Annotated in this window: 49 protein-coding genes, 2 tRNA genes and 4 pseudogenes (1 of these 55 cut by a window edge); 23 read left to right on the forward strand and 32 right to left on the reverse strand. The window is 64.2% G+C overall.

What is annotated here, in order from left to right; genetic code table 11:
• From BH95_RS03695 to BH95_RS29945, 5 genes and pseudogenes are all read right to left on the reverse strand, one after another.
• Positions 1-20: the beginning of a LysR family transcriptional regulator gene (locus tag BH95_RS03695; protein ID WP_037180996.1), read on the reverse strand. 949 nt of this gene lie to the left of the window's left edge; only the first 20 of its 969 coding nucleotides appear in the window; it begins with the start codon at positions 18-20; its stop codon lies off the left edge, out of view.
• Between the two features lie 28 nt (positions 21-48).
• Positions 49-1,242 carry an NAD(P)/FAD-dependent oxidoreductase gene (locus BH95_RS27740; protein ID WP_052059954.1) on the reverse strand — a complete coding sequence of 398 codons (1,194 nt, stop codon included), beginning with the start codon at positions 1,240-1,242 and terminating at the stop codon, positions 49-51.
• The gene (locus BH95_RS28545) at positions 1,235-1,438 is read right to left on the reverse strand and encodes a ferredoxin (protein WP_037180998.1); all 204 of its coding nucleotides are present in this window, start codon (positions 1,436-1,438) and stop codon (positions 1,235-1,237) included. Before BH95_RS28545 ends, BH95_RS27740 begins: the two co-directional genes overlap by 8 nt.
• Positions 1,435-2,073, reverse strand: coding sequence for a zinc-binding dehydrogenase (locus BH95_RS29365; protein WP_244164801.1), 639 nt, complete (start codon positions 2,071-2,073; stop codon positions 1,435-1,437). Before BH95_RS29365 ends, BH95_RS28545 begins: the two co-directional genes overlap by 4 nt.
• Positions 2,074-2,148: 75 nt before the next feature.
• Positions 2,149-2,430: pseudogene (locus BH95_RS29945) on the reverse strand (alcohol dehydrogenase catalytic domain-containing protein); the annotation flags it as partial.
• Here BH95_RS29945 and BH95_RS29370 point away from each other — a divergent pair.
• On the forward strand, positions 2,371-2,517 hold the full coding sequence (locus BH95_RS29370) for a hypothetical protein (RefSeq protein WP_244164803.1): 147 nt from the start codon (positions 2,371-2,373) through the stop codon (positions 2,515-2,517). The pseudogene BH95_RS29945 and the gene BH95_RS29370 overlap by 60 nt on opposite strands.
• Before the next feature lie 8 nt (positions 2,518-2,525).
• Here the strand turns inward: BH95_RS29370 and BH95_RS03715 are convergent, their stop codons facing one another.
• From BH95_RS03715 to BH95_RS03725, 3 genes are read right to left on the reverse strand one after another with little or no spacing between them, the layout of a single operon-like run.
• Positions 2,526-2,762, reverse strand: coding sequence for a hypothetical protein (locus BH95_RS03715; RefSeq protein WP_157773033.1), 237 nt, complete (start codon positions 2,760-2,762; stop codon positions 2,526-2,528).
• Between the two features lie 14 nt (positions 2,763-2,776).
• The gene (locus BH95_RS27745) at positions 2,777-3,259 is read right to left on the reverse strand and encodes an aromatic-ring-hydroxylating dioxygenase subunit beta (RefSeq protein ID WP_052059956.1); all 483 of its coding nucleotides are present in this window, start codon (positions 3,257-3,259) and stop codon (positions 2,777-2,779) included.
• Positions 3,256-4,539, reverse strand: coding sequence for an aromatic ring-hydroxylating oxygenase subunit alpha (locus BH95_RS03725; RefSeq protein ID WP_052059957.1), 1,284 nt, complete (start codon positions 4,537-4,539; stop codon positions 3,256-3,258). Before BH95_RS03725 ends, BH95_RS27745 begins: the two co-directional genes overlap by 4 nt.
• A 223-nt stretch (positions 4,540-4,762) precedes the next feature.
• Here BH95_RS03725 and BH95_RS03730 point away from each other — a divergent pair, with 223 nt between their 5' ends.
• The 5 genes and pseudogenes from BH95_RS03730 to BH95_RS29960 all read left to right on the forward strand — a co-directional run bounded on the left by BH95_RS03730 (position 4,763) and on the right by BH95_RS29960 (position 9,564).
• Positions 4,763-5,746 (forward strand): 2-dehydropantoate 2-reductase, encoded by a 984-nt coding sequence (locus BH95_RS03730; RefSeq protein ID WP_208601136.1) that lies wholly within the window; start codon positions 4,763-4,765, stop codon positions 5,744-5,746.
• A 55-nt stretch (positions 5,747-5,801) separates the two neighbouring features.
• Complete coding sequence (locus tag BH95_RS03735; protein ID WP_052059958.1) at positions 5,802-8,621, forward strand: FAD-binding and (Fe-S)-binding domain-containing protein; 2,820 nt, start codon at positions 5,802-5,804, stop codon at positions 8,619-8,621.
• Between the two features lie 120 nt (positions 8,622-8,741).
• Positions 8,742-9,170, forward strand: a pseudogene (locus tag BH95_RS29950) (alpha-hydroxy acid oxidase); the annotation flags it as partial.
• A 74-nt stretch (positions 9,171-9,244) separates the two neighbouring features.
• A pseudogene (locus tag BH95_RS29955) lies at positions 9,245-9,324 on the forward strand (hypothetical protein); the annotation flags it as partial.
• Complete coding sequence (locus tag BH95_RS29960) at positions 9,301-9,564, forward strand: alpha-hydroxy-acid oxidizing protein (protein WP_371828302.1); 264 nt, start codon at positions 9,301-9,303, stop codon at positions 9,562-9,564. The pseudogene BH95_RS29955 and the gene BH95_RS29960, both read left to right, overlap by 24 nt.
• Positions 9,565-10,768: 1,204 nt before the next feature.
• Here the strand turns inward: BH95_RS29960 and BH95_RS29895 are convergent.
• Both BH95_RS29895 and BH95_RS03750 read right to left on the reverse strand, forming a co-directional pair.
• Positions 10,769-10,897 carry an alpha/beta fold hydrolase gene (locus tag BH95_RS29895; protein WP_347876813.1) on the reverse strand — a complete coding sequence of 43 codons (129 nt, stop codon included), beginning with the start codon at positions 10,895-10,897 and terminating at the stop codon, positions 10,769-10,771.
• Between the two features lie 541 nt (positions 10,898-11,438).
• Positions 11,439-12,083: a CoA transferase subunit B gene (locus BH95_RS03750; RefSeq protein ID WP_037181006.1), complete on the reverse strand. Its 645-nt coding sequence runs from the start codon at positions 12,081-12,083 to the stop codon at positions 11,439-11,441.
• Between the two features lie 108 nt (positions 12,084-12,191).
• Here BH95_RS03750 and BH95_RS29375 point away from each other — a divergent pair.
• Positions 12,192-12,548 (forward strand): annotated as a pseudogene (locus tag BH95_RS29375) (helix-turn-helix domain-containing protein); the annotation flags it as partial.
• 218 nt (positions 12,549-12,766) lie between these two features.
• Here the strand turns inward: BH95_RS29375 and BH95_RS03760 are convergent.
• Positions 12,767-12,964: an excisionase family DNA-binding protein gene (locus tag BH95_RS03760; RefSeq protein ID WP_037181009.1), complete on the reverse strand. Its 198-nt coding sequence runs from the start codon at positions 12,962-12,964 to the stop codon at positions 12,767-12,769.
• A gap of 140 nt (positions 12,965-13,104) precedes the next feature.
• Here BH95_RS03760 and BH95_RS03765 point away from each other — a divergent pair, with 140 nt between their 5' ends.
• Both BH95_RS03765 and BH95_RS03770 read left to right on the forward strand, forming a co-directional pair.
• Positions 13,105-13,740 carry a helix-turn-helix domain-containing protein gene (locus tag BH95_RS03765; protein WP_037181011.1) on the forward strand — a complete coding sequence of 212 codons (636 nt, stop codon included), beginning with the start codon at positions 13,105-13,107 and terminating at the stop codon, positions 13,738-13,740.
• 69 nt (positions 13,741-13,809) lie between these two features.
• Positions 13,810-14,931 carry a tyrosine-type recombinase/integrase gene (locus BH95_RS03770; protein ID WP_052059959.1) on the forward strand — a complete coding sequence of 374 codons (1,122 nt, stop codon included), beginning with the start codon at positions 13,810-13,812 and terminating at the stop codon, positions 14,929-14,931.
• 355 nt (positions 14,932-15,286) lie between these two features.
• Here BH95_RS03770 and BH95_RS03775 read toward each other — a convergent pair.
• Together BH95_RS03775 and BH95_RS03780 are read right to left on the reverse strand one after the other, a co-directional pair.
• Positions 15,287-15,360, reverse strand: a tRNA-Lys gene (locus BH95_RS03775).
• An 89-nt stretch (positions 15,361-15,449) separates the two neighbouring features.
• Entirely contained in the window at positions 15,450-15,671 is a 222-nt protein-coding gene (locus tag BH95_RS03780; RefSeq protein WP_020113319.1) for a DUF3618 domain-containing protein, read from the reverse strand.
• Positions 15,672-15,761: 90 nt separating this feature from the next.
• Here BH95_RS03780 and bcp point away from each other — a divergent pair, with 90 nt between their 5' ends.
• On the forward strand, positions 15,762-16,235 hold the full coding sequence (bcp, locus tag BH95_RS03785) for a thioredoxin-dependent thiol peroxidase (protein ID WP_037158131.1): 474 nt from the start codon (positions 15,762-15,764) through the stop codon (positions 16,233-16,235).
• Here the strand turns inward: bcp and BH95_RS03790 are convergent.
• Both BH95_RS03790 and BH95_RS03795 read right to left on the reverse strand, forming a co-directional pair.
• Positions 16,224-17,570 (reverse strand): dipeptidase, encoded by a 1,347-nt coding sequence (locus BH95_RS03790; protein ID WP_020113321.1) that lies wholly within the window; start codon positions 17,568-17,570, stop codon positions 16,224-16,226. The two genes, bcp and BH95_RS03790, sit on opposite strands and share 12 nt — an antisense overlap.
• Before the next feature lie 60 nt (positions 17,571-17,630).
• Positions 17,631-18,989 (reverse strand): hypothetical protein, encoded by a 1,359-nt coding sequence (locus BH95_RS03795; protein WP_037181013.1) that lies wholly within the window; start codon positions 18,987-18,989, stop codon positions 17,631-17,633.
• 384 nt (positions 18,990-19,373) lie between these two features.
• Here BH95_RS03795 and BH95_RS03800 point away from each other — a divergent pair, with 384 nt between their 5' ends.
• Entirely contained in the window at positions 19,374-20,003 is a 630-nt protein-coding gene (locus BH95_RS03800; protein ID WP_019664956.1) for a TetR/AcrR family transcriptional regulator, read from the forward strand.
• Positions 20,004-20,140: 137 nt separating this feature from the next.
• Here BH95_RS03800 and acpS read toward each other — a convergent pair whose 3' ends face one another.
• A complete protein-coding gene (gene acpS / locus BH95_RS03805; RefSeq protein ID WP_019664957.1) occupies positions 20,141-20,533 on the reverse strand; it encodes a holo-ACP synthase AcpS in 393 nt (130 codons plus the stop codon).
• 2 nt (positions 20,534-20,535) lie between these two features.
• Positions 20,536-29,820: a type I polyketide synthase gene (locus BH95_RS03810; protein WP_037181015.1), complete on the reverse strand. Its 9,285-nt coding sequence runs from the start codon at positions 29,818-29,820 to the stop codon at positions 20,536-20,538.
• A 418-nt stretch (positions 29,821-30,238) separates the two neighbouring features.
• On the opposite strand from BH95_RS03810, the gene BH95_RS03815 reads away from it, so the two are divergent.
• On the forward strand, positions 30,239-30,988 hold the full coding sequence (locus BH95_RS03815; protein ID WP_037181017.1) for a hypothetical protein: 750 nt from the start codon (positions 30,239-30,241) through the stop codon (positions 30,986-30,988).
• On the opposite strand, the gene BH95_RS03820 is transcribed toward BH95_RS03815, so the two are convergent.
• Complete coding sequence (locus BH95_RS03820; RefSeq protein WP_037181018.1) at positions 30,985-31,743, reverse strand: TetR/AcrR family transcriptional regulator; 759 nt, start codon at positions 31,741-31,743, stop codon at positions 30,985-30,987. The genes BH95_RS03815 and BH95_RS03820 overlap by 4 nt on opposite strands.
• Positions 31,744-31,885: 142 nt before the next feature.
• On the opposite strand from BH95_RS03820, the gene BH95_RS03825 reads away from it, so the two are divergent.
• From BH95_RS03825 to BH95_RS03835, 3 genes are all read left to right on the forward strand, one after another.
• Positions 31,886-31,970, forward strand: a tRNA-Leu gene (locus BH95_RS03825).
• A gap of 66 nt (positions 31,971-32,036) precedes the next feature.
• Positions 32,037-32,426 (forward strand): hypothetical protein, encoded by a 390-nt coding sequence (locus tag BH95_RS03830; protein ID WP_026347763.1) that lies wholly within the window; start codon positions 32,037-32,039, stop codon positions 32,424-32,426.
• Positions 32,427-32,445: 19 nt separating this feature from the next.
• On the forward strand, positions 32,446-32,793 hold the full coding sequence (locus BH95_RS03835; protein WP_019664962.1) for a DUF3817 domain-containing protein: 348 nt from the start codon (positions 32,446-32,448) through the stop codon (positions 32,791-32,793).
• Between the two features lie 3 nt (positions 32,794-32,796).
• Here BH95_RS03835 and BH95_RS03840 read toward each other — a convergent pair whose 3' ends face one another.
• The 8 genes from BH95_RS03840 to clpS all read right to left on the reverse strand — a co-directional run bounded on the left by BH95_RS03840 (position 32,797) and on the right by clpS (position 38,742).
• Positions 32,797-33,627 (reverse strand): esterase/lipase family protein, encoded by an 831-nt coding sequence (locus BH95_RS03840; RefSeq protein WP_244164805.1) that lies wholly within the window; start codon positions 33,625-33,627, stop codon positions 32,797-32,799.
• Positions 33,628-33,655: 28 nt separating this feature from the next.
• On the reverse strand, positions 33,656-34,267 hold the full coding sequence (gene rdgB, locus BH95_RS03845; RefSeq protein WP_037181022.1) for an RdgB/HAM1 family non-canonical purine NTP pyrophosphatase: 612 nt from the start codon (positions 34,265-34,267) through the stop codon (positions 33,656-33,658).
• Positions 34,260-35,048: a ribonuclease PH gene (rph, locus tag BH95_RS03850; RefSeq protein ID WP_019664965.1), complete on the reverse strand. Its 789-nt coding sequence runs from the start codon at positions 35,046-35,048 to the stop codon at positions 34,260-34,262. The genes rdgB and rph overlap by 8 nt, the downstream gene beginning before the upstream one ends.
• Before the next feature lie 136 nt (positions 35,049-35,184).
• Positions 35,185-35,943, reverse strand: coding sequence for a cyclic nucleotide-degrading phosphodiesterase (locus BH95_RS03855; protein ID WP_027499095.1), 759 nt, complete (start codon positions 35,941-35,943; stop codon positions 35,185-35,187).
• 95 nt (positions 35,944-36,038) lie between these two features.
• Positions 36,039-36,668: a rhomboid family intramembrane serine protease gene (locus tag BH95_RS03860; RefSeq protein ID WP_037181024.1), complete on the reverse strand. Its 630-nt coding sequence runs from the start codon at positions 36,666-36,668 to the stop codon at positions 36,039-36,041.
• A 50-nt stretch (positions 36,669-36,718) separates the two neighbouring features.
• Complete coding sequence (locus tag BH95_RS03865) at positions 36,719-37,786, reverse strand: P1 family peptidase (protein ID WP_037181026.1); 1,068 nt, start codon at positions 37,784-37,786, stop codon at positions 36,719-36,721.
• 11 nt (positions 37,787-37,797) lie between these two features.
• Positions 37,798-38,361, reverse strand: a complete 564-nt coding sequence (gene aosR / locus BH95_RS03870) for an oxidative stress transcriptional regulator AosR (protein WP_037141377.1) — start codon at positions 38,359-38,361, stop codon at positions 37,798-37,800.
• Between the two features lie 30 nt (positions 38,362-38,391).
• The gene (gene clpS, locus BH95_RS03875) at positions 38,392-38,742 is read right to left on the reverse strand and encodes an ATP-dependent Clp protease adapter ClpS (RefSeq protein WP_170947459.1); all 351 of its coding nucleotides are present in this window, start codon (positions 38,740-38,742) and stop codon (positions 38,392-38,394) included.
• Between clpS and BH95_RS03880 the strand changes: the two genes are divergently transcribed.
• Positions 38,708-40,144: a nicotinate phosphoribosyltransferase gene (locus tag BH95_RS03880; protein ID WP_037181027.1), complete on the forward strand. Its 1,437-nt coding sequence runs from the start codon at positions 38,708-38,710 to the stop codon at positions 40,142-40,144. The genes clpS and BH95_RS03880 overlap by 35 nt on opposite strands.
• A gap of 54 nt (positions 40,145-40,198) precedes the next feature.
• Entirely contained in the window at positions 40,199-42,247 is a 2,049-nt protein-coding gene (locus tag BH95_RS03885) for an ATP-dependent DNA helicase (RefSeq protein ID WP_037141373.1), read from the forward strand.
• On the opposite strand, the gene glgP is transcribed toward BH95_RS03885, so the two are convergent.
• Entirely contained in the window at positions 42,244-44,826 is a 2,583-nt protein-coding gene (glgP, locus tag BH95_RS03890; protein WP_037181029.1) for an alpha-glucan family phosphorylase, read from the reverse strand. The genes BH95_RS03885 and glgP overlap by 4 nt on opposite strands.
• Before the next feature lie 174 nt (positions 44,827-45,000).
• Here glgP and BH95_RS03895 point away from each other — a divergent pair, with 174 nt between their 5' ends.
• The 3 genes from BH95_RS03895 to BH95_RS03905 are packed head-to-tail and all read left to right on the forward strand — an operon-like array spanning position 45,001 to position 50,671.
• Positions 45,001-47,010 (forward strand): alpha-1,4-glucan--maltose-1-phosphate maltosyltransferase, encoded by a 2,010-nt coding sequence (locus BH95_RS03895; RefSeq protein WP_037181031.1) that lies wholly within the window; start codon positions 45,001-45,003, stop codon positions 47,008-47,010.
• 10 nt (positions 47,011-47,020) lie between these two features.
• Complete coding sequence (gene glgB / locus BH95_RS03900; protein ID WP_037181033.1) at positions 47,021-49,216, forward strand: 1,4-alpha-glucan branching protein GlgB; 2,196 nt, start codon at positions 47,021-47,023, stop codon at positions 49,214-49,216.
• Positions 49,217-50,671, forward strand: a complete 1,455-nt coding sequence (locus BH95_RS03905) for a neutral zinc metallopeptidase (RefSeq protein WP_037181034.1) — start codon at positions 49,217-49,219, stop codon at positions 50,669-50,671.
• A gap of 29 nt (positions 50,672-50,700) precedes the next feature.
• Here BH95_RS03905 and BH95_RS03910 read toward each other — a convergent pair whose 3' ends face one another.
• From BH95_RS03910 to BH95_RS03920, 3 genes are all read right to left on the reverse strand, one after another.
• On the reverse strand, positions 50,701-51,645 hold the full coding sequence (locus BH95_RS03910; protein ID WP_230593890.1) for a tetratricopeptide repeat protein: 945 nt from the start codon (positions 51,643-51,645) through the stop codon (positions 50,701-50,703).
• A gap of 156 nt (positions 51,646-51,801) precedes the next feature.
• Positions 51,802-52,167, reverse strand: coding sequence for a DUF3817 domain-containing protein (locus BH95_RS03915; RefSeq protein ID WP_019664978.1), 366 nt, complete (start codon positions 52,165-52,167; stop codon positions 51,802-51,804).
• Between the two features lie 100 nt (positions 52,168-52,267).
• Positions 52,268-53,458: an acetyl-CoA C-acetyltransferase gene (locus tag BH95_RS03920; protein ID WP_170949322.1), complete on the reverse strand. Its 1,191-nt coding sequence runs from the start codon at positions 53,456-53,458 to the stop codon at positions 52,268-52,270.
• A gap of 94 nt (positions 53,459-53,552) precedes the next feature.
• Between BH95_RS03920 and mce the strand changes: the two genes are divergently transcribed.
• Both mce and BH95_RS03930 read left to right on the forward strand, forming a co-directional pair.
• Positions 53,553-54,032, forward strand: coding sequence for a methylmalonyl-CoA epimerase (gene mce, locus BH95_RS03925; RefSeq protein ID WP_019664980.1), 480 nt, complete (start codon positions 53,553-53,555; stop codon positions 54,030-54,032).
• Between the two features lie 45 nt (positions 54,033-54,077).
• A complete protein-coding gene (locus BH95_RS03930) occupies positions 54,078-55,016 on the forward strand; it encodes a hypothetical protein (RefSeq protein ID WP_019664981.1) in 939 nt (312 codons plus the stop codon).
• A gap of 19 nt (positions 55,017-55,035) precedes the next feature.
• Here the strand turns inward: BH95_RS03930 and BH95_RS29380 are convergent, their stop codons facing one another.
• Both BH95_RS29380 and nucS read right to left on the reverse strand, forming a co-directional pair.
• Entirely contained in the window at positions 55,036-55,362 is a 327-nt protein-coding gene (locus BH95_RS29380) for an ATP/GTP-binding protein (protein ID WP_080733893.1), read from the reverse strand.
• Between the two features lie 23 nt (positions 55,363-55,385).
• A complete protein-coding gene (gene nucS, locus BH95_RS03935; RefSeq protein ID WP_026347768.1) occupies positions 55,386-56,057 on the reverse strand; it encodes an endonuclease NucS in 672 nt (223 codons plus the stop codon).
• 42 nt (positions 56,058-56,099) lie between these two features.
• Between nucS and BH95_RS03940 the strand changes: the two genes are divergently transcribed.
• On the forward strand, positions 56,100-57,650 hold the full coding sequence (locus BH95_RS03940; RefSeq protein WP_037181099.1) for an adenylate/guanylate cyclase domain-containing protein: 1,551 nt from the start codon (positions 56,100-56,102) through the stop codon (positions 57,648-57,650).
• Positions 57,651-57,671 lie beyond the last annotated feature (21 nt).

Genomic DNA, 57,671 nt, shown 5'->3' on the forward strand with positions numbered 1-57,671 from the left:
GCGCCGGCTGCCGCGTCCATGGGCATCTATCCTTCCGTCGCAGGAGGCTCATGATCGAACACCTGCGCCCAGTACGTGTGCAGCGTCATCGACGGATCCACTTGCCGCGACGATCTGCCGCATCTTTCCCAGGATCTGTGGTTGATCGACGAGTACTCCGCCACTGATGATGCCATTGCGGCTGTACACGCCGACCAGATTTCCGGGGTCGGTTTCGCCTTGCTGGTCAAGGATGTCGAGGTCGTCGGTCTGGCGAACCAATCCGAGCAGTTGTACCTTGAGTTCGAACTGGTCGGTCCACATGTAGGGAACTTCGGCATCGAGTCGTGCTGTCGACTTGTCTTCAATGCCGAGTATCGCTCGGGCCGCGCGTTTGCTCTGCCGCACGGCCGAGAACCAGTGTCCTGCGCCGGCGGCCGTCACGTCGCCAGCCGCCCAAATGTTGCCTCGAACGTTTCCATCGGTGCGAACGTTTATTGCCTTGGTCATCGGATCGGCCAGCTGTGGCACCCAGGCCGAGTTGGGGCGCGCGCCCACCGCGACGAGAACCATGTCCGTCTCGATGATTGTCTGGTCCAGTATCTGCACACTAGTCACGCGGTCGACTCCGTGAACATCGACCACGAGGGAATTGTTGATGATGTTGACGCCGCGGGAGCGGTGCAGCGCGGTGAACCGAGCGGCTAGCTCGTGTCCGAGCGGCTCGAGCACGCTGTCGCCGTCGGTAACGATTGTGACGTCCTTGCCCATGGAGACAAGCTTGGCCGCAGCCTCGGTGCCGATGAACCCGCCGCCGACGATGACCACTCGTTGTGCCGTCGTCAGCTCGTCGCGGACGGCGCGCGCGTCCTCGACGGACCGCAAGAGGTGAAGTCCTGGCACAGGTCGGAACCAGGGCGGGCGGTTCGGGCCAGCCCCCGTGGTAATCAGCACGTGGTCGTAACCCACCACCTGACCCGAGGCCAGAGTTACGGTGTTCGATTCCTCGTCCAACGCCGTTGCGGGGTCCGCGCTGATGAACTCGACGCCGAGTGTCGTGAGCTCGGATGCATCGGCCAGCACAAGGTCATCGAACTGGCTCTCTCCTGCGAGGAATTGCTTCGACAGCGGTGGTCGGTCGTACGGCAGTGCCTCTTCGTCTCCGATCATGGTGATCGCACCGTCGTAGCCCAGAGCCCGCAGATCGCGGATGGCTTTGACCCCGGACAGAGAGGCACCGACGACAACGACATGTTTACCCATGGTTGTCACCTCTGGAGAGGACGATGGCGGCGGCCGGGCATTCGGTCACCGACTCTTCGGCGATATCGAGGACGTCATCGGTCACGTCCCCGAGGACGACGGCTTTGCCGTTCGCGTTCATCTCAAACAATTCGGGCGCGATAATGGTGCACAGTGCATGGCCTGCACACTTCTTTTCGTCGACGGTGATTTTCATGCTGGTTCGCTTTCTGCATTGACGATTGCCACGTGCAATGGCCGCTGAGTGGCATCGGCGGCGGTGGCCGCCCCGAATGCCGCGTCGAGTTCGGAGAGGCTGAAAGACTGTTCGCACAGGCGTGCAAGCTCTGGAACTTCCTGCATCCAGTCGAAGGCGGCACCGATCGCCCAGCTCGGCCGAGCCCATAGTCCCTGGATCCGCAACTCTTTGCGAATGATGTCGTCGACAGGAATCTCTGCACGTCCCGATCCGCGTTTGAGACCGCCCCACAGCACCGCTCCTCCGGTCGCGGCGATTTCGATGCTGGTTACCAGCGGCCTTGCTGCGCCGGGTGTCATGTCGATGACCAAATCGGCCTGGCCGCCCAATGCTTCGATGATCGCTTCCGTCGATGACTGATCGGGATCGACGGCGAGCGTTGCGCACCCGAACGACGCCGCCAACTGCAAGCGGTGACGATCGAAGTGCGTGCCGACCACAAGGGCATGAGCACCGCCTCGGAGGGCAGCCAAAGCCGACGCGATGCCATGTTGCCCTGCTCCGATGACAACCACGCGCTGTCCTGGACGCAGATCACCACTGTCGCGGGTCCACGCCAATCCGTTGGACAGCGGAATGAACAATGTGGCCACGTCATCGGGCACAGAATCGGGGACTCGGTGGATCTGAGTCGACGGGTGTAGATACATTGTGCGGGCGAAGCCGCCCCACAGCGAGGGCGCGACGTCGATCGTAGTGTCGCCGTACCGCACTCCGGATCGCATGCACACTCGGTGCTGACCGCGCCTGCAAAAGTCGCAGTTCATGCACGGGATACCCTCTTCGATCGCGATGCGGTCACCGACCTCGACACCCCAAGACCTCGCGGTTGTTGTGCCTATCGTTCCGATTCGGCCGATCACTTCGTGTCCGAGAATTACCGATCCGCCATGGTCTTTCTGCCCCTCGAAGCTCGCGACGTCGCTGCCACACAAGCCGCAGGACAACACGTCCAAGGTCCCGCCGAGATCTGCGACGTCAGGCAGCGTGAACTCGCGCTGCTCGAAGGATTTCGGCGCAGTAAGAACGTGCGCTGACGTGGTACTCATCGTTCTTCGACCTCGGTTCCGTGTTGGTACATGGGACCGCTCACCACCAGCAGACGGTCGGACTCCCCCGATTCGCACAGGCTTGCCAATTCGAGTGGGTCCATGTACGTGCTCGCGTCCGTCTCGAGGTCGGTGAATTTCAGGCGCACACCACACTGGCCGACCTCGCGGGAAATGCGGATGCTGGCGAATTCATTGACGAAGTCCATGTGCTGGGTTTTGTTTTGTGACATCGGTCTGGCACCAGTCACAGCGGAAATGTGAGATTGGACAGGGGTGCGTTCGCGCCGAGGAGTTGGACTTTCTTGCCAGCGATGACCCATTGGTCTTCCTCTTGGTCGAGCCAGTAGGTGTAGCGGCCCGAGTACTCGGTGATCCGTTCACGTCGGAGCTCCGACAGTCGGAATGGCAGCGTCCAGATTTCGGTGAACGAAGCGTTCGGATTCCATTCACTGGCTTCCAGTCGAAGCCCCTGGCCGAGGATTCGAACGGTCTGAGACGCGGGATCTTGCGAATGGAAGTCGCCGCCTGTCAGACGCGAGATTCGGTCCTGCAAGCGTGCCGCATCGTCGTAGATCACGTTGATTGCGTTTCGCGGCTCGGGTGCGAACCAGTCGTAAGGAGCCCAGTATCGGCAGTCGGCGCTGAACAGCGTGGCCCATTCGTCGTATCGCCGCTCGTCGAGCAGGATCGCCTCGTGGTTGATAAAGTCGACTGCGCTCAAGTTCATTTCGCATCTCCGTTGCTCTCGCGCATCAGTCCGGCCCAGTGCAGCCATTCGGCCCGCTGCGGTAGTTCGTCGGTGACATGTGAGTGCGCAAACGGGTGGTCCCGCACTTCTCGTTTGAGGCCGCGCTCGAACAACAGCCATTCGGCGTCGGTATCGAAACCGGAGGCAACACGGCGGAACATTTCACTGTCGTCCGGTACGCCGAAACCTGCTGCGGAGTAGAATAACTCGTGGCTACGAATTCTGAGCTGGTTGATCCCTTCAGGGACGCCGTCGATGGTCGTCGGCGTGTACTTGACCACCGTTTCGGTTGCCGAGACCGGTACGATTTCGCGAATGTGAACGCCGATGATCTGAAGGTTCGGGAAGACCGTCAAGTTGAAACCGAGGTGCACCGAATCACCCAACAGCTGTTCGAGTTCGTCCGTCGGGAGCTCTTCTCGCAGTTCGGCAACTATATCGTCGGCGTCAGGCGCAAGAAGTGCCCGCTTGTGGTAGTGGTTCCCCACCGAGTTGCGTTGATCGAGGATGGTGTGACCGTTACCCAAACTACGTGCGCGGGCCTGCGATTCGGCACCGAGGTACGAACCGCTCGATTCCTCACCGGTACGGTTGCCGACGATACGGAAGAACGATCGGTGCGCAAAATTGGGATGATAACCGTCGCACCCATTCTCGAGCTGCAGCTTCCAGTTCCCTGGATACGTCAGCTGTTGAGTGCCGTGCCTGGCCAGAAGGGGCCTGCCTCCCGCGGAATCGACGAACAGATCGATGAACTCTTTCGCTCCGGCGAGGTGTTCTTCGAGGGGCACGGCGTCTGAATTCAGTGATGCGAAGATGAAGTCGCGGTAAACCTCGACTCGGGGGATCGCCAGCAGTCCCAGGTTGGGCTTGTCGAGGTCCTCGTAGCCGTCCGGGAAAGTGACACCGACGAGTTCCCCGCTGTTCTTATAGGTCCACCCGTGGTACTCGCAGCGGAAGAAGCGAGCGTTGCCTTTGTCGGCCTGACACACACTCGCACCACGGTGTCTGCAGCGATTCTGCAGAATGTGAATCTGCCCATCGCGTGCACGAGAGATGATAACCGAGCGTCCGGCGATCTTTGTTGTCTTGTAGTCGCCAGGCTCCGGAACCTCCGACGCGTGTCCCACGTAGAGCCACGACCGTTCGAAGATCTTGACCATCTCTGCTGCAAAGAGTTCTGGATCCAGGTAAGCAGACTTGCGGACCCTCGACGCATCAGCATCCAGGTAGTAGTCAGGATCGGTCGCGCTGTGCACTGAAACCTCCAGGCTTGAAACGAAACGATGGACGGGCTGTCGTCGCATCACGCCCTCGAAGCTAGGTGACCGTGCTCACAAAGTCGACATCAGTAGTGTTGTGGGACACAACAAAACGTGGTTCGCGGTCGTCGTTCCGGGCGGGACACACTGCAACTAGTCGAGCGGCGTGTCGAGCCGTTGTGCCGCGTCATGGCTGGATAGGAGTGCAGTGAAGTATTGCGTGTACGGACTGGGGTCCATCGGAGGCCACCTGGCCGCGCGTCTCGCAGGCGCAGGAGCGGACGTCAGCGCCGTTGCCAGGGGTCAAACATTGGAGGCGGTTCAGCGGCATGGGCTTCGGATTGCAGCTGGCCCCGACTCCGACGAGCATCGGTCGTTTCGAGTGCCTGTGAGCGACGACGCCCGCGATTTCTCGGACGCCGACTGTGTGATCGTCTCAGTAAAAGCGACTGCACTGCCGTCAATTGCGAGGTCATTGACAGAAATGATCGGACCGGGCACGACCGTGTTGACCGCGATGAACGGTGTGCCATGGTGGTTCTTTCACGGCTTGGACACCGATGTCGATGCATCCCGGCTCGAGAGCATCGATCCAAAAGGCCATCTGTCGGCGGCTGTACCCGCCACCCAGGTGGTGGGCGGCGTGGTGCACCTGAGCGCATCGGTGGTCGCGCCCGGAGTATTCCGCCATACTGCTGGGCAGCGACTGATCATCGGCGCCCCCGGGGGAAACCGGTTGAAGGCCTCCACGATTGAGGTACTGCGACAGGACCTTTCGAGATCCGGCTTCGATATCGAAGTATCGGATCGGATCCAAACCGACGTCTGGTACAAACTCTGGGGCAACATGTCACTGAACCCGGTTGCTGCACTCACTGGCGCCACTACCGATCGCATCTTGTCAGACCCGTTGCTACGCAAGTTCGTCTCGCGCTGCATGCTCGAAGCCAGTGAAGTGGGCTCGCGTCTAGGCCTGCCGATACAACAAAAGCCGGAGGACCGCCTGCGCCTGACGCAGAAGCTGGGTGCGGTTCGGCCGTCGATGCTGCAGGACGTCGATGCCGGACGATACATCGAACTCGACGCCTTGGTGGGCGCCGTTGCCGAAATTGGGCGCGAGCTCGGCGTGTCCACACCGAACGTCGACACCCTTATGGGCCTTGCGCGTGTGCACGGGAAGCAGCACGGCCTGTACCCGGCCTAGATCCTAGAGAATTCCATATACCGTCGATCAACGAAGCTTTTCGAACGAGGCAACTATGACGAAACCTGACGATACCGGCACATCGCACTCCGAGGCCACGCCATTGACTGCGTTGCTCACCGAGTTGCGCGGGCGGGGTCTAAGGGCCGATGACTCGGCGCTCACTCGATCGATGTACACCAGCGACGCGAGTCTCTATCGGGTGATGCCGAAAGCTGTCCTTTATCCGCACACCTCAGACGAACTCGCCGCGGCAGTGCAATCGACACTGAGCACAATGATCCCCATCACCCCTCGGGGAGCCGGGACGTCCTGCGCAGGCAATGCAATTGGCCCCGGCGTCGTCATCGACACTCGTCGCTACCTCGGCCAGGTTCTTCAGGTGGACCCCGAGACCAGGACCGCCACCGTACAGCCGGGAGTCGTTCAGTCATCCCTGCAAACGCATGCCGCACCCCACCGGCTGCGCTTCGGGCCCGACCCTTCGACCAGCAACCGGTGCACGATCGGGGGAATGATCGGCAACAACGCCTGCGGCCCGCGCGCACTCGGCTACGGCAGAAGCGCCGACAACGTCGTGGGACTCGACGTCGTCACTGGAACCGGGGAGCGGCTGAAGCTGAGTACGGGACACCACTCGACATCACCTACCCTCGATGCACTACAAGCCCTAGTCCGAGACAACCTTGCTCTCATTCGCACCGAATTCGGCCGTTTCGGCCGCCAGGTATCGGGATATTCGCTCGAACATCTGTTACCCGAGAACGGATTCAACGTCGCACGTTTCCTCGCGGGCACCGAGGGTACGTTGGCGGTCACGGTCGAAGCCACCGTCCGATTGGTACAAGATGCCGAACACAAGGTCATGGTCGTCCTCGGTTATCCCACCATGCCCGAGGCTGCAGATGACGCCCCATCCATGCTCCTGCACAATCCGACCGCGGCCGAAGGACTCGACCGTCGAATCGTCGATGTCGTCGCCGATCAACAAGGGGCAGAGAGCATTCCGCCCCTGCCGCAGGGCAACGCCTGGGTCTTCGTCGAACTTGTCGATGATGACCACGATCGACTCGTTCAGCGGGCCGAGAATCTACTGGCCAACGTAGCTGCAACGGATGGTTGGATCGTGAACGAATCGGCCGCCGCTGATCGGCTGTGGAAGATCAGGGCCGACGGTGCGGGCCTCGCCGCCCTGAGCCTCGACAAGCCCGCATACGGCGGTTGGGAGGACGCTGCTGTCCCGCCCGAGAAATTGGGTGCCTACCTCCGCGAGTTCGACGCATTGCTGGCTGAACACGGTGTGCACGGCTTGCCGTACGGGCATTTCGGAGACGGTTGCGTGCATTGCCGAATCGACTTCCCCCTCGACATGCCGGACGGCCCCGCCGCCTACCGCCGATTCGTCGAAGCCGCAGCCGACTTGGTCAGCAGCTACGGTGGATCTTTATCTGGTGAGCACGGGGACGGCCGGGCGAGGTCCGCCTTGCTTCCACGTATGTACTCCCCCGAGGCAATTGCTTTGATGGCTCAAGTCAAAGCCTTGTTCGATCCGAACAACCTGATGAACCCCGGCGTGCTCGTGGATCCACGGCCGGTCCAGTCGGACATGCGGATTCCGCTCGCGCGATCGAAACCGATTTCACTGAGCCACCCATTGCTCGTGGAATCGATCCATCAGTGTTCAGGAGTCGGCAAATGCCTGGCCAACGGCGGTGCCGGCGGACAGGTGATGTGTCCATCGTTCCAGGCGACGGGAGAGGAAAAAGACTCGACCCGTGGTCGCGCGCGGGTTCTCCAGGAGATGATCAACGGCGAGTTCATTCAAGGCTGGGACTCTCCCGAGGTGGCAGAAGCACTCGACTTGTGTCTGTCCTGCAAAGGATGCTCACGCGACTGCCCGAGCGGCGTCGACATGGCTTCGTACAAGTCGATAGTCACTGACGAGGCGTACTCCGGAAAGCTACGCCCGCGAAGCCACTACACATTGGGGTGGTTACCTCGCTGGGCACGACTGGTTTCTGCCCTGCGGCTGGGACGAGTGCTCAACGCCGGCCTTCGATCTCCCTCGCTAGGGCGTGTCGTCCGCTGGTCAGCGGGGGTCGATCAGCGACGAAATCTGCCCGCGTTCGCCCATCGATCGAATCGGCGATCGACTACTGTTCCTGAGGTCGCTGGGAAACCAGTGGCGATCTGGGTGGATTCGTTCAGCGACGGCTTCGAGAACGACACCCTGGACGCCCTGCTGCGGGTACTGGTAAATGCTGGCTACCAGCCGACGTTCATCGACCGCAAGGCCTGCTGTGGCCTGACATGGATCTCCACCGGCCAACGCGACGCAGCCCGCAAACAACTCGAAGCGTCACTCGACGTGTTGTACCCGATTGTCGAGAGCGGAATACCCGTCGTAGGAGTGGAGCCCTCGTGTGTCGCAGTCTGGCGAAGCGATGCAACAGAACTAGTATCCGATCCCAGACTCAGCGCCGTCGCGAACGGCGTACAAACCCTAGCAGAGCTGTTGTCGAGAACCGCCGGATGGGAACCACCAGACCTGACAGGCGTCGACATCGTCGCTCAACCGCACTGTCATCACGCGTCCGTACTCGGATGGAACACTGACGCAGACCTTTTGAAACGAACGGGAGCATCGGTAACCACCGTGGGTGGGTGCTGCGGACTCGCAGGAAATTTCGGCGTCGAAGACGGACACTACGAAGTGTCGGTAGCCGTAGCCGAGCAGAACCTTCTACCCGCGGTCCGCACAGCAAAAGACAACACGATAATCCTTGCGGACGGTTTCTCCTGCAGGCTGCAACTGGAAGAACTCGCCGGAGAACAGGCGTCAACGCTCGCGCAACTTCTCGCCAGCCGTCTGTGAAGAGGATGGACACTCGATGAGAACGGTGCAACTGGGCGCCGGAGAGCGCGACGGCCAGGAGCCGCAGTAAATCGACGTTTCATCGTGCGAGAGGACGATTGATACACAGGAGGACATGAGATGGACGGTTTCACCAACCCTAGAATCGTTCGTAGGGTCCCGCGAGTATCCGAGCTCGCTCCACTACTGAAGTTCAAGCCGATCGCACGAAACGCAGTCGAACGCCGATTACGCGATGTCCACACCATCGAAGACTTACGCCGTGTAGCTGAACGCAGAACGCCCACCGGCCCATTCGAATACGTCGACGGACCCGCCGACGCCGAAATCAGTATCGGACGCGCCCGCGCAGCGTACCGAGATCTCAAGTTCCGGCCGCATGTGCTACGAGATGTGTTCGAGGTCGACCGTGGTGTCGAATTACTTGGGGAAAAGTACAACGCACCCTTCGGTCTCGCCCCCACTGGTTTCACACGCATGATGCACGTCGCAGGCGAAAAGGCCGTGGCCCGCGCCGCTGCTCATTTCAACATTCCGTATGGCCTTTCGAGCTTCGGTACCACACCTCCTATACTGAGGTTCGTGACGCAGCACCGAATGGCTCAAACTGGTTCCAGCTATACCTATCGAGTGATCGTGCCCGGTCCACTGAACTGGTACAAGACGCCCTTGACGCTGGATGCGAAACCCTTGTACTGACCGTCGACGTGCCCATAGGGGGTCGACGACTACGAGACCTGCGCGCAGGTATGACCGTTCCACCGCACTAGTTGGCCGGGCATATCTGTACGGACTGATGGCTGCAGGCGAAGCAGGTGTCCGCAGATCGATCGAAATCCTTGCGAGCGAAATTTCGCACACGATGACTTTGCTAGGTGTGAACAAAATCGCGGATCTCAACCCCGATCACGTGCGACTGCTCCGTCACGGATCCACTGACTGACCACCTCACGTTCCTACAGCGGCGGCTAGTCGAAGTCATGTGACTCAAGGAGTATTGTCCTCGCTGTTCGATCGCCACTGCCCGCGGCCGGTCCGACAACCCCATGTAAAATCCCCCGTGCTGCGACAGTTCTGCGAGCAGAACGCTCGATGCGCTGTAATCACGCAACTTCCGCGCTCTTGACCACCCGGACGCACTCAAGAGAATCGCGGCGGCAGAGCTGGCAATTGATCGCCGACAAGGGACGTCACTGCACGGTTTCGGTCGGGTGTCACCGGTTCTGTCGACCAGAGGGTTTATTTACAGGTTCAGCCAACACACTATTGAACTGCGCTGGACTGTCTCGTCAAGACACTGATTGTTCTCGGCCAGCGCGGCGTCGGCCAGGGCGAGGCCGCGTTGCAGTTATGCACGTCGTCGTCGCCGGCGGTGTGCAGGAGGACTTCTGCCAGTGGTCAGGTTCAAGGCTGGCTCGCTGGGCGGCGCAAACGTGCATGTCCAGTTCGTGCTGGTTTGCCACGGCCGTCAGGATCGCCAGGGTCAGAAGCCTCCGGGTGCGGTGTTCGAGACCCGTCACGGGTCCAGTTGTCTCGCCAAGCAGTTCGGGTGATGAAGTCGTGGAACGGTGCAGTGAATGCGCTAATGCGGGCGATGCTCCGGTCGACGTGCGCGTCACCGAGCACCGCGCGACGCACCCGCAACCCTGTCTCGTGCGCGGACTTCCGCTCGCCTGATAGTCACCGGAGGTGGTGTGCTCGATGATCCACCGCGTCACCTCACCGGCTGTTCGACGTTCGCCAGGAACGCTGCGCCCTCGATGGCATAAGAACTCGACCGGACGACACCGTCGGCGAGAATCCTCATGTCCGACGGCGTGGTCGCGGGATCGCAGTCCCGGCGATCACCAGCGTCGAGGCGATGGTGCGGCCGAGTCGGCCGTGCCGTCGAAGTCAGCCTTTGCTTCACTGCTGGCGGCAAACCCTCGGCCGAGGTTGCGGCGATCACGCTCCGTGTCGCACAGACCGATTCCGGATCCCCAGCGAGCAACGCCAGGATGAACCAGCGTTCTAGAGCACTGTCGGGAACCGATTCGGTACCGCCGTCCGCACTGGTGCAGCCCTGTCGGTCCACAACTGCGCAGAACCGAAACGCGCTGCTGTGCACAGCAGTGACAACGTCGTCACACGTTCGGGCCGGTGCAGCGTTATCTATTGCGCGACCGCACCGCCAGCGACAGTCCCACCAAGTGCACACGACCTCGTTCAAGCAAATCCATCACCGCGAGGATGTCGTCGGCGAGCGCGGCGACAGTGTACGGACCGTCGGTTACCACCGAGGATCCGTGCCCACGCAGATCCCCCGCGATGACGAGCAGCGAAACCAGTTACGGTCCATATCGAGGGGTCGTACCCTAATGATCCGATCAGCACCCACCGTCGGTCCGCTGTCACCCGCAGCGCGATAGGGAACGAGATCGTTAGACAATTCGACAGCATTACTGGCTTTCGTATCGAGTTCGTGCACAGGCTGCAGGGTCGAACAGGTTACGCACCCGGGGCAGGATCGGGATATTCAGTGACCGACGGATTGACGGCGAGTGATCGCCCCGACTCACACGCCGGTGTGACGCTCTTACGCGCATCCTCGGTCATGGAAGACACCTCAGCCGTCACTTGTTCGGCCAACAGCGGACCGTGCGTGAGGTGTCAGGTTCGACGCCATTGCATCGGTATCGGCTTCCAGCCTACCGATATGAAACACGAAGCAACTTGCGCTCTATCATGGCAACGAGCGGCACACGATTTCGACTTAAACGTAAGCGATAAGACTCACTCCCGATCTGCGTGCTGTCCTACTGTGGCAGACTCCCGAGATCAAAATTGAGGCGCCGCTCCCGTAGCTTCCCGCACCGATTCTGCGGTGATTCCGGGTGCGGTTTCGACGAGGACGAGGCCGTTGTCGGTGACGTCGAGGACGGCCATGTCGGTGATGATCCGCTGCACACATCCCCTGCCGGTTAACGGAAGTGAGCACTCCTCGAGGATCTTCGGCTCACCCTTCTTCGAGACGTGCTCCATCATCACGATCACCCGACGAGCACCGTGCACCAGATCCATCGCCCCACCCATGCCCTTGACCATGTGGCCGGGAATCATCCAGTTCGCCAGATCCCCGCTCGCGCTGACTTGCATCGCACCGAGAACCGCGACGTTGACCTGACCGCCGCGGATCATCCCGAACGAGTCCGCCGAATCGAAGTACGACGCACCCGGCAGCACGGTGATCGTCTCCTTACCGGCGTTGATGACCTCCGGATCCAGCTCGCCCTCGCTCGGGTACGGCCCGACACCGAGAACACCGTTCTCCGAAAGCAATACGACGGTGATGCCGGTCGACAGATAGTTCGGCACCAACGGCGGCATCCCGATACCGAGGTTGACGTACTCCCCGTCGTGCAATTCCTGCGCGACCCGTGCAGCCATCTGCTCGCGGGTCAGTTTGATGATCGTCTCGCTCATGCCCGCACCGTCCGCTGCTCGATTGTGACGTGTAAGGGTTCAACACATCTTTGACCGAACGTCATCGGTACATATCATCCACATCACCCCTGCTGGAAAGCATTGCGTGTGCCTTCTCCTCAGCCCCAAGAATCCGATGCAGACATCACCCGCCGAGTCACAGTCCAGATCCGGTTACGCGCGATCACAGAGATCCACAATGATTCACCGGTCAGCGAGGTAGCCGAACGATTCGGTGTCACTCGACAGACCATCACAGCGTGGCGCAAGCGATACGAGAGCTCCGGTCTCGACGGCCTCCTCGACTCATCGAGGCGGCCACACTCGAGCCCGCTACGCATCCACGCAGACGTCGAAGCCCTCATCTGTGAGATGCGCCGACATCATCGCCGGTGGGGCGCACGTCGCATCTGCTTCGAACTTGCAACCGTGCTGGGACAACGGAGCCCATCCCGTGCCACCGTCCACCGAGTCTTGGTCCGCAACGGATTGGTCAATCATCAAGAACAACAACACAAACGGATCTACAAACGCTGGCACCGCGAAGCGCCGATGCACCTGTGGCAACTCGACCTCGTTCCAGCAGGGTTGAGGTTTCGACGACGCCCCCGGCCTCGGTGCTTGCAACACCGAGAATCGCCGGGGGCGTTTCGATTTCGTATGGGTCGGGAGTCAAGGGCATGTCAGGCGACGACGGAGCTGGTGCGCGCCGCTTCCTCGAGTCTTTCGATGTATTCGTCGATCGCCGTGTCGGGGATCAGGCGGCGCTTGCCCGCTTTGACGCTGCGGATTTCGCCTGATGCCAACTTGTTGAACAGATTCGAGCGTCCGAGTCCCGTGCGCGCCATCGCTTCCGGAACCGAGTACAGCCGTCGTGACATGAGTTTCCTCCCTCAGAGCTTTGCGTTGTTGATACACATTTCAGGCCGCTCGAACCTTTCGTCCAAGTAGCACCACCACAAGCTAGCAACTGCGCCCCATTGCCACAACCCCACGGACATTTCCGCTAGACTGCGTAACCATGACGCAGTCTTGGGCAGAAGATCTCGTCGCGCGCATCGCGGGCGAGGTCCGGCGGTTACGCGGCAAAGAGCATGCAGCTCTCTCTGCTGCGAAGCTCTCCGATCGCACATACGACATCGGATTCGGCATCTCGCGGTCCGTCGTGGCGGACCTCGAGAACGGCCGCAAGAAGAGCCTCGACATCTCTGAACTCCTCGTCCTCGCAGCGGCGCTCGCCGTCTCACCGGTTCAGCTCGTGTACCCGAATCTCCCAAAGGGCAACGTCGAGGTCCTGCCCGGACTTGACCAGGAATCACACGACGCACTGCGCTGGTTCAGCGGCGAAGCAGGCCTGATGAAACCCACTAACGACTGGGTCGACGACGAGAACGGCGAGCCGCTCGAAGTGTGGGCGCGGGAGCAGTTCGATCCGAAGAACGACCGGGTCAGCATCGTCCGCGACTGGCTCCAGGCCCTGCAGGCCATGCGTAAGGCTCGCGTCCAGCTTCGAAACGGACTGTCGAAGAAGGAATCCGCTGAACACATCGAAGCTATGCAATTCATGTACGAAGAAGCGCGGAAGCGCTCCGAGGAACTGTTCCGGCAGATGACCGAGCTCGACATGGCCATGGGCGATGAAGGTGCCGATGGCTAGGGACCCGTTCAACTGGGCGAGTGGGGACGAATCTCCACCACAACGTCAGGCGGCGTAAGCGTCGCGCGAGTGCGCATCAGAGATCACGACGGAAAACGACGTCTTGTCGAAGCGCGCGGCCGCTCTGCATCGGAGGCACGCCGAAAGCTGCAGGAGAAGGTCGCCAACCGTGAACCACCACATCCCGCACAGCGTGCAGAGCTCACCAAGACTTCAACGATGTCTGAACTTTTCACTTACTGGATCGCGCAGAAGGCCAAAAAACTAGAGCCGCAGACGATCACCGGTTACACGTATGCGTGGAACACTTACTGCGCGGCGGCTGTCGGTGAAGTCTTCATCCGCGAGATGAGCGCCGGAAAAATCGATTCGCTCATCGACTCGATCAGCGAGCGGACGATGAGCGGTGCACGGATATCGCGAATCGTTATGTCGGGCATGCTCGGAATTGCCGTTCGCTTCGACTTCCTCAGCCATAACCCCGTTCGTGATACCCCTCGGCCAACTCCCAAAAAGTCTGCAGTTCGCGCGTTGACACAGTCCGAATTGCACGAACTGCGCGAACGCGTTCAGAACTACTGCCGGCATCGAACGATCGACGAGGACGGTGTGGCCCATCCGAAGCTGGGGCCTAAGCCTGGTGCAGACCTAGAGGACATCCTCACGCTCTTGATCGCGACCGGTGCTCGGATCGGCGAGTTGCTTGCCCTCAAGTGGGCGCAGATCGACCTTGACGCTGCGGTCCCTACAGCGACGTTCAATGCCACGCTCGTGGTGCCGCGAGTAGCGGGCGAGCGGTTGTTCCGTCAGACCTATCGCAAAGGCGAAGCTCCTCCCCTAACGGTCGTGCTCCCGACGTTCGCAGTGAGAGCTCTCCTCCGCCGGCGGACCATGCCGACCTACTTCAACCCCGAGGACGCACTGTTCGTGACTGGCAACGGAAACTGGGTGTCGCCGGCGAACGTTCGCAGATCGTGGCGCGCCGCCCGCGGTGACGACTTCAAATGGGTGACTCCTCACACCTTGCGAAAGACCGTCGCAACACTGGTGAAGGAAACCTATGGGCTCGAAGCCGCGCAGGTTCAGCTGGGCCACGCGAACACGCGTGTCACTGAAGCGCATTACATACAAAGAATCACAGTTGCGCCTGACATGAGTGAAGCGCTGGACCAGTTCGCGCCGAAGCTCTAGGTTCCGCGGAGTCCTCGCTTCCCTTACTCCCGGCCGCCGTAGTCCGACGCGCGTACAGTGCGAAGGTGAACTGATGGTTCCATCCGTCGCTCAGATCCCCGCCGGTCAAGCTCACGCGAATCCGCCGCCCGCACGCTACTCCGGCAGCCCTTGCCGAGGCGCAAACGGCGTCAACCGAAGCGGACCGCGGCCGGTTCTCGCATCGCTGAAGCCTGGACGAAGGCTGACCAGCGGCGGAACTCGCTACTCATCACATTGAGCTCAAAGTGATGAGTAAGTGATGAGTTTGGCTGAAGCAGCCGAAAACCGAAACACCCCGCCTCCAGCTTTACGCTGGTGACGGGGTGTTTCTGGGTGCGCCATCAGGGACTCGAACCCCGGACCCGCTGATTAAGAGTCAGCTGCTCTAACCAACTGAGCTAATGGCGCCGATCCGCACCGCGTGTTCTCTGCGGTGCGGGAGAAACATTAACAGGAGAAACTGCCAGTTGTGAAATCGCCTGGTCAGAGGGCCTGTGTCAGCTGAAGATCTTGCGCACGACGAGTACGGCGACTACTGCGCCGACACCGATGAGCGTGAACTTCACCGGCGGCTCGTTCAGCTTGGCAACGATGCTCTGCTTGGTGTTCTCTGCGATTCGCTTGGGGCTGGCCCGCACGCTGAGCTCGTCCAGGGTGCTGGCGAGCTGGTTCCGAGCTGCCTCGATCTCGCGCTCGATTCTGTCGGTGTCCCTGGCCACGTGTCCTCCAACTTGTTGCAAATCCTGGCTGTCACTGTCGAGCCTAAAGCACTGCGTGTCTTGGACCGGCTCGGTGGTTAGTCTCGTCTGGTGACCGACACCAAGAAGCTCGAGGCCGGCGACCCGGCGCCCGCGTTCACTCTGCCCGATGCAGACGGTAACGACGTCTCCCTCGCGGACTACGCGGGCAAGAAAGTCATCGTCTACTTCTACCCCGCTGCCAGTACGCCGGGCTGCACCAAGCAGGCCTGCGACTTCCGTGACAGCCTCACCGAACTCAACGGCGAAGGCCTCGAAGTCGTCGGCATCTCCCCGGACAAGCCCGCGAAGCTCGCCAAGTTCCGCGACAAGGAAGGCCTGAACTTCCCGCTACTGTCCGACGAGGAGAAGGCGACGCTGAAGGCATGGGGCGCCTTCGGCGAGAAGAAGAACTACGGCAAGGTCTACGAAGGCGTCATCCGCTCGACCTTCCTGGTCGACGAGGACGGCAAGATCGAAGTTGCTCAGTACAACGTTCGAGCCACCGGCCACGTCGCCAAGCTCCGCCGCGACCTATCGGTCTGACGCACCCAACTTCTGCAGGAACAGAGCCTCGGCCCCCGCGAGATTTTCGATCTCCCGGGGGTCGACGCTTTCGTTCGGCGCGTGGATTCTCGCCAGCGGCTCCTCCACTCCCATCAGAATGATCTCGGCCTTCGGGAACGTTTCTGCGAGAACGTTGCACAGCGGAATGGATCCGCCCTGGCCCGCTGCCGCCACCGGCTTACCGAACGCCTCCGCCAATGCATCGCTCAGCGCTGCATATCCCGGACCGTCGGTCCTCGCCTCGAACGGCGATCCCACTGCCTCGGGTTCGACGGTGATCCGCGCGTTCCAGGGCACGTGAGCCTTCAGATGAGCGGTCAGTGCATCCTGCGCCTGCTGCGCATCGATTCCGGGCGGCACACGCAGATTCAGGCGGGCTGACGCCGTCGGCGAGATTGCCGCCGCCGACCCGACAACCGGCGGGCAATCGATTCCCAACACCGTGAGCGCCGGCCGAGCCCACACCGCGTCGGCGACCGACGACGAACCGGCCAGCTCGACACCGTCGAGCACCCCGGCGTCAGCGCGGAACCGATCTGCTTCGTAGGCGATGCCGTCCCACGTCTGGTCCGTCGTCAACCCGTCGACCACGGTGTTGCCGTGCGCGTCACGCAACGTGGACAGCAGTTGAACGAGGGCGGCCAAGGCGTCGGGCGCCGGTCCCCCGTACATCCCGGAATGGACTTCGCCCTCGAGTGTGTCGATACGCACGACGACGTTCGCGATCCCGCGGAGTGTCGTCGTCACCGTCGGTTGTCCGACGGCGGCGTTGCCGGTGTCCGCCACGACGATGATGTCCGACGCGAACAGCTCGGGCCGTTCGAGGACCAGATGCTCCAATCCCCCGGTCCCCATCTCCTCGGAACCCTCGGAGACGACGGTGATCCCGACGCCCAGTTCGTCGCCCAACGCCCGTAGCGCAAGCAGATGCATCACGACGTTGCCCTTGCAGTCCGCCGCACCGCGGCCGTACCAGCGGCCGTCACGCTCGGTCAGCTCGAAAGGCGCACTGGACCAGAGCTTGTCGTCACCGGGAGGCTGAACGTCGTAGTGCGAGTACAGCAGAACGGTCGGCGCACCTTCGGGAGCAGCGCGGTGCCCGACGACCGCCAGCGAGCCGTCGACGGTCTCGATCAGCTCCGCGGTCTCGAGCCCGGCGTCGACGAACGCGTCGCGCACCCACTCCGCCGCTCCGACGCATTCTTCGCGAGGAAACTGGCGCTCGTCGGCGACCGACCGAAACTTGACCAGCTCCGCGAGTTCGCGCCACGCGCGCGGCATGTCCGCAGCGATCCGTGCTCGTACATCCGACATCAGGACTCCTGACAGCTCGACCGATTCTCTCCGGTCATTCTGTCACCGCGGCCCGACACGTCAGTTGCCGGTGATCTCCTGCTGCAGCCACTCTGCGGTGTGCGCCCAGTGGCGATCCCATGCTTCCTGCTCGAGCTGCTCCTGAGACTTGCCGGGCTCGGGAACGATCGTCGGAACAGCGAACTCCGGCGGCGCGACCGTCGTCTTCGGCACCACGGCCGCTGCGGGCGGAATCGCCGCTGCGGGAATCGGAGTGAGCGCCTCGGCGGGCACGGCTGCGCCCGTCGTCGGATCGATCGTCCACTGCTGAGTCGTCGGATCCACCACGATCGGTTGTTGCGTGACCGGATCGATGACAACCGGGGCCGGAGCCGGCACCGCAGGCGGCGCAGGCGGCGTCACCTCGACGGACTGCGTTGCGCCGACCAAGCTGGTGTCGAGACCGTCGACCTCGGGAACCATCGCAGGACTCGCCTCGTTGGCGACAGGCGCGTTCGCGGGCAGCGTCGACGCCAGCGCGACCCCACCGGACAGCACTCCGGCCAGAAGAGCGGCCGTCAGCACGAACTTCTTTCGCGGAATGGACCCCGTCGACGAGGACGCGGGTTCGATCCGCCGCACCGCGACGTTCGGAGCAACAGCCGACAGCAGCGGAGCCGGGGCAACGGTGGATCGAACGGCGACGCGCTCGGCCCGACCGGCGATATCGGCGGGTGCCTCGGCGACGTGCTCAGGCGTCTCCGACGCCTCGGAGTCGAGTGCGAGCGAGGCTTCGGGCTCCACGAGCACCGGGAGCACCTCGTCGGCGTCCCCCGCGACAGCGAGGCTCGCGCCACACGCGGCGATCTGATCCGAGTCGCCGACGTGCACCACCGGGACTCCGAGGCCCAGGCTGAGGATGTCGACGAGATCCTTGTTCTCGGACCGATCACCGAACAGTGCGACGGCGTCGGGCTTGCGGCCCGCCTCGTCGAGCACCTCCCATGCCAGCGGGACGGTGCTGCCGATGCGCTCGGGCGTCAGAGAATCGAGGGTTGCAGTCTTCGGCGTGGACAGGCTGGCATCGGCGGCATCGGCCAGCGAGATCGACACGCCCTTCGGACCGAGGTAGTAGAGGAGCACGCACTGGGCGGCGTCGAACTCCGAGGACCGTGCAAGCCAACCGAGAAGTGCGGTCGACGCCGACACGAGCTGGATTCCGTCGAGGTCGTTCTCATCGATCGCACGGGAGAACCCGTCACGTTCGTCGGCGGATCCGTAGACCAACCCCATGGCATCGACGTCGATCTGCCGTCGTGCGGCGACAGCCTTCATCGCCTCCACTGCGGTGGGCAGCGAGGTCGATGCACCGCCCTTCAGCGAGGTCACCTGGCTCGCCACTACCGCGTCCGCTTCGATATCGAAGAGGACAGCATTCATCGCACCTGACTCGACTGAAAGACCAATGGTCGCCACGTATGTTCTCCTGTGCCTTTGGGTGAGGCTCCCGACATGAGCGCCCCCGATACGCGATCGGCGACGCACACCCTGCACGAAAACGTAACTACTGGTGTGAACCATACCCAACGATTGTTTTCTTGACCAGAAAACAACCTATTACCTGTCACAAGCCGATTACAAGGGGGCATGTTGCGATTGACAACCAATCGCCGTCCAACGGTGTCCTTCGATACCTGTTACCGCGCGTTGTGGAGTTCAGGCACGTCAGGCCGCTAGCCTGGGTGGGTGGAGTCCTCTGCTAGCGCCCAAACCGCGAGACGTCTCGACGCTGCGCTCGAATCGAACGCACAGACGCAGGAGCTGATGCCACGTCGTCGCCCCACGCAGGAACGCAGTCAACGCAAGTTCGACGCCCTGCTGGCCGCATCAAGGGATCTCCTCAGCGACGTCGGATTCGAGTCCTTCACCTGCGAGGAAGTAGCGGCCCGGGCAGAACTGCCCATCGGCACGCTCTACCAGTTCTTCGCCAACAAGTACGTCATCGTCTGCGAGCTGAACCGGCAGGACCTCGTCGGAGTACAGCAGGAGCTCGCTGAGTTCAACGGCGAAGTTCCCTCCCTCGACTGGCTCCGATTCCTCAACAAATTCGTCGACCACATGGCAGGCATGTGGATGTCGGACCCGTCGCGCCGTGAAGTCTGGCTGGCCATGCAGTCGACACCGTCGACCCGCGCCACCGGCGTCATCCACGAACGCGAATTCGCCGACCAGGTCGCCAAGATGCTCGGACCACTGACCCCGCGCACTCCCCGAGCCAAACGCAACCTCATGGCCCAGGTTCTGGTGCACGTCGTCTACTCGATGCTCAACTTCTCCGTCCAGGACGGCCAGAGCCACGAGGACGCCGTCGCCGAACTCAAACAAATCATGACGGCCTACCTCCTCGTCGCCGAGAAACAATCCCGGCGCTCCGGCGCAGCCGCCGTCGACTGACCCCCTGTTTTCGGGACCGAACGTGACGTTCGGTCACTTGGAGTGACCGAACGGTTCATTCGGTCACCGTGAAGGGGGCCCAGACGCCGAAACGCCGGCCCATCGGAGATGGACCGGCGTCGGGCTGAGCTACTGACTCATTCCTCCAGAATTGCCACGGCGGCGGCGATGTCGCCGTCGTGGGTCAGGGAGAGGTGGATCTTCACTGTCGGCAGGAATTCGAGCGCCATGCCGTGCAGTTTGATCGAAGGTCGACCCCAGGCGTCGTTGACGACTTCGATCAAGGGGTAAGGATTGTCTCCGATCTGCGGAGGCCGAGCGAAGCGCGAGGTTGCCCAGGCCTTCAGTACGGCTTCCTTGGCGGCCCACCGTGCTGCGTAGTGACGGGCCGGGTCGGAACTCTTCGTCGCCGCGTGCCGACGCTCACCCGCGGTGAAGCTGTCGCGGATCATCGTCGTGCCTGCCTTCTCCATCTGCTCGGCGAAGTCGGACACGGTCACCAGGTCGAAACCTACTCCCAGGATTGCCATGTCTACTTGCACCCCGGCAGACCCGAGCGGTAGACGTCGTCGTCGCCGAGACGTGCGTCGTCGGTGAGCAGGACGTCGGCTTCGAGCTCGCGGGACTGGGCCGACGGCGTTCCGTCGTGCCCGAGCCTGCGGTCGTCGGGACGCTCGTACAGTGCGTCGCCTCCGACCATCGCGGAGATGAGCCTGCGCTGACCGGCGATCCGACGCTCGTTGGATCGAGCGACGTACTCGTCGCGGCGCTCCGCCGGAACGGCCTCGATGAACGCCTGCGGGTGAACCACTGCGATCAGCCCGGACACGTGTCCGAAGCCGAGCGAGGTCAGCAGTCCGGCCTTCAGCGGCACCGAGTCACCGAAGCGAAGCGGTTCACGTGCCCAGACGAGGTGTTCGAACTTCGTCATCTTGTCGTCGACGCAGTCGAGGCTGCGGTTCGGCGGGATGACGCCGTTTGCGAGCACCTGGCACAGGCCGATCAGCTGGAACGCTGCGGCTCCACCCTTCGAGTGTCCGGTGAGGCTCTTCTGCGAGACGACGAACAGCGGCGCTCCGTCGCTGCGGCCGATGGCCTTGGCGAGGCGGGTGTGCAGCTCCGCCTCGTTCGGGTCGTTGGCCGCCGTCGAAGTGTCGTGCTTGGAGATCACGGCGACCTCGTCGGCAGTGACGCCGAGTGCGTTCAGAGACAACGCGAACGTCGAATCCTTGCCGCCGCGACCGGCACTGAGCGCACCGAGTCCCGGAGCCGGGATGGAGGTGTGCACACCGTCGCCGAACGACTGTGCGTACGCGACCACACCGAGGACGGGCAAGCCCATCTCGAGCGCCAGGTCACCGCGGGCCAGCAGGATGGTTCCGCCGCCCTGCGACTCGACGAATCCGCCGCGCCTGCGGTCGTTGGCCCGCGAGAACCGTCGATCGCTGATTCCCTTGGCCGACATCGCTGCCGAGTCCGCGGTGGCCGACATGTCGCCGAAGCCGATGATGCCTTCGGTACTCAGGTCGTCGAAGCCGCCGGCCACGACGAGCTGCGCCTTGCCCAGCTTGATCTTGTCGACGCCTTCCTCGACGGAGACCGCCGCGGTGGCGCAGGCTGCGACGGGGTGAACCATCGCACCGTAGCTACCGACGTACGACTGAACCACATGCGCCGCAACGACGTTCGGCAGTGCTTCCTGCAGGATGTCGTTCGCACGAGCGTCGCCGAGCAGCGTGTCGATGTACAGCGAGCGCATCGACTCCATGCCGCCCATACCGGTGCCCTGGGTGTTGGCGACCAGCGTCGGGTGGGTCCACCGCATCAGTTCCGACGGGTTGAAGCCCGAGGAGATGAACGCGTCGACCGTGCAGACGATGTTCCACAGGGCGACTCGATCGATCGAGCTGGCCATGTCGGCAGAGATTCCCCACTTGGTGGGATCGAATCCGGTCGGAATCTGTCCACCCACGGTGCGGGTGAGCTTCATCTTCCGCGGAACGCGAATCTCGGTGCCGGCCTTGCGCGTCACCTGCCAATCGCTCGAGTCGGCGACGGGCGTGATCAGCGTGTGCTCCGGATCGGCAGCGGCGAACGACCGTGCGTCGAGCTCGGTTCCGACGACGAACGTGAGGTCGTTGTCGAGGAAGATCGACGTCATCAGCGGTGCGGTGTTACCGACCATCGCGCCGTCGTCACCGTAGGTACGGATACCGCACTTCTCGACGACGGTGTCGTGGTACTTGTCGGCGATGTCCTCCTCGGGGACGAAATCTCCGGACTCGATGTCGTACCAGCCGGGCTTGGGGTCGTTCTCCCAGGCGATGAGGCCGGTGTTCCACGCGAGTTCGAGAACGCCTGCCGCGGAGAGCTGCTCGTCGACCTCCATCTCGAAGCGGGTGCGGGCCGAGCCGTACGGTCCGAGCTCGCCTGCACCGACGATGACGACCAGGTCCTTCGGGTCGACGTCGAGCGCGGGCCATGCCGGAGCAGTCGTCGCGGCGAGACGCGGCGGTGCGGGCAGTGCGGCGATGACCGAGCTGTCGGCTTCCTCCGTGACCTTGTCCGACGCAGCGGCTGCCGCCTCACGAGCGAGCTCGACGAGGTTGAGCTTGGTGTTGGCCAACCCACCGGTGAGGTCCGCGAGCAGCGGAGCCTCCGCGGCCCGACGACGTGCCGACGGCTCGCTGAGCTTCAGCAGCTCGGTGGCCATCTCGTCGGTCGACCAGGTACGGACGCCTTCGGCCTCGACGGCTTCGACGATCGGGTCGTTTCCGCCCATGAGGCCGGTTCCACGAACCCACCCGATATGAGCGTGGGCGATGGACACGCGCTCGGCCCAGTTCTTCTCCGAACCCCACTTCGCCGCGATGGCGTCGAGTGCGGCCTTCGACTCGCCGTACGCGCCGTCGCCACCGAACATTCCGCGGTTCGGGGAACCGGGCAGCACGACGTGCAGGTGAGTGTCGATGTCGCTGTCGTAGCCGATCTTCGACAGTCCACCGATGAGACGCTCGACCGACCACAGGAGCACACGCATCTCCATCTCGGCGCGGCCACCGGCGTCCGTGAGTTCCCCGACGACGCGTGGTGCGGCGAACGGGAACAGCAGCGTCGGCGTGATGCCTGCCTTGACCAGTGTCTTCGCTCCACCGGCGTTGTCGACCTGATCGCTGCCGATCCACTCGATGAGCGCGTCGACGTCGGTGTACGACGCGATGTTCGCGGGCACGACCCACAGCGTCGCTCCGGCGCGAGCATTGTCGCGGTAGAGGGCGCGGTAGAAGCCGAGGCGCTCGTCGTCCAGACGTGAGGTGGTGACGAAGACCGTCGCTCCCCCGCCGAGCAGCTTGGCTGCAACGGACGCCGCGATGGATCCCTTGCTGCCTCCGGTGATCACGGCGACCTCGTCGGACCAGACGCCCTTCTCCTCGGAGTCGAGCGCGATCGTCGCGATGCGGCCGTAGGTCTCGGCGAGAACAGCCTTCGCTTCGTTCTCCGCCTTGGCCTTCCACCACTGTGCCTGTGCAGCAACGGCTTTTCCTGCGCCGGCGAAGGACTCCACGGCAAGCTCGCCTGCAGTACCGAGCCACAGACGGGCCAGGTCCTCACGGGCGGTTGCCCAACGGTCGTCGATCAGCACCGCTCGGCGAGCGTCGAATGCCGGGGCGACGAGTCGCGGCCAGTCCGAACCGAGCTCTGCGGCAACCAGATCCACCAGAGCGGCGTCCGGGTTCTCCTCCGCGAGCGCGTTCGGTGCATCGGCGAGACCGAGCTGTTCGAGTACCAGGCGGGCTGCCGAGGCAAGCACACCGTCGCGTCCGGTGATGTGCTCGGTGAACTCGCCCAGTGCTGCTGCGTCGACGGTTCCGCCGCCTCCGCCGCCTGCGGCAGGCAGTGACACCGCGACACCGCGACGTGCCGCCACCGAAGCGACTGCGGCGTCGATGACCGCGTCGACGGCGCCGCCGTCGGCGAGAGGTCCGTCGGCGAGTCCGCCCAGCGCACCGCCGCGAACCGAAGCGCCGTCACGGGTGCCGAGGGCGACCTCGGCGGTGACGTGGTTGGCCCAACCGTCGCCCAGTTCCCAGGTCTTCTTGACGCGGTCCGCGATGGACGCAGGGCGTCGTCCCGAGGGACCGAAGACCTTGCGCAGGTGGTCGTTGATCGAGTCGCTCAGCACGGGGCCGAACGGCTTGTAGGTTCGGGCCAGCTTGTTGACGGTGCCGGAGAGCGCACCCATGTCGGCATCGGCGGCACCGTCGATGGCACCGAGCGACAGCTCCGAACCGAGGTCGACCAGCAGCTGGTTACGACGCGAGGAGACGCCGTCGCACAGTGCCTCGATGGTGTCGGCGGGGCCGATCTGATCGAGCTGCAGCTTGGTCCACAGACCGATGAGGATCTTGGTGGCATCCGCTGCACTGAAACCGATGTCGTCGGGACGCGGGCCACCGGACGGCGCCGCAGCGGGTGCGGCGGCAGGAGCTGCGGCTGCCGCAGTCGGAGCAGCAGGCGCAGCCGTCTCGGCAGGTGCCTCCTCTTCCTCCACCGGAGCGGGGTCGGTGTCCGTGCCGTAGACGATTGCAGCTTCGCGCTCGACATTGAGGACCTCGACGGGGAATCCGAAGCGGCCCGGCAACTTCAGCGTCTGCGACGCGAGGTTGGCGACGGTCGGTGTTGCGCTGAGTCCGATCTCGACGAAACGCTCGACGCCCAGTCCGCCGTCGGCCTCGTCGGCGAACAGCAGATCCTGCGTCTCGATCCAGCGAACGGGGCTGGCGAACTGCCACGCGAGCAGCTCGGTGAGCACCACGCGGCACAGATCGTGCGAACGCTCGGCCCAGGAATCGAAGTCCGCGAGGACGTCGTTCAGCGGCTCGGACGGGACGAGGTCTGCGATCTCCTGGATGAACGAGCGTTCGAGGCTGAACGGCCTCGGCACCAGGTTCGGCACGTAGCGGCCGATCAGGATCTCCGGGTCGAGATCCTCGGGCAGCAACGCCTGCAGGCGGTTACGGAAGTCGTCGACTCCCCCGCGCAGAACCGTCGAGTGGAACGGCACGTCGATGCCGGGAACCATGATGTAGGCGGCCTTGCCACCGAATTCCTCACGGCGCACGGCGATCTTCTTCTCCAGCGCGTTCAATCCGTCGACCGTGCCGGCGATCGCGTACTGCGAGCCGCGCAGGTTGAGGTTGACGATCTGAAGGAATTCGCCTGTCTCCTCGGCCACACCGGCCACGAACGCCTGAACGTCGTCGTCGGCCAGACCGATCTGCGACGGACGGATGGCGGCCATGCGGTAGTTGCTTCGTCCCGCCGCATCGCGGGGAACGAGTGCATGCATGGCGGAGCCGCGCTGGAAGACGACCTCGAGGACGGCTTCGAGCGGGAGAACGCCGGCGACGGCGGCGAGTGCGTTGTACTCACCGACCGAGTGCCCGGCGAGGATCGAGTTCTCCACGAACACACCGGCTTCACGAAGTTCGGCAACCTGTGCGACACCGAGGACCGCCATGGCGACCTGGGTGAACTGCGTCAGGTGCAGGACACCGTCGGGGTGCTTGTGCGTGACGCCGCGGGCCTTGAGAGACGTCGGGTTGTCCCGCACCACAGCGAGAATCGAGAATCCGAGTGCCTGACGGGTGTGCTTGTCGGCACGCTCCCAGACCTCACGTGCGGCCTTGGACCGAGCGCGAGCGTCGAGACCCATGCCCTGACGCTGGATGCCCTGGCCGGGGAACGCGTAGACCGTCTTCGGTGCTGCCGTACGAGCGGTCGCGACCATGACGAGTTCACCGTCGACGCGGCAACCCACCTCGATGAGCTCGGCGCCCTGGTCGAATCCGGTGCGGTCGACGCGCACGTCGATCTCGGCGCCGGGGCGCACCATTCCGAGGAACCGTGCAGTCCATGCAGTCAAGCGACGCGGCGGGGTCTTGGTGTCCGCGTAGTCGATCGCGGTGACAGCTTGCTGGGCGGCAGCGGAGAGCCACATGCCGTGCACGATCGGGCTGCCGAGGCCGGCGAGAAGTGCCGCCGGGTCGGAGGTGTGAATCGGATTGTGATCGCCCGAAACCTGAGCGAACGCAGCCATGTTGCGCGGTGCGACGATCGTGGCCTGACGACGACGGCGACGCGGAGTGTCCTTGGCGTCGGCCGAGACCGAACCGCCGGCACGGGCCGGGTCGGACAGCTCGCCCTTGCCGGTGCGCCCGCGAATCGCGAAGCGCTCCACCAGAGTCGCGACGGCCGGTGCTTCGGTGCCTTCACCGAGTGCAGCGCCGATCTCGACGGTGACCTCGACGACGCGGCCGAGGTCGGTGTCGAGCACGTCTCCGGCTTCGGCCTTGACGACGAGGATCGACGGGTCGGTGGGGAGCGTTCCGACGAGATCGACCGAGTGGTCGAGGTGGACCAGGTCGAGCATTCCCTCGATCACGTCTATTCCAGACGCGGTGCGCGTGGCACCGAGAACGGCGAAGACAGCAGGCCAGCATGCGCCGACGAGCACGTCGGGAACAGCCTTGCCGCTGACGGTCAGCGACTCGGGCAGGCCCGAACCGGTGACGCCTGCGTGGTCGGCGACCATGTCGGGGATCCAGGCGAGGCTGATACGCGCGGCACCGCCCTTGACCTTCGGGAGTTCCTGTCCTGCAGCAACTCCGAGAAGCGCGGACATTGCCTTCTGTGCATCCTCGGCGGTGACGACGGGTGCGCCTCCGTCGATGGTCGATGCGGGAACCGTCAGGCGGATCCGAACCTCTTTGCCGGGTGCGAGCGGAACCGTCAGCTCGACGTGCTCCGAATCCACGACGGTGAGGCTCGCGCCGGTCTGAGGATGCGTGGCGACGGACTCGGAATCGACGACCCACTCGGCGACGTCACCGAGACGTGCGACGGGGTTCTGCGTGGTCCGCGACGCCCAGTTGACGTCCGGTGCTGCGAGAACGATGCCGAGGAGGCCGGGGGCAACGTCGGAGTTGCGACGGCTCGACACGGACTCGGCCTCGACACCGTCGGCGAGGAGTTCGTCGGCGGTCGCCTTCTCGAAGCGATCGAGAAGTTCTCCGACGGGCTCGTCGACGCGAGTGATGCCTGCGACGGCGACCGTGCCGGGAATGATGCAGACCTGGTCGGCGGAGTAGCGAGCATCGTGTGCCTGCCACAGCGAGTCACTGCGCCACCAGCGTCGAACGTCACCGTCGACGACGGGGACGAAGTTGACCGGCTTGCCGGGCATCCGGCACAGCGCGGTGAAGAACGTGATGTCGGCGGGGTGCAGTACCACCTCGGACGCGTCGGGGAACTGCGCGACGAGCGAGCGAATCGCGGCCCGCGGGCGTTCGAGGGTGTCGACGTCGGCGAACAGCGTCGGGATGGGGCCGCGATCGACCGGGTGCAGGCGAGCTTCGGCGCGCTGCAACATCTCGAGGAAGCGAGTACGCCAGGTGACGTCGAGCCACACGGATTCGCGTGCCTCGGAGACTGCGTCGGTGAACTCACCGCCGCAGTCGAACTCCTTGTGGACGTCCGCACCGACAGCCAAGTCCAGGTAACGGGTCAGCCACTGCAGGTACGTCATGTCCGCGACGTCACCGAAGTACGGCTTCGCGGTGCCGTCGAGTGCGGCGATGATCTCGTCGCGACGCTTCGCAACGGCGTCGGCGTCTCCGGCGACGTCGTCGAGCAGACGGCCGCAGCGCGAGGCCGCGTTGTCGATCTCGTGGATGTCCGCACCGAGCTGGCTTCGACCCGAGGCCATTCCGCCGCCGGCGGTACCTGCACCGACCCAGTCGGGAGTGCCGGGGGTGTCGGCGAGAAGCTGCTTGACGTCGGCCGACGTCGTGGCTTCGAGTGTTGCCATCGCGGCGGTTCCGACGAGGATGCCGTCGAGCGGCATCTTGGGGTATCCGGCTGCGAGCGACCAACGGCCGGTGAGGTATTCGGCTGCCTTCTCGGGGGTGCCGATGCCGCCGCCGACGCAGATGACGAGGTTCGGCCGTGCGCGGAGCTCGGCGTAGGTGGAGAGGAGAAGATCGTCGAGGTCTTCCCACGAGTGGTGGCCACCTGCGCGGCCGCCCTCGATGTGGGCGATGACCGGGAACGTCGGAACTTCACTGGCGATGCGGATGACCGCGCGGATCTGCGCGACGGTTCCCGGCTTGAACGCGACGTAACTGAAGCCGGCCTCGACCAGATCCTCGATGATCGTGACGGCTTCGTCGAGCTCCGGAATACCTGCGGTGACGACGACACCGTCGAACGCGGCGCCTGCTGCACGTGCACGCGGGACGAGACGCTTGCCGCCCACGTGGAGCTTCCACAGGTACGGATCGAGGAACATCGAGTTGAACTGCACGGCGCGGCCCGGTTCGAGCAGCCCACCGAGCCTGTCGACGTGATCGGCGAAGATCTGTTCGGTGACCTGACCGCCGCCGGCGAGCTCGGCCCAGTGACCTGCGTTGGCGGCAGCGGCGACGATCGCGGGATCCACCGTCGTCGGCGTCATGCCGGCGAGCAGCATCGGCGAGCGACCGGTGAGCTTGGTGAACGAGGTCTCGACGACGACGCGACCGTTCGGCAGCGTGATCGGCTTCGGCGCGAACTCGGACCAGGACGGCTGCACCTCGGGTGCTGCGCCCGGAGTCAACAGGTTGCGATGCCCACCGCGAGTGGAGGCGGCGATGATCCCGACGCCCTGGCCACGCAGAGCGGGCACGGTCATACGGGTGAGGATGTCGCTCGGTCCGAGGTCCAGGATCCAGTCGGCACCGGCGGCGATGACGCTGTCGATTTCCGCGACCCAGTCGACGGGATCGACCAGGATCCGCTGGGCCAGGCTGCGTGCCACGTCGACGTCCAGGCCGGCGCGAGCCGCCCACGACGCGACGAGATCGACTGCATCGGCCAGTGCGGGGTGATGGAACCCGACCTCGACCGACAGGAGTTCGAAGACCGGCGAGAACACAGCGCCGCCGCGCTTCTTCGCGTCGCGCTCACGCTCTTCCTGCGCGGCGATCTGCTCGGCGCGTTCCTGAACGCGCGCGAGCTGCGCGGGAGGACCTGCCAGCACGACGCGCCGGCGGCCGTTGCGGATGGCCAGCACAGCCGAACGCTCGGGTGCACCGTCGACGGCGAGTTCGTCGACGATCGCCTGAAGACGCTCGGGTTCGACATTGGACACGGACACCATCGGTGCACGGTCGGCAGCGCCCAGGATGCCGCGACGACGTCCGACGAGGCCTGCTGCGGCGCCGATGAGCTGCGCGACGGCCAGAAGCCGTGCATCCTCGCGGCCGGCGGACTTGACCGACTCCGCGGCGATGAGGCCCTGAGAGTGACCGACGACGGCCACCGGTGCGGCGTCCTCCGGGTCCAGTCCCTGCAGCTTCAGCGCACGGAGCGCAGCGACCTGCGTGAGAAAGACACCGGGCAGGGACACCGCGGCGGACGTGAGCGCGGCCTCGGACGGACCGAAGGAGCCTGCGCTCGAGGGGTCGTCGGCGAGGTCCTGCTCCAACATCCAGCCGATCGGGTCGAAACCGACCGAACGCACGACGAGGAGGTCGTCGGCGACCGGCGCCAGGATGGCCGCTGCTTCGTTGACCAGATCGGTCAGCTCGGGCTCGAGCGCCGAGTCACGAGCGAGTTCCTCGAGGGAACTGAGCCACGGCGATCCCTGACCGCCGAACGCGAGAGCGTAAGGCTCACCGGCCGCAAAACGGTCTGCGAGGGTACGAGAACCGCCACCGCTCTGGGGAGATCTGCCCTTGCCCTGTCCGTGTGATGGTGTGCTCTCGTTGATCGTCAAGTGCTCTGATTCCTCTCGTGAGCAACTCCGGGGGCCAGGGCTGCTTCGTCGTTGGCATTCGTCGTCGGTGCCGTAGGAGCGGAATCGAGGAGCGCATCCGTCGTTGGCTTTCGACGTGGCTCTATCCGCGTGAGAACAAGGTTGACACAAAATCATGAGGAAATCCTCACGTTTCGTATGACGTCCTACTGCTACCCGCCAGTAAGCAGCTGAACTGCAGTTTTCGTACCGATCGTCCAACTCGCCAGTAACAAACATCGGTGCAGGCAGCGCGCCGATGAGCGCCGAGAAAACATGAGGAAATCCTCACGTCAATCGTTATCATTCCGTTATGTGAGCCTGACCACACCACGCGCTGCACCCGAAATTGTCGGAGCAGCCCTGTACCTTCCCCGCCACGCAACCAACAGGGGGGTTCATGTATTCACCAGTTACACATATCCATTCACGCGGCACCGTCGACAACCGTGTCGCGCGGGAAGCACTCGGCGAACAGCACGACGAGGTCGCTGCCCTCGTCGCCGCCATCGACACGACGTTGCCTCGGGACGCGTCGCCCTATTGGTTCCCGGGCTGGGAGGGTGAAATCGAGGCCGCCTTGCTCGACGCCGTGTTCGCAGCCCGGGCGAGCTACGGCGGAGAGACCAGCGGCGTACGTCGCGTCATCGCTCGGTGGCGTGCGCACCGAGGCGACGGCCCGCTCGACGATCTCTCGTTCCTTGCATCGTTCGTCGACGACACCGGCGATCTGGACGACGTGCTGGGCAACCGCCAGCGTGTTGCCGGAAACTCCACCACCAAAGCGGAGGCTGCCGCGAAGGCCGCCGCAACTCTGATCGGGATCGGTGTCACCGGTTCGAAGGACCTCGCCGATGCGGACGCCGACCGCCACCGATATTCGGCCCAGGCCGAGGCGTTCACGTCCGTCACCGGCATCGGTTTCAAGACCTGGCGGAGCCTGGTGTACCTCGTCGGCATTCGAGACTCCGAGGACTCGCTGCTCGTGCAGTTCGTGTCGAATGCCATCGGCGAACAGGTCGACGAATGCGGAATGCTCGAGTTGACGAGGCACGCCGCCGAGGAACTCGGCACGGATTCACAGACACTTCGACACGCCCTGTGGCGTGAGCTCCGCCGCGTTTCGTCGACGAAAAAGGCTGCCATCTAACCTTTTTCGGTCAACACGGCCACACCGTCGAGAATTCGCTCGACACCGAACCGGTACTCGTGGACGGGATCGCTCGCAGCCTCGTGATGCATCGCTGCGGCGGTCCCGACCCGCGACGACACCGTGTACCGGGATGGATCCATCACCGATTCCAGAACCGGAGCAGTCGCAGACCACCACTGCTCATCCGTCATGCCGGAGTCCTCGCGCACTCGATCGACCTGAGCGAGCGCCCGTGCGCTACCCGCAACATGATTGAGCACCAACGTCAGCACCGAGTCCATCTGTACGTCCGTGAGACCGATCCCGTCGAGGACCCGAAGTTCGGCCTCGTACTTGTCACTGACGTTGGGACCCAACACAGCCCGGCCACCCTGAGCATCGAGAACCCACCGATGCCGGCGGATCAGGTGCCAGTTCTGCTCGGCGACGAACCGCAACCCGGCGCGCCAGTCACCCGACGACGCCGGCTCGTCGAGAGCCGAGTACAGGCCCTTCTGCACGTGGTCGATCATCAAGTCCACCAAGTCTTCTCGACCGGGAACATGGGTGTACAGCGACATCGTCCCGACACCGAGCCGATCCGCGATCCGCCGCATAGACACCGCGTCGAGGCTCTCGGAATCGGCTATCGAGACCGCTGCGTCGACGATCGAGTCGATCGTCAGACCTGTCCTGCTCTTCTTCGCGCCCACTCGCCACAACAATCCGAGCGTGCGCGCAGGATCGAAACCCGTCTCGTTCTTTCCGGCCACCCGTCGAACAGTACGCTGTACGCTCTGGTTTCCCGGACCTCGATCGCATGAGTGCGCCATCGGAGCGCCCAGACGGCATGAATGGAGCTTTCATGCGCTTGCGGATACTCCAACCACCGCGTTGTAGACTTGCCGAGCACTCGCGCGAGTGGCGGAATTGGCAGACGCGCTGGATTTAGGTTCCAGTGTCTCAGGACGTGGGGGTTCAAGTCCCCCCTCGCGCACCACCATCTCCGGTCGATCGGCAGATCCCTAACTACCTCGAGTAGTAGAGCCTCGGGTAACGTCGTGGTGTGGCAAAATCTCGCTCTCACCATCGACCGGCGCTCATTGCGCTGGTTCTCGTGTCAGCGGTCGCATGCCTGGCCCTCGGATGGTGGCAGTGGGAACGGTTCGAATCCGTCGGTGGCGACGGCCAGAATCTCGGCTACGCGTTCCAATGGCCCCTGTTCGCAGCGTTCGTGATCTACGCCTATCGCAGGTTCGTCCAGCTCGAAGGCGATGCCGAGGCCGCGGAGGACGAAGACCAGGTAGCTCCCACCGAGGACGTCGTTCGCGAGATACCCGCGGACCTGCTCCCTCAACGCCCCACCTACACCGAGGACGACATCGACGACGTCGAGGCTCGGCAACTTCTCGAATACAACACCTATCTCGCCGAGCTCGACCGCTCCCGCGAGTGAAGACAGGAGCACGACGACCGTGAGCCAAGCAGCACCGAAGCCCGTTACCGCCGACAAGAAGAAGATCGCGTCGGCTCTGCTGCGCTACCGCGTCCTGGCGTACATCACCGGTATCTGGCTGCTCGTGCTCACCGGCGAGATGGTCGCCAAGTACATCTTCAAGGTCGAGAACGTTCCCAGTTGGATTGCCGTGGTGCACGGCTGGGTGTACCTGATCTACCTGATCCTCACCGTCGATCTGGCCATCAGGGTCCGCTGGCCTGCCGGCCGTACCATCGGCACCCTGCTTGCCGGCACCATTCCGTTCCTGTCGTTCTACGTCGAGCACATCAGGACAAAGCAGGTCAAGACCGATTTCGCCCTCTGACGTTCAACACGTCACGCTCTGCGGATCGACGCCGGCAAGCGCATCGAGCACCACCTGCTGCGCCACCGGATCGTAGGAAATCCCTGTGTGGTCGACCGTGTCGGCTGGGCACAGATCCTGCAGAATCACGTTGCGAGCGCCTTCGCCCTGCAGCAACGACGCCGTATAGGGAACAACCTGGTCGTACCGAGTGACGACAACGGTGTACTCCACCCCGGGCACGGTGTCGCTGGGAACGTTGATCCGCGCGAGGGCGTCGTCGACCGGTGGGCCGAACGCCGGAATTCCCACCTGCCCCGAACCACCCGAGATGTCGTCGTTCCGCGGAGTCGACTCCCGATTCGGCGGGGACAGCGCGATAATCTTCGACGTGCGATCAGCCCCACCGAGGAAACGCACGTAATACCGCGGGACCGTTCCGCCTTTGGAGTGTCCGACGATCGCGGCTTTCTGCGCACCGGTGGCGGCCAGGACCTCGTCCACGAACGCGGAGAGCTCCACGGCACTGTGCTCGATCGAGTCGAACCCGCCGACGGGAATGCCCTCTCGCGCAACGTAGTTCAGCGCGAACACGCAGTATCCGTCTGCCACGAGGCGCGGAGCGAGCGACGCCCAGTTCGCGAACGAGTTCTCGAGAAAACCGTGCACCAGAACCACCGGTTCCGGATGCGACGACGACGGGACGCACGAGAAGTCGTTGACCTCGGGCAGCGACGCCTCCGGATGAATCGCCGAGAACAGCAACGCCTCGGAGAACGAGTCGGACGGCGCCGCGGATGCAGCGCCACCCGACGAGGCCGCCCATAGCGCAGCAACCGACGTCAACACAGTCACGACCGTGCGCTCCACGGCCATCAGTGTCCTACGAGCCGAGCTGCTGCAGTGCCGGAATCAACAAAGCCAGAGCCCGCCCGCGATGCGATGCCGCATCCTTCTCCTCCGGACTCAGTTCGGCTGCCGAGCGGCCGTCGCCCTCCGGCACGAACACGGGATCGTAACCGAAACCGTTCTCACCCAGCGGACTTCGTGCGATCACACCACGCCACTCAGCCCGGACGACGGACTCGGAACCGCCAGGAACGACGAGAGCGCACGCCGACACGAAGCCCGCTCCCCTGCGTTCGTCGGGAACGTCGGCAAGCTGCGCGAGCAACAACTCGGTGTTGGCGTCGTCCTGACCGTGCACACCCGACCATCGCGCCGACAGAACACCCGGCATCCCGTTCAACGCATCGACTTCGATACCCGAATCGTCCGCGACACAAGGCAATCCCGTTGCCGCAGCACCGTCACGCGCTTTGGCGAGCGCATTCTCCTCGAAGGTTGCGCCCGTCTCGGGTGCCTCCGGAAACTCCGGTACCTCGTCCAGACCGACCAACTCGACTCCCGAGACGCCTGCCGCATCGAGTACCCGACGCAGCTCGCGCAGCTTCTTCGCGTTGCGGCTGGCGACCAGCAGTGTCGACTCAGCCACCGAACTTCTTCTTCGGCGCGTCGGTGACGGCGGGCTCCGGCAGCTCACCCGGGTACGGTTCGGCGAGCGCAGCCTTCTGTACCTCGAACAACTTCTCGATGCCGTCCAACGCCGAATCCAGCAGCTTGTCCAGCGTCGAACGAGGGAACGTTGCACCCTCGCCCGTCCCCTGAATCTCCACCAACGTGCCCGTATCGGTGGCGACGACGTTCATGTCGACCTCGGCGCGCGAATCCTCCTCGTACGGCAGATCGAGCCGAACCCGGCCGTCGACTACGCCGACGCTGACCGCTGCGATCGCACACGAAATGGGCTGCGGATCAGCCAGACGCCCCGCAGCACGCAAGTACGTGACCGCATCCGACAACGCGACGAACGCGCCCGTGATCGCCGCGGTTCTCGTGCCACCGTCCGCCTGAAGCACATCGCAATCCAGAGCGATGGTGTTCTCGCCGATCGCGGCAAGATCGATGCACGCGCGCAACGACCGACCGACCAGCCGAGAAATTTCCTGGGTCCGACCGCCGACCTTGCCCTTCACGGACTCACGGCCACTGCGAGTGTGCGTCGCAGCCGGAAGCATCGCGTACTCCGCCGTCAACCACCCGAGCCCGGAGCCCTTGCGCCAGCGCGGAACACCTTCCTCGACACTGGCCGTGCACATCACCCGCGTGTTACCGAACTCCACCAGCACCGAACCCGCGGGATTGCTCGTGAACCCCCGCGTGATCTTGATGGTCCGAAGCTCGTCGTCAGCTCTTCCGTCTTCTCGTCTCGACACACAGCCAGACTAGTTGGGTCATTCCGCAGGCTCCACTCCCGGCTTGGCTGGGTCATTCCGCTGGCTCCACTCCCGGCTCAGCTGGGTCATTCCGCAGGCTCCACTCCCGGCTTGAATGCGCAGCCTGAAAAGCGCGTCAGACGGTGAACACATCTCCCGGTGAGACGGCATGCACGGGCCCACTGAATTCGGCTTTCGCCTCGGCGATCACGTCTTCGCGGGATGTCCAAGGTGGGATGTGGGTCAACAGCAGTTCGCCGACGCCTGCGTCGCGGGCGAGTTGACCTGCCTCGGTTCCCGAAAGGTGAACTCCGACCGGGCGGTCCGGGCTGTGCGTCCACGACGCTTCCGACAGCAGCACATCCGCGCCCTGAGCGATGTCGCGCACTGCCTGACACATTCCGGTGTCTCCGGTGTAGGCGAAGATCTTGCCCGCGCCGGTGGTGATGCGCATTCCGTAGGACTCCGGAGGGTGGTAGACCAGCCGGGTCGTCACCGACAGTTGTCCGTGACGAATGGTGCGCCCGTCGGCCCAGCGGCGGAGGTCGAGGGTGTCGGACATGTCGTCGATCTGTCCCCCACATTCGGCGGAGGCGACACCCAGGCGGAACGCTGTGTCCTTGGGCCCGTAGACGACGGCGCGCCCCTCGGGCGGGTTGGGGTGGTAGCGCCTCCACACCAACAAGCCAGGTACGTCGAGGCAATGGTCCGCGTGCAGGTGGGACAGAAACACGCTGACGTCGCCCGGGTCTGCGTACCGCTGCAGTGCGCCGAGTACGCCGGGGCCGAAGTCCAGGACGACGGGCGACGTGTCCGGTTCATCGAGGAGGTAACCCGACGCGGGGGAATCGGGTCCGGACACACTGCCCGAACATCCCAGCACGGTAATACGCATGATTGTCATGCTGCCACGTCGGCGCCCGTGGCAGAAACGCATCGGCGGTTTTCACTGACGAGACCGGAAAGGTCGTCGGTCACAGTTACCGAACTTCACTGTCGGGAAGAGCCGACCGACCTCTGTTTGCGGGCGTTGCGGGCGTCCGCGGACAGAAGCCACGCAGCGACGACTCCGCCGACAGCCCCGAACAGATGACCCTGCCAGGACACACCGGGAGTGCTGGGCAGAACGCCCCACAGAGCGCTGCCGTACAGGACGAACACGACGACGCCGATGGCGAGCTGACCCAGGTTCCGGGTGAAGAACCCACGAACGAGCAGGTAGGCCAAGAAGCCGAATACCAGGCTGGACGCACCGATGTGATTGGAGTTGCTGCCCCCGATCAACCATGTCCCGACGCCGGCGATCACCCAGATCACGCCTGTCGCCGTCAGTCCCCTGCCGATTCCGGACAGCAGGACGAGGAAGCCGAGCACCGCGATCGGAACCGTGTTGGCGATCAGATGCGCCCAGTCGTCGTGCAGCACAGGCGCGAACAGAATCCCCCACAGACCGTCGCCGGTGCGCGGGTTGATCCCGGCGGTCTCCACACGACTGCCCGACAGAACGTCGACTACTTCCACCACCCACAGCAACAGTACGAATCCACCGGTGTACATGGCCGCCGACTGCCACAACGGGCGCTTCGGGGCCGGAGCCGGCAGGTACGGGTTCGTGCTCATCGCTGGCGCCTTTCGCGGGAGGTATGTCGCTTTTTCGAGCGTACCGCCGGTCAGGACTCGAATGCCGACGGAAAGATCTGACGGTAGGTCGGAATGCCCGCCACCGACGTGGCGTCGAGCAGCGCACGCACGATCGCCCGCTCGACGACCTCGGCCGCCACCGAGGACACCGCGTCGAGCACCGGCAGATCCCGGTTGAACGCCGTGGGCAGCGACGATTCGGTGACGACGGATCGTGTGCCCGTGGACAGCGCGAAGATCGTGTCGCCGTCGAGAGGCGAGTGGGCAGGGCGAATCGCCCTCGCCAAACCGTCGTGACCTGCGACAGCAATTCGCTTGCACGAGCCGGCGGACAGTTCGACGTCGGTCGCTACGACACCGATGGTGGTGTTCAACGCCGTCCCCTTCGGCGCAAGCGCATTCGCGTTCCACAGCTCGTGCACGTCGGGTTTGCGCATACGGAAGGCCTGCGGCCCCAGCGAGCCGACGCCCCACGGCAGACCGGTGCGCGGGTCGAACACGGATCCGACCGGGTTGGTGACGATCAACGCGGCGACCGTGACTCCGTCGGCAGGCCCTCCTTCGATGACGGTGCTGGCCGTCCCGACGCCGCCCTTCAGCACTCCGGCCCGCGCTCCGACGCCTGCGCCGACAGACCCCGTCTCGAAGTCGGTCGCCGCTGCTGCAGCCGCTCGGTACCCGAAATCGGCGGTGGGCCTGGTCGACCACTCACCGACGGGCAGATCGAAGATGACGGCGGCAGGAACGATGGGCACCACCTGATCGGGGGTGCCCATCGAGATACCGTGGCCGTGTTCTTCCAGCCATCGCATGACTCCGTCCGCTGCGGCGAGGCCGTAGGCACTGCCACCGGTCAGGAGCACCGAATTGACTTGTTGGACGGAGTGACTCGGGTCCAGGAGGTCCGTCTCCCTGGTCCCTGGCCCGCCGCCGCGGACGTCGACCGCCGCGACGGCACCACCGAGGGTTCGGACGACGGTGCAGCCGGTGGCCGCGCCCGTTCCGAGGGTGGCGTCGGGATCGAGTTCGTGATGATGACCGACGAGCAGTCCCGAAACATCGGTCAGAGAGTCACGAGGACCGGGGGAACAAGGCACGCCGAGCGCTCCTACGGGGTGAGGACCTGCACCAGGGAATCCTGCATCCAGGTCAACCAGTGGTAGACGTCGAGGTGTGGAGCTCGTGGATCGCCCTCGTCGAGAACCTCCGGGGTGTCCGCGTCGATACCCAGGGTGGTTCCGAGCGCCAACCTTACGTCGTTGAGGCCCATCAACCACGCATCCGCTTGCTCCGGCGTCAGAAGGATCTTTCCACCCGACGCGGGGAGAGTGTCGAGAATGACGCTGCTCGAGCGCAGTTTCTCGTCGATGATCTCCGGCTCGTGCAGTCCACGCAGAGCACTGTTGAGATTGGTCGAACCGGACGGGTCGGTGTCGTCCCGATGGAAGTCCGGGAGCAGTCGAGCCAGCGCCGCATCCTCCGGCGGGGTGCTGTGTCCGGTCCGCAATCCGGTCAGGGCAGCAAGTTCGTCGGTCGGCGCAGCGGCCGCACGATCACCCAGCAGCCCGACGACCGATCCCACGAGCGACCGCAGAACCGTCGCCTCCCGCGGGTCCATCTCGGAGCGAATCTTGACACCGGAGAGTGTGTTCTTCCTGCTCCACGTACGCACTTGGTCAGAGGTCCTTGTCGTAGAAGCCGGTCACTTGTCCTGCTGCATGGTGGCCCACAACCCGGCTGCGTGCAGCCGGCGGACGTCGGCCTCCATCTTGTCGCGCTCGCCGCTGGACACCACTGCCTTGCCCTCGGAGTGCACCTGCATCATCAGCTCGGTTGCCTTGGCTTTGCTGTAACCGAAGAGCTTCTGGAAGATGAACGTCACGTAGTGCATCAGGTTCACCGGGTCGTCCCACACGATGGTCACCCACGGAACGTCCTGAGCCTCGTCCGTCGACCGGGCTTCGGTTTCGGCGGGCACGGCCTGAGGTGAGGCTGCCAGCGTCGGCGCCTCGTCGACAATGCCCACGAATTCTTCAGCCGTCGATGAAGCCATGCCAACAGACTACGACGACGGGGGCAACCTGCACACCGTCGCCCCCGCGCCTCGTAATGTTGAGCAGGTGCCTACCGCATCGAATCACGGCCCGGACATAACGGACAGCATCCGCAGTGCCGCACTCTTCACCGACCAGTACGAGTTCACCATGCTGTCGGCTGCGCTGGCCGACGGCACCGCCGACATCCCGTGCAGCTTCGAGGTGTTCGCCCGGCGCCTTCCGGGCGGAAGGCGTTACGGCGTCGTCGCTGGTACGGCGCGTTTCCTCGGTGCACTCACCCGGTTCCGGTTCGGCGAGGAGGAGCTGGAGGTGCTCGGCACGTTCCTCGACGCTTCCACGCTGGAATGGCTGCGCAACTACCGATTCACCGGTGACGTCGACGGCTACCGCGAAGGCGACCTCTACTTTCCGGGCTCACCGATCCTGTCGGTCCGCGGCACCTTCGCCGAATGCGTGATCCTGGAAACCCTCGCACTGTCGATTCTGAACCACGACAGTGCCATCGCCTCCGCCGCCGCGCGCATGGTCGGTTCCGCGGGATCGCGACACATGATCGAAATGGGATCACGGCGCACCCACGAGGAAGCAGCGGTGGCGTCGTCGCGCGCCGCGTACATCGCAGGTTTCGCAGCGACGTCCAATCTCGAAGCGGTCCGACGTCACGGGATTCCCGGAGCGGGCACGTCCGCGCACGCGTTCACGTTGCTCTACAACAACGAGAACGGACCGGACGAGAAAGCAGCGTTCGCCGCACAGGTGCGGGCGCTGGGAGTCTCCACCACCCTGCTCGTCGACACCTACGACATCACCCAGGGCGTAGCCAACGCCATCGAGGTGGCCGGACCCGAGCTGGGCGGAGTGCGCATCGACTCCGGTGACCTCGGCGTGCTCGCCAGACAGGTGCGCCAGCAACTCGACGACCTGGGCGCGAAGAACACCAAGATCGTCGTCTCCGGCGACCTCGACGAATACGCCATCGCCGCCCTGCGTGCGGAACCGGTGGACTCCTACGGCGTCGGCACCTCGCTGGTCACCGGATCCGGCGCGCCGACGGCAGGCATGGTCTACAAACTCGTGACCGTCGACGGACGGCCGGTCGCGAAACGCAGCAGCCACAAGGAGTCGCGTGGCGGCGCCAAGTCCGCTGTCCGGACCTCGCGAACCACGGGCACGGCCGTCGAGGAGATCGTGTTCCTGCAGGGCACCACCCCACCGATCGAGGACGGGCTGGTCGCGACCGAGCTCAGCATTCCGCTGGTGCGCGCCGGCGAGCAGGTGGACGGGTTGGGCAGCCTGCACGACGCTCGTGCACTGCTCGCGCAACGACTCGTCAGCCTGCCGTGGGAAGGACTCAAGCTGTCGCAGGGCGAGCCCGCGCTGCCGACGCGTTTCCTCTGACTCGGATGGGCGCGGCACGCGGGGGCCGTCGGAGGCAGGCAGTAGTCTTCTTCGGTGCCGAAGACCGAACTCCCCACCGTGCCCGCCCTGCTGAAGGTCGCGGTACACGCTCTCGGGGGCAAGGAAAGAAGCAACCAGCTCACCATGGCGTCGGCTGTCGCGCATTCCATCGACACCGGTCAGCACCTTGCTGTTCAGGCCGGTACCGGCACCGGTAAGTCGCTCGCGTACCTGGTTCCGAGCATCAGGCACGCCGTCGAGTCGGGCCGCACTGTCGTGGTGTCCACCGCAACGATCGCACTGCAACGTCAGCTCGTGGATCGCGACCTACCGCGCCTCGCCGACGCACTGACCGGCGCTATCGGCCGGCGGCCGAAGTTCGCGATCCTCAAGGGCCGCAACAACTACCTGTGCATGAACAAGATCCACTCCGGTGCGTCCGAGGAGGCGCCGGAAGCCGAATTGTTCGACGCTTTCGCCGTGTCCCGGCTCGGCCGCGAGGTCGTGCGTCTGACCAAGTGGTCGTCGGACACCGAGACCGGTGACCGCGACGACGTCGTGCCCGGAGTCAGCGATCAGGCGTGGCGGCAGGTCAGCGTCACCGCCCGCGAATGCCTCGGCAAGTCGCGCTGTCCCGTCGGTGAGGACTGCTTTGCCGAGCGGGCTCGCGCCGAGGCCGCACAGGTCGACGTCGTGGTCACCAATCACGCACTCCTCGCAATCGACGCCATCACCGGTATTCAAATCCTCCCCGAGCACGATGTGGTGGTCATCGACGAGGCGCACGAGCTCGTGGACCGCGTCACCGGCGTTGCCACGTCGGAATTGTCGGCGGCGACCGTCACCGCAGCTGCTCGGCGCTGCAGCAAGTTGATCGAAGAGGAGATCGTCGACGCACTCGACGGCGCGGCCGAGAACTGGGGTGCGGTCCTGGACGATCTACCTCCCGGCAGGTGGGCAGCGCTTCCCGACGACGTGGCCCCGGCGCTGGCGTCGATCAGGGATTCCGCGTGGGCGGTGCGCACGGCGATCGGTCCGCAGAAGCCCGGGATGGCGGCAACGGACCCGGAGGCAGCTGCCGCACGCAATGCGGCGCTCGTCGCGGTCGACGAGGTTCACGACAGTGCCGTGCGGGTTCTCGAGGCATTCGACGAGCCCGACCCCGCCAAGCGTAAGGATGTCGTCTGGCACGCCGTCGACGACTTCCGGGGGAACGTCAAACGCACGGTCCGGATGGCTCCGCTGTCGGTCGGCGGCCTGTTGCGTTCACGGTTGTTCGCGGAGTCGACGGTCGTCCTCACCTCGGCGACCCTGACGGTCGGCGGATCGTTCGACGGCCTGGCCGTGAACTGGGGTCTGCCTGCGGAGAACACGGGTCGAAGCGACACCGCCACCGCGTCCGGCATCGAGCCGCCGTCGGACACAGCGTCGTTCCACTGGAATTCGCTCGATGTCGGATCACCGTTCGACCACGCCAAATCAGGCATTCTCTACGTGGCCGAGCATCTTCCGGCGCCCGGCCGCGACGGGCTGTCTCCGCTGTACCTCGACGAGATCGAGAAGTTGGTCAGTGCGGCGGGAGGCCGGACGCTCGGCCTGTTCTCCTCGATGCGTGCGGCGAAAGCCGCAGCCGAGGCGATGCGTGAACGGCTGGACACTCCGATTTTGTGTCAGGGCGACGACGCGACCGGAGCTCTGGTGGACAAGTTCGCGGCCGACGAGGCCACGTCACTGTTCGGCACTCTGTCTCTGTGGCAGGGCGTCGACGTGCCGGGCCCGTCGCTGAGCTTGGTGATTCTGGATCGCATCCCGTTTCCGCGGCCCGACGACCCACTTCTCGTCGCGAGGCAACAGGCCGTCCAATCGCGTGGGGGAAACGGATTCCTCGCGGTTGCGGCAAATCATGCGGCCCTTCTCCTGGCGCAGGGCGTCGGCCGATTGCTCCGCAGCGTCGACGACCGCGGGGTCGTCGCCATGCTCGATTCGCGGCTGGCGACGGCCCGCTACGGCGGCTACCTGCGTGCCTCACTGCCTCCGTTCTGGGAGACGTCGGACCCGGAGGTCGTGCGCAAAGCTCTCACCCGTCTCGCAGGCAAGAGTTAGGACACCGGCATCTTGACCAGGCCGAGCTCGGCGTCTCCCGCGAACAGATCGTGGTGCGGTAGCACTCGTACCGTGTAGCCGACGGCCCCGCTGACCGGTAGCGCGGTGTCGGTCACGAAAACCTCACCGAGCGAGTCGGTTCCGGCATGACTCATCGCGACGGTCCGGGTGTCGGTCAGGTTCTCGTTCTCGTCGACCCGACCGAGCACCGCCTGAACCGACACGTCACCGGCGGACAGGCCACCCAGCCGAACGTAGGCACGCAACGTGAGCTTGGCGCCGATGACGGGGGTATCCGGCAAGCCTTCACTGTCGACCTGCACGACTTCCACCGACTGCCACGACGATTCGACGCGGTTCCGGTAGGCCGCGACGTCTTTCGCCCCGGCGTACTCCTTGGCATCGACTGCACGCGCCGCCTCGGCCGCGGGTGCGTACAGACCGAGGGTGTAATCGCGGACCATGCGCGATGCCAGCACCTTCGGACCCAGATGTTCGAGCGTGTGCCGGACCATTTCGATCCACCGCGTCGGGACCCCGTCGGTGCGATCGTAGAACTTCGGCAGCACAGCTTGTTCCAGCAGTTCGTAGAGTGCAGCAGCTTCCAGGTCGTCACGACGGCTCTCGTCGGCCATCCCGTCCGCCGTCGGGATCGCCCACCCGTTCTCGCCGTCGTACATCTCGTCCCACCATCCGTCTCGGATGGACAGATTCAGTCCACCGTTGAGAGCGGACTTCATGCCGGACGTCCCGCATGCTTCGAGGGGACGCAGTGGATTGTTCAGCCACACATCGCATCCCCAGTACAGGTAGCGTGCCATCGACATGTCGTAGTCGGGCAGGAACACGATGCGATGCCGCACGTCGGCTTCGTCGGCGAACCGGACGATCTGCTGAATCAACGCCTTGCCACCGTCGTCGGCGGGATGGGACTTGCCGGCTACCACCAACTGAACGGGACGCTCGGGATCGAGAAGCAGACGCTTCAGACGCTCCGGTTCCCGAAGCATCAACGTCAAACGCTTGTAGGTCGGTACCCGTCGCGCGAAGCCGACAGTGAGCACGTCGGGATCGAACACCGTTGCAGTCCAACCCAGTTCGGCCTCCGTCGATCCACGCTCGAGAGCCGAGCGGCGCACCCGCCGTCGGACCTCGTCGACCAACCTGCCGCGCAGTTCGTTTCTCGTCGACCACAGCCTCGCCGACGGGACCGTGTGCAGTTGTTCCCAGCCGCGCGCCTCCTCCAACGCTTCTGCTCCGACGACCTCGTGTGCCAGATCGAGCCACTCGCGCGCCGCCCAGGTCGGGGCGTGCACACCGTTGGTGACCGAACCGATCGGCACTTCGGCGCTGTCGAATCCGCGCCACAGGTCGCTGAACATCTCGCGACTGACGATGCCGTGCAGTTTCGAGACGCCGTTGGCGCGTTGCCCGAGACGCAGCCCCATGTGGGCCATGTTGAACACGGACCTGTCGTTCTCCGCGCCCAACGCCAGAATGCGCTCCAGCGGAAGACCAGGGAGCAGCGAGGAGTCGGACGAGCCGTCCTGGGCACCGAAGTAGTGGCGGACCAGGTCGGCTGGAAAACGGTCGATGCCTGCAGGGACCGGGGTGTGGGTGGTGAACACCGTTCCCGAACGCACCGATGCCAACGCGGAATCGAAGTCCAGTCCCTTCGAGGTGACGAGTTCTCGAATGCGCTCGGCGCCGAGGAAGCCGGCGTGCCCCTCGTTCATGTGAAACACTTCCGGGTCCGGCAGGCCGTATTCGTGCGTGTACGCGCGGACGGCTCGAACCCCGCCGATTCCAGCAAGGATCTCCTGTTTGATGCGGTGGTCCTGGTCGCCGCCGTAGAGCCTATCGGTCACGCCGCGAAGCTCAGGATCGTTGTCCGGGATGTCGGAGTCGAGCAGCAACAGCGGCACCCGTCCGACCTGCGCGATCCACACCCGTGCCCGCAACACCCGCGATCCGGGCATCGCGACGTGGATGAGGACGGGAACGCCCGACGCGTCGGCGAGAATGCGAAGCGGAAGCCCCTGCGGATCGAGCGAGGGATACCTCTCTGCCTGCCAACCGTCTGCGGTCAGAGACTGACGAAAGTAGCCGGAGCGGTAGAGCAGACCGACGCCGATCAACGGCAGACCCAGATCCGACGCCGCCTTGAGGTGGTCGCCGGCGAGGATGCCGAGACCGCCGGAGTAGTTGGGAAGGACCTCGCTGACGCCGAACTCCATCGAGAAATACGCAATTCCCGACGGCAGTGACCGTCCAGCCTCCGTGTTCTTCTGATACCAGAGCGGGCGGGCCAGGTATCCGCGAAGATCGGCTGCCAGGTTGTCCAGCTTTCCAGTGAACTCGTCGCTCCCGGCCAGTTCCTCCAGCCGCGACGGCGCGACGGCACCGAGCAACGCGATCGGGTCTCGCTCCGTGCTCGCCCACAGTTGCGGATCGATTTCCTCGAACAGCTCCTGGGTGGGCGCGTGCCACGACCAGCGGAGGTTTGTCGAGAGTTCCTCGAGGGCATGCAAGCGCTCGGGCAGGTGGGCTCGGACAGTGAACCGACGCAAAGCTTTCACGAGCGAAACCCTACCCACCGTCGACCGCGTGGTGCACCGACTTGCCGATCTGTCTCCGACACCGGCGCAGCCAGCGCGACTGCACTACGGTTGACACCGAGCACGCCGACAGCGAAGTGACCCGGGCTCTCGCCTCACCGCGAGGAGTCCTCGAAGCGAAGAACGGAGCGTGAAGTGACAGGTCGACTCGGTATCGACAATGTCCTTCCAGACACATCTACCGGGAAGTATCCCGCGAAAGCGGTGGTGGGCGAGGCTTTTCCGGTGTCGGCCGACGTGTGGCGCGAAGGCCATGACGCCGTTGCCGCGACGCTGGCCGTCCGTGGCCCTGGGCTGCGTACGCCGCTGCGGATCACCATGACGCCCGGGCGTGAACCCGACACGTTCGACGCGATCTTCACTCCTACTGCTCCCGGGTACTGGATCTGCAGGATCGAGGCGTGGAGCGACCCGGTCGCAACCTGGCGCCACGCGGTCGAGGCCAAACTCGGGGTCGGGCAGAGCGCCGCGGAACTCGCGAACGATCTCGAGATCGGCGCCCGGCTGTTCGAACGCGCTGCCGACGGTGTCCCCGCCGAGGATCGCGCTCTGCTGAAGGACGTCGTCGTCGCCCTGCGGGACACCGATCGCCAGTTGCCTGCTCGCGTGTCCCCGGCGTTCGCGTCCGCTGTCTCGGCGTTGCTGCACGAACATCCGCTGCGTGAACTGGTGACTCGGTCCAACGGCATCAACATCTGGGTCGATCGAGCGCGCGCGCTGAACGGCGCCTGGTACGAGTTCTTCCCGCGCTCGACGGGTGGATGGAACGACGACGGCAGCCCGCGTCACGGCACGTTCGCCACATCGACCGAGCAGCTCCCCCGCGTCGCCCGGATGGGCTTCGACGTGGTGTACCTGCCCCCGATCCATCCGATCGGAACGATCAACCGCAAGGGCCCGAACAACACTCTGACCCCGGGGCCGGACGACGTGGGCTCGCCGTGGGCGATCGGCTCGAAGGACGGCGGACACGACGCCATCCATCCGGAACTGGGCACGGAAGCCGATTTTCGCGCCTTCGTCGACGCCGCCCATGCGCTCGATCTGGAGGTCGCGCTGGATCTGGCTCTCCAGGCCGCTCCCGATCATCCGTGGGCGCAGAACCACCCGGAGTGGTTCACCGTTCTTCCCGACGGCACCATTGCGTACGCGGAGAATCCCCCGAAGAAGTACCAGGACATCTATCCGGTCAACTTCGACAACGACCGACGAGGAATCTACGACGAGGTCCTTCGGGTCGTTCGATACTGGGTGTCGTTGGGCGTCAAGATCTTCCGGGTCGACAACCCGCACACCAAGCCACCGGACTTCTGGGAATGGCTGATCGCGGAGGTCAAGAAGACGCACCCCGAGGTCCTCTTTCTGGCCGAGGCCTTCACCCGTCCCGCACGTATGTACGGGTTGGCGATGCGCGGGTTCACGCAGTCCTACACGTATTTCACGTGGCGAACAGCCAAGTGGGAGCTCACCGAATTCGCCGAGGAGCATGCCCGCCGGGCCGACGATGCGCGTCCCAACCTGTTCGTCAACACCCCGGACATCCTGCACGAGAGTCTGCAGCACGGCGGTCCCGGAGTGTTCGCGTTGCGCGCGGCTCTGGCCGCGACGATGTCTCCGACGTGGGGCGTGTACTCGGGATACGAACTGTACGAGCATCAGGCGGTACGGCCGGGAAGCGAGGAATACCTCGATTCCGAGAAGTATCAGCTTCGTCCACGCGACTTCGACGGTGCGTTGGCGCGCGGCGAGTCACTCGAACCGTGGCTCGCCACGCTCAACTCCATCCGACGCGCACATCCCGCTCTGCAGCAGCTGCGCAACATTCACTTCCACAACGTGGACAACGACGCACTCATCGCGTACTCGAAGTTCGATCCGAGCACCGGGGATTCGGTGCTCGTGGTGATCAATCTCGACCCGTTCGGATCGGAGGAGGGCACGATCTGGCTGGACATGCCGCAGATCGGGCTCGACTGGCACGACACGCTGACGGTCACCGACGAGGTGACCGGTCAGCAGTTCCATTGGGGTCAGGCCAATTTCGTGAAGTTGGAGCCGTGGAAGGCAGTCGCGCACATCCTTGCGCTTCCGCCCATTCCGTATCCGGCGCGTCTCGACTTGGCCTACCGCGGCAACCGGAAGTGAGTCGAACACCTTGAGCGAGAACCAGAGCACCACCGACACGGCAGCACCCAGCGCCAACGACCTGGAGTTGTTGGCGAAGGGCACGCACTACAACCCACACTCGGTGCTCGGAGCGCACCCCGCACCGGGCGGGACCGCGATCCGCGCTCTGAAGCCGAACGCGGATTCCGTCGTCGCGCGGATCGGTGGTACCGACTACCCGCTGACACACGTCGCGCACGGCGTGTTCTCGGGCCTGGTCCCGTTCGAGGATCTGATGGACTACCGGCTGGTCACGACGTGGCCGGGCGGGCATGTCTCGGTGGCCGCCGACGGCTATCGGTTCCTGCCGACCCTGGGCGAACTGGATCTGCATCTGTTCGGCGAGGGACGGCACGAAAGGCTCTGGGACATCCTGGGAGCCCATCGACAGAACTACACCACTCCCGACGGCGACGTCAGTGGTGTGTCGTTCGCGGTGTGGGCCCCAGCCGCGTCCGGGGTCACCGTCATCGGCGACTTCGACGGCTGGAGCGGTCGCAGCTTCCCGATGCGCGCTCTCGGGTCCACCGGCGTCTGGGAACTGTTCGTCCCGGACCTGCAGCCGGGTGCGATCTACAAGTACCGCATCCACGGCTCGGACGGAGTCACCCGGGACAAGGCCGACCCGATGGCGTTCGCCACCGAGGTTCCGCCTGCCACCGCGTCGGTCGTCTCGAGCTCGGAGTTCGAGTGGACGGACGACGCCTGGCTCGACACCCGTGCAGGCATCGAGCCCACCGCGGCACCGATGAGTGTCTACGAGGTGCACCTGGCGTCGTGGCGTCAGGGCCTCGGTTATCGCGAAGTCGCGCATCAGCTCGCGGATTACGTCATCGAGACCGGCTTCACGCACGTCGAACTGCTTCCCGTGGCGGAACATCCGTTCGGTGGGTCGTGGGGTTACCAGGTCACGTCCTACTACGCTCCGACATCCCGTTTCGGCAGCCCCGACGATTTTCGCTACTTCGTCGATCACCTGCACGAGCGAGGCATCGGCGTCATCGTCGACTGGGTGCCGGCGCATTTCCCCAAGGACGAATGGGCGCTGGCCCGGTTCGACGGTGGCCCGTTGTACGAGCACGGCGATCCCAAGCGCGGCGAGCAGCTCGACTGGGGCACATTGGTTTTCGATTTCGGCCGACGCGAGGTCCGCAACTTCCTCGTCGCGAACGCCTTGTTTTGGCTCGACGAGTTCCACATCGACGGACTCCGCGTCGACGCCGTCGCGTCGATGCTCTACCTGGACTACTCGCGCCCCGAGGGCGGGTGGACCCCCAACATTCACGGTGGCCGCGAGAACCTCGAAGCGGTCTCGTTCCTGCAGGAGATGAACGCGACCGTACACAAGAAGTTCCAGGGAGTCGTGACCGTCGCCGAGGAGTCGACGGCCTGGCCGGGCGTCACTCGTCCGACGAATGTCGGCGGCTTGGGCTTCAACATGAAGTGGAACATGGGGTGGATGCACGACACGCTCGGATTCCTCGGGCGTGATCCGATCCACCGGACGTACCACCACCACGAGATCACGTTCTCGCTCGTGTATGCGTGGAGCGAGAACTACCTGCTGCCGATCAGTCACGACGAAGTGGTGCACGGCAAGGGTACGTTGTGGACGCGTATGCCCGGCGACGATCACGCGAAGGCGGCCGGTCTGCGCGGAATGCTGGCCTACATGTGGGCGCATCCGGGCAAGCAACTGCTGTTCATGGGTCAGGAATTCGGCCAGATTCGCGAATGGTCGGAAGAACGTGGACTCGACTGGTTCCACCTCGACGACGACGGTCTCCACCGCGGAGTCCTCAACCTGGTCACCGACCTGAACGCGACGTATCGGCAGCACTCGGCGCTGTGGACCTTGGACACCTCCCCCAGCGGCTACTCCTGGATCGACGCCAACGACACCGAGAACAATGTCCTGAGTTTTCTGCGTTACGGATCCGACGGGTCTGTGGTGGCGTGCATCTTCAACTTCTCAGGAGTCGTACGCGGCGACTATCGTGTCGGACTACCGGAACTGGGACGTTGGAGCGAGATCCTCAACACGGATGCCACCTCGTACGGCGGAAGCGGTGTCGGCAATCTCGGAGAAGTGACGGCAACTTCGCACTCATGGCATGGCCGACCCGCGTCCGCGCAGGTCGCGCTCCCCGCCAACGGAGCGATCTGGATCAAACTGGAGCGATAGATGAGTCGCGGTCGTACCCGACGCACACTGTGGATGACCGCACTGATCGCAGCGTCGGCTCTGCTCGCGTCGTGCGCGCAGAGCGTCGACGGCCGCGCGGTGTCGATCTACGACAACCCGTTCACCGTGGCGGGTCTGCCTGTCACCGACGGTCCCAGTGGTCCGCGCCCCGGCATGACTAACTCCACTCTGCAGGTGACGGGCTCGGAGGGTACCGACTCGGATGTCATCGCGACCAACGCGATCGAGGACATCCAGCGGTACTGGACACAGACGTATCCCGACTTGTTCAAGACGGAGTTCACTCCGGTGTCGGAGCTGATTTCGTGGGATGCGAGCGAGGAGGAAGGTCAGGGAGCACGTTTCTGCGGTTTCCGGACCGGCGGTATCCCCAACGCTGCGTATTGCATGAAGGACGACACGATCGGCTGGGACCGAACAATTCTGTTGCCTGCACTGATCGACGCCTTCGGCCCCATGGCAGTGGTCATGGTCATCGCTCACGAGTACGGCCATTCGATTCAGCATCAGTCCGGTCTGGTCGGAGAGGACACTCCGACCATCGTGGCCGAGCAGCAGGCCGACTGTTTCGCAGGTGCATTCATTCGGCATGTCGCCGAGGACGAGTCGCCGCACTTCACCATCAACACGTCCGACGGGCTGAACGGCGTGCTCGCCGCGACGGTCGCGGTGCGCGACGTCGACCCCAACGACCCGGATTCGGTGCACGGTTCGGCGTTCGAGCGAGTCACCGCTGTACAGCTCGGTTTCACCGACGGCGCGTCTGCATGCGTAGCCATCGACGAGGCGGAGATCGATTCGCGCCGAGCGGATCTGCCACAGAAATTCTCCGACGCCGACGACGACGGTGAACTGCCGGTGACCGAGGAAACGCTGCAAGCCTTCGTGCGGTCCTTCGAAAGCCTTCTTGCACTTCCGAATCCCCCGACGGTGTCCTACGACGGCACCGACACCGGCTGCCCGGAAGGAACGTCGACCGAGCCGGTGTCGTACTGCGCATCGAGCAACACCATCGGTGTGGACGTTCCAGCGCTCGCCGAGCTCGGAACCGCCGAGCGGCCACAGCGCGGTGACGTCATCCCTCTGAACGTCTCCGGCGATTACAGCGCCTATGTGCTGTTCGCTTCCCGCTACACGCTCGCGGTCCAGAACGCGGCAGGCCAGCCGCTCGACAACCCCCAGACCGCGCTGCGCTCGGCATGCCTGTCCGGAGTGATCACCGCCGGGTTGAGTTCGGAGAACCCGGAGGCCACCGACCTCGAAGTCTGGCTGTCCCCCGGCGACCTCGACGAGGCCGTGTCCGGTCTCCTCAGTGACGGATTGACGGCAAGCGACATCAACGGTGTCACCCTCCCGAGCGGCTTCTCGCGTGTCGACGCGTTCCGCTCGGGAGTTCTGTACGGCCAGGACACCTGCAACGCCCGCTACCGCTGAGGCCGAACAACCCGGTCAGTACAGCCCGATCAGTACAGGGCGGACGCGAGCTTCCTGCGCGCCGCGACAACAACAGGGTCGGCGGCGTCGAACAGTTCGAACAGCTCGAGCAGCCGCGTTCGCAACTGAGTTCTCTCGTCACCAGCAGTGCGCTTGACGCCGTCGATGAGACGGCCGAACGCTGCCTCTGGATTCTGCTGCGACAGTTCGACGTCGGCAGCTTCGATCCGTGCCGCGACATCGGCAGGGTCGGCGTCGGCCTTCGCCACAGCATCGGCGTCGACGTTCTGCACCCGCGCCAGGAACTTGACCTGCCGCAGCGCAGCTTTGGCGTCGGCGTTCGCAGGCTCGGCAGCGATGATGTCCTCGTACGCCGCGATGGCCTTGTCGAAGTCGCCCTCGTCGAGGGCCTCTTCGGCCGCCACGAGCCTCGGGTCTTCCGGCTCCGGCTCGTCTTCGATCGGCTCTGCTCCAGGAGGCCCCGTGAGCTTTCCGGCCGTGGCCTGTTCGATCGCCTCGATCCACTTCCGAAGCTGATCCTCCGGCTGCGATCCCTGGAAGTCAGCGAGGGGCTGTCCACCCGCGACAGCAACGACGGTGGGGATCGCCTGCACACCGAACGCCTGCGCGATCTGCGGGTTGGTATCCACGTCGACGCGTGCATGGATCCACCGGCCGCCGGCCTCCAGAGCCAGCTGTCCAAGCAGACGAGTGAGCGAAACAGACTGCGGCGACCGGGCAGAACCCAGATCGACGACGACCGGCACCTGAGACGATCGGCGCAGAACCTCGTCTTCGAAAGTGGCGGTCGTCACGTCGACGATCGGAGGCAAACCGCCTTCGGCGACCTCACCAGCCGCCGCAGGTGGCGGCGCCGGACGGTCTTTCAGGGCGGACAGATCCACTGCACCGGCGATGGATGCCGGAACAGCTGCTGGCGGACGGGCTGACGAGCGAGAACCGGGACGAGTCACGCTCTACAGTTTGTCATCTCATCCGCCCGCCCACTACCGCGAAGGTCGTCGCTCCCGCCCGGGTCATTCCGCAGGCTCCACTCCACTCCCGCCCAATCCGGGTCATTCCGCAGGCTCCACTCCCGCCCAACCCGGGTCATTCCGCAGGCTCCACTCCTACGCGACGGTCGAGCCCTTACCGAGACCGACGCCCGGTCCACTGAGCTCAGCGAGCTTTCCTGTCCGCGCTGCCCAGATTTCGAAGACGACCGTGCCGAACGGCGGCACGCTGGCGACTGCGGCGAGAAGTGTCGTGACGACGTTCCAGCGCAGCTTCACCGCCGTGACGACCGTGACGACCAGGTAGAGGACGAAAACAGCTCCATGAATCGGTCCGAAGATCTTGACGCCGATCTCGTTGCCGTCGGCCGGGATGTACTTGAACGCCATTCCGATGAGCAGACCGAGCCACGTGAGGGCCTCCAGGACTGCGACGAAACGGAAGCGCTTGGCGGTCGTGCTCAGGTCGAAGAAGTTCACCATGGAAGACCATTGTGCCCGAACTACTACGACACAGCGTAGTGGCTCTGATCTCACCCGTAGGTCTTGACCAGAGCCACCATGCTGTGGGCTTACTTTCTCTTTACTTCTTCGGCACCCGAATGATCAGCGCGTCGCCTTGTCCGCCGCCGCCGCACAGTGCGGCTGCGCCGACACCACCGCCGCGGCGCTGCAGTTCCAGCGCGAGGTGCAGAGCGATACGCGCACCGGACATGCCCAGAGGATGCCCGATGGAGATAGCACCACCGTTGACGTTGACCTTGCTCTCGTCGATCCCGAGTTCACGGGTCGAGGCGATACCGACCGCAGCGAATGCCTCGTTGATCTCGATCAGATCCAGATCCTTCGGATCGATCCCTTCCTTCGCGCACGCTTTTACGATCGCCCGCGCCGGCTGCGACTGCAGCGATGAATCCGGCCCGGCGACCACACCGTGTGCACCGATCTCCGCGATCCACTTCAACCCCAAGCTTTCGGCCTTGGCCTTGCTCATCACGATCACCGCGGCAGCACCGTCGTTGATCGTCGAGGCATTACCCGCGGTGATGGTGCCGCTCTTGGAGAACGCGGGCCGCAGCTTGGCGAGGGTGTCGGTGGTGGTGTCGGCGCGGATGCCCTCGTCCTGGGAGAACACGATCGGATCGCCCTTGCGTTGCGGGATCTCCACCGGCACGACCTCGTCGTCGAAGACACCGTTCTTCCACGCCGTCGCCGCACGCTGATGCGAGCCCGCGGCGAACGCGTCCTGCTCCTCGCGGGTGGACGCGACTGCACCCTCGTTACGCGATTCGGTGAGTCCGCCCATGGCCTGGTCGGTGAAGATGTCGTACAAGCCGTCGTAGGCGAGGTGATCCTTCATCGTCACATCGCCGTACTTGAATCCCGCACGCGATTTCTCGAGCATGTGCGGTGCTTGGGTCATCGATTCCTGACCACCGGCGACGACGACCTCGAATTCCCCCGCCCGGATCAGCTGATCGGCCAACGCGATCGCATCGACACCCGACAGGCACACCTTGTTGATCGTCAGCGCCGGAACATCCATCGGAATGCCCGCCGCGACCGCGGCCTGCCGTGCCGGGATCTGACCCGCACCGGCCGTGAGGACCTGCCCCATGATGACGTACTCGACAAGCTCGGGAGCGACACCCGACTTGTCCAACGCGCCCTTGATCGCGATCCCGCCGAGATCCGAACCCGAGAAATCCTTCAGTGCTCCGGACAACCGACCAACCGGGGTCCTGGCCCCGGCGACGATGACGGACGTGGTCACGATGTTCCTCCAACCGTATGCGACGAAGTTAGTCGCCATTTACTTTGACAGCCCCGGTGAGCGTTGCCAAGCAACCACCGCTAACGTCGACTCTATGACTACCGACACTCGACCGTCCAAGGGACTCCCTCTTCCATCAGACCTCGTCACGGCGATCGACCACGTCGGTATTGCCGTCCCCGATCTCGATGTAGCCATCGCCTGGTACGCCGAGCATCTCGGCATGGTCTCGACCCACGAAGAGGTCAACGAAAGCCAGGGAGTTCGCGAGGCGATGTTGTCCTTCCCCGGCGCCTCGGACGGGTCGACGGCGTTGCAGCTCCTCGCGCCGCTCGACGAGAACTCGACGATCGCCAAGTTCATCGATCGCAACGGGCCGGGCTTGCAGCAGCTCGCATATCGCGTCACGGACATCGGCCGGATCTCGACGGAGTTGCGGGCGCGCGGCGTTCGACTGCTCTACGACGAGCCCCGCCGAGGCACTGCGGACTCGAAAATCAACTTCGTTCATCCCAAAGATGCGGGCGGAGTCCTCATCGAACTCGTAGAACCGACCAAAAGTCCGATCCATTGACCCATCGTCTGGCTCTCTACCCTACGCACCGGTAAATTGACCGCCATGGCCACAGAGCAAGAGCGCACCGGTGTGCAACTTCCCTTCTCCCTCGTCCGAAAGGGATTCGACCGCGACGAAGTCACGAACTATTTCGAAAGGTTCGACGCCGAACTACGGCTGACGACCGCTGATCGTGATGCCGCGGCTGCACAGGCCCGCGACCTGGCCAAGCAACTCGACGACGCCCGAGACGAGATCGACGAACTCCGCAAGGACATCGATCGCCTGTCGGTACCGCCGACCACCGCAGAAGGCATGAGCGACCGTATCTCTCGCATGCTCCGCCTCGCTTCGGACGAGGCATCGGAGGTCAGGGCAAAGGCACACGCCGAGGCCGAGGAAATGGTCTCGGTCGCCGAGCAGGAGAGCGCTCGTCTCCGCGGCCGTCACGAGTCGCTCGTAGCCGAGCTGGAAGAACGTCGGTCCGCGCTCGAGACCGAGCACGAGCAGACGATGGCTCAGGCCCGGACGGAGGCGGCGCGAGTCGTCGAAGCCGCACAGGCCGAGCGTGACCAGCTCGCTGCGGAGTCCGAGGCCAAGCGCGCCAAGGTGCAGGAGGACTTCGAGATCACGATGGCGGACCGCCGCACGAAGATCCTCGCTGCACTGGAGGATCTCGAAAGCTCGAGCAAGGCCGATGCGGCGCACCGCATCGAGGAGGCAACGACGGAAGCCACCCGTCGACTCCAGGCCGCTACCGAGCAGAGCGAACGTCGCATTGCACATTCGAAGGAACTCGCCGAGGAACTTCGGGTCCTCCGAAGCCGAGTTCTGGCTCAGCTCTTGGGCATTCGCGGACAACTCGATTCGGTTCCCGCGATGCTGGCGTCCGTCAACCGCGAGAGCGAGCTACTGGACTCCCCCGAGGCGATCGCACTCGGCAAGGACGACGAGTCGTCCGACAAGGCCGACGACAAGGACAAGGCCGAAGCGTCTTCCTGACGGATGAATGCGGCGCTGGTTACGACCAGCGCCGCGTCAGGCCGCGGGTCGCCCTCCCCGACCAGCAGCCGGAATGCCAGTGCCGACGATTGTCCGGGCCGCCGAGCTCGGCCGCCGGCCACGCCACGATATGCGACACCCCAGGTCTGATCTCGTGATCGCAGCCCGGGCATCGGTAGGTCTTAGTCGCCCGATTTCCGGGGACGGTGCGCGTCGTGAACTCCTCGTCGGACCACCCCGACGGACCACTCTCGATCCGGGCGCCACCCATCAGCGAATCGGGACGCGAATCACGCGAACCATTGGTTCTACGGCTCGCTTTCCTGTCGTGATTACGCCGAGGCACGGTCTCGATTGTAGAAGAAGCCGTCAGAACAGCCGAAACTCCGTGCTCTCGGTTCCACGAAGGACGTCGTAGTCGAGGGTCAGGCAACGGATTCCGCGGTCCGTCGCCAACGTCCGTGCCTGCGGTTTGATGATTTGAGCGGCGAAAACTCCACTGACCGGCGCCAGCACCGGATCCCGGTTCAACAGCTCGAGATAGCGGGTGAGCTGTTCGACGCCGTCGATCTCACCCCGGCGCTTGATCTCCACCGCGACCGTTCCACCGTCGGCGTTGCGGCACAGCAGATCCACTGGCCCGATGGCCGTCATGTACTCGCGGCGAACCAACGTGTAACCCTCACCGAGAGTCTCCACGTGTTCCGCCAACAGCTCCTGCAGATGCGACTCGACGCCATCCTTGACGAGACCGGGGTCCACGCCGAGCTCATGGCTCGAATCGAGTTCGACGTCCTCGATCGTGATGCGCAGTTCCTCGCCGGCCTTGTTGGTCACGACCCATTTGATGGTGTCGTCCTCGGTGGATTCGACAGTCCAGCACGGCGGACTCATCCAGTTCAACGGCTTGTACGCTCGATCGTCGGCGTGAATACTGACCGACCCGTCGGACTTGACGAGAAGTAGCCTCCTAGCAGGAGGAAGATGAGCGGTAAGACGGCCGACGTAGTCCACTTGGCACCGAGCAATTACGAGACGCACTTGCCCACCCTAAGCCAAACCGACCGCTAGTCTGTGACCACCATGCCGCAATTCAGACGATCCGCCGCACCGCTCGGATCACGCCTACTCGGCGACACGTCCGAGTCCCCCAGACGTCGACGTGTCCGCGTCCAGATACTGCTCACGATCTTCCTGCTGGGGTCCAATCTCATCGGTGCCGTCATCGTGGGTGCACTGGTGAGTGTTGTGGTGCCGGGGCCCGATGTGCTGGTTCCCAAGTACTGGTGGGTCAATTACATCGTCATTCCGGTCTACGTCGGCTTGGCGTTCATCGTCGGTGTTCTCTGGGGTACTACACGTGCCGTCCGGGCGTTGAGGTGGGCGATCGAGGACCGTAAGCCGACGCGCAAGGAGCAGGTCAACACGCTTTCCATGCCGTGGCAGCTCACCCGCGTTCAGATCCTGTTGTGGACAGTTGGGCTCGTCCTGATCACGACGATCGACGGCATCATCGATCCCCAGTCGATCCCCAAGGTGGCGTTCACGATCGGTGCCGGTGGAACCGTCGTCTGCGCGTTCAGCTATCTGCTGAGCGAGTTCGCGCTGCGCCCGGCAGCAGCACGCGCGCTCGAGGCCGGCGATCCACGACGCATTCGAATCGCGGGTGTGATGGGGCGGTCGATTCTGTCCTGGATCCTCGGGACCGGAGTACCCGTCGCCGGGCTCATGATCATTGCAATCTTCAGCTTCATCAGGCCGTACCAGACGAACGCGGACAAGATGGCCGTCGCGATTCTGGCGCTCGGAGGTATCACACTCGTCTTCGGTTTCTTTCTGACTCTCCTGGGTGGTTTCGCCACTACCGCACCCATCAGCAATGTGAGATCGGGAATGGCGGAGCTCGAGCGAGGCAACTCGGACGTGCACCTTGCCGTGTACGACGGCACCGAGCTCGGCGAACTCCAGAGCGGCTTCAATCGCATGGCCGACGGCATCCGCGAACGAGAGAAGATCCGTGATCTCTTCGGTCGCCACGTCGGACACGAGGTGGCCGAAGCGGCACTGAGCAAGAACCCCGAACTCGGTGGCGAAGAACGAGACATTGCGGTCTTCTTCATCGACCTGGTCGGTTCGACGGAAATCGCATCGACGCGTCCGCCCGCCGAAGTCGTCGCACTTCTCAACCGATTCTTCGCCGTGGTGGTCGACGAGGTCGACGAGCACGGCGGCTTCATCAACAAATTCGAAGGTGACGCCGCCCTCGCCATCTTCGGAGCTCCGGGCGATATGGAAGACCACTGCGGCGCTGCCCTTGCGGCCGCACGGAAGATCAGTACACGGCTTCGCGACGAGGTACCCGAGTGCAGTGCAGCCGTCGGCGTCGCCTCCGGACGCGCAGTCGCCGGCAACGTCGGTGCGAAGTCACGCTTCGAATACACCGTCATCGGCGATCCGGTCAACGAAGCCGCCCGCCTGTCGGACCTGGCCAAGAACGCCCCCGGCGCCATCCTTGCCTCGAAGATCACGGTGGAGGGCGCATCCGATCCCGAAAGCTCATGCTGGGAATTCGGAGACAGCGTCACCCTCCGCGGCAGATCCGCAGAAACCGTCCTCGCCTCCCCCACCGCCTGACGTCCTGCCCCGGGTACATGG

This window comes from Rhodococcoides fascians A44A, from assembly GCF_000760735.1.
Lineage (GTDB): Bacteria > Actinomycetota > Actinomycetes > Mycobacteriales > Mycobacteriaceae > Rhodococcoides > Rhodococcoides fascians_E.

What these genes read in the sequence shown, in the direction of transcription:
- BH95_RS27740 (WP_052059954.1), bottom strand. Translation starts at nt 1,242, where the DNA reads ATGGGTAAACATGTCGTTGTCGTCGGTGCCTCTCTGTCCGGGGTCAAA.
- BH95_RS28545 (WP_037180998.1), bottom strand. Translation starts at nt 1,438, where the DNA reads ATGAAAATCACCGTCGACGAAAAGAAGTGTGCAGGCCATGCACTGTGC.
- BH95_RS29370 (WP_244164803.1), top strand. Translation starts at nt 2,371, where the DNA reads ATGGTCTTTCTGCCCCTCGAAGCTCGCGACGTCGCTGCCACACAAGCC.
- BH95_RS03715 (WP_157773033.1), bottom strand. Translation starts at nt 2,762, where the DNA reads ATGTCACAAAACAAAACCCAGCACATGGACTTCGTCAATGAATTCGCC.
- BH95_RS27745 (WP_052059956.1), bottom strand. Translation starts at nt 3,259, where the DNA reads ATGAACTTGAGCGCAGTCGACTTTATCAACCACGAGGCGATCCTGCTC.
- BH95_RS03735 (WP_052059958.1), top strand. Translation starts at nt 5,802, where the DNA reads ATGACGAAACCTGACGATACCGGCACATCGCACTCCGAGGCCACGCCA.
- BH95_RS29960 (WP_371828302.1), top strand. Translation starts at nt 9,301, where the DNA reads ATGCGAAACCCTTGTACTGACCGTCGACGTGCCCATAGGGGGTCGACG.
- BH95_RS03750 (WP_037181006.1), bottom strand. Translation starts at nt 12,083, where the DNA reads ATGAGCGAGACGATCATCAAACTGACCCGCGAGCAGATGGCTGCACGG.
- BH95_RS03760 (WP_037181009.1), bottom strand. Translation starts at nt 12,964, where the DNA reads ATGTCACGACGGCTGTACTCGGTTCCGGAAGCGATGGCGCGCACGGGA.
- BH95_RS03765 (WP_037181011.1), top strand. Translation starts at nt 13,105, where the DNA reads ATGACGCAGTCTTGGGCAGAAGATCTCGTCGCGCGCATCGCGGGCGAG.
- BH95_RS03790 (WP_020113321.1), bottom strand. Translation starts at nt 17,570, where the DNA reads ATGTCGGATGTACGAGCACGGATCGCTGCGGACATGCCGCGCGCGTGG.
- BH95_RS03795 (WP_037181013.1), bottom strand. Translation starts at nt 18,989, where the DNA reads ATGAATGCTGTCCTCTTCGATATCGAAGCGGACGCGGTAGTGGCGAGC.
- BH95_RS03800 (WP_019664956.1), top strand. Translation starts at nt 19,374, where the DNA reads ATGCCACGTCGTCGCCCCACGCAGGAACGCAGTCAACGCAAGTTCGAC.
- acpS (WP_019664957.1), bottom strand. Translation starts at nt 20,533, where the DNA reads ATGGCAATCCTGGGAGTAGGTTTCGACCTGGTGACCGTGTCCGACTTC.
- BH95_RS03815 (WP_037181017.1), top strand. Translation starts at nt 30,239, where the DNA reads ATGTATTCACCAGTTACACATATCCATTCACGCGGCACCGTCGACAAC.
- BH95_RS03855 (WP_027499095.1), bottom strand. Translation starts at nt 35,943, where the DNA reads ATGCGTATTACCGTGCTGGGATGTTCGGGCAGTGTGTCCGGACCCGAT.
- BH95_RS03860 (WP_037181024.1), bottom strand. Translation starts at nt 36,668, where the DNA reads ATGAGCACGAACCCGTACCTGCCGGCTCCGGCCCCGAAGCGCCCGTTG.
- BH95_RS03880 (WP_037181027.1), top strand. Translation starts at nt 38,708, where the DNA reads ATGCCCACGAATTCTTCAGCCGTCGATGAAGCCATGCCAACAGACTAC.
- clpS (WP_170947459.1), bottom strand. Translation starts at nt 38,742, where the DNA reads ATGGCTTCATCGACGGCTGAAGAATTCGTGGGCATTGTCGACGAGGCG.
- BH95_RS03905 (WP_037181034.1), top strand. Translation starts at nt 49,217, where the DNA reads ATGAGTCGCGGTCGTACCCGACGCACACTGTGGATGACCGCACTGATC.
- BH95_RS03915 (WP_019664978.1), bottom strand. Translation starts at nt 52,167, where the DNA reads ATGGTGAACTTCTTCGACCTGAGCACGACCGCCAAGCGCTTCCGTTTC.
- mce (WP_019664980.1), top strand. Translation starts at nt 53,553, where the DNA reads ATGACTACCGACACTCGACCGTCCAAGGGACTCCCTCTTCCATCAGAC.
- BH95_RS03930 (WP_019664981.1), top strand. Translation starts at nt 54,078, where the DNA reads ATGGCCACAGAGCAAGAGCGCACCGGTGTGCAACTTCCCTTCTCCCTC.
- BH95_RS03940 (WP_037181099.1), top strand. Translation starts at nt 56,100, where the DNA reads ATGCCGCAATTCAGACGATCCGCCGCACCGCTCGGATCACGCCTACTC.